This window comes from Dokdonia sp. R86516 (assembly GCF_044596715.1).
Taxonomy (GTDB): domain Bacteria; phylum Bacteroidota; class Bacteroidia; order Flavobacteriales; family Flavobacteriaceae; genus Dokdonia.
This window is the reverse complement of the sequence record NZ_CP138998.1, coordinates 1,760,405-1,818,075: the sequence shown is the minus strand read 5'-3', so window position 1 is coordinate 1,818,075 and position 57,671 is coordinate 1,760,405. Positions and strand designations below refer to the sequence as shown.

Annotated in this window: 48 protein-coding genes and 1 tRNA gene (2 of these 49 running past the window's edge); 30 read left to right on the top strand and 19 right to left on the bottom strand. The window is 36.5% G+C overall.

The window, feature by feature from the left end; genetic code table 11:
• From SJY23_RS08260 to rsgA, 5 genes are all read right to left on the bottom strand, one after another.
• On the bottom strand, nucleotides 1-94 hold the start of the coding sequence (locus tag SJY23_RS08260; RefSeq protein ID WP_013749990.1) for a nucleotide pyrophosphohydrolase. Its footprint begins 233 nt before the window's first position; 94 of the gene's 327 nt are visible here — the first part of the coding sequence; the start codon lies at nucleotides 92-94; its stop codon lies beyond the left edge, outside the window.
• A 54-nt stretch (nucleotides 95-148) separates the two neighbouring features.
• A complete protein-coding gene (locus SJY23_RS08255) occupies nucleotides 149-2,161 on the bottom strand; it encodes a DUF3857 domain-containing protein (protein WP_396595985.1) in 2,013 nt (670 codons plus the stop codon).
• A gap of 1 nt (nucleotide 2,162) precedes the next feature.
• Entirely contained in the window at nucleotides 2,163-4,058 is a 1,896-nt protein-coding gene (locus tag SJY23_RS08250; RefSeq protein ID WP_396595984.1) for a DUF3857 domain-containing protein, read from the bottom strand.
• A 70-nt stretch (nucleotides 4,059-4,128) separates the two neighbouring features.
• A complete protein-coding gene (gene dtd / locus SJY23_RS08245; RefSeq protein WP_396595983.1) occupies nucleotides 4,129-4,581 on the bottom strand; it encodes a D-aminoacyl-tRNA deacylase in 453 nt (150 codons plus the stop codon).
• Between the two features lie 2 nt (nucleotides 4,582-4,583).
• Nucleotides 4,584-5,540 (bottom strand): ribosome small subunit-dependent GTPase A, encoded by a 957-nt coding sequence (gene rsgA / locus SJY23_RS08240; RefSeq protein ID WP_035334398.1) that lies wholly within the window; start codon nucleotides 5,538-5,540, stop codon nucleotides 4,584-4,586.
• 146 nt (nucleotides 5,541-5,686) lie between these two features.
• Between rsgA and SJY23_RS08235 the strand changes: the two genes are divergently transcribed.
• Complete coding sequence (locus SJY23_RS08235; RefSeq protein WP_035334400.1) at nucleotides 5,687-6,340, top strand: hypothetical protein; 654 nt, start codon at nucleotides 5,687-5,689, stop codon at nucleotides 6,338-6,340.
• 74 nt (nucleotides 6,341-6,414) lie between these two features.
• Here SJY23_RS08235 and SJY23_RS08230 read toward each other — a convergent pair whose 3' ends face one another.
• The 4 genes from SJY23_RS08230 to SJY23_RS08215 all read right to left on the bottom strand — a co-directional run bounded on the left by SJY23_RS08230 (nucleotide 6,415) and on the right by SJY23_RS08215 (nucleotide 10,444).
• Complete coding sequence (locus SJY23_RS08230) at nucleotides 6,415-7,497, bottom strand: bifunctional 3-deoxy-7-phosphoheptulonate synthase/chorismate mutase type II (protein ID WP_013749997.1); 1,083 nt, start codon at nucleotides 7,495-7,497, stop codon at nucleotides 6,415-6,417.
• A 59-nt stretch (nucleotides 7,498-7,556) separates the two neighbouring features.
• Nucleotides 7,557-8,408, bottom strand: coding sequence for a prephenate dehydrogenase (locus SJY23_RS08225; protein ID WP_396595982.1), 852 nt, complete (start codon nucleotides 8,406-8,408; stop codon nucleotides 7,557-7,559).
• Nucleotides 8,409-8,486: 78 nt separating this feature from the next.
• Nucleotides 8,487-9,629 (bottom strand): pyridoxal phosphate-dependent aminotransferase, encoded by a 1,143-nt coding sequence (locus SJY23_RS08220; protein ID WP_396595981.1) that lies wholly within the window; start codon nucleotides 9,627-9,629, stop codon nucleotides 8,487-8,489.
• Entirely contained in the window at nucleotides 9,626-10,444 is an 819-nt protein-coding gene (locus tag SJY23_RS08215; protein ID WP_396595980.1) for a prephenate dehydratase, read from the bottom strand. Before SJY23_RS08215 ends, SJY23_RS08220 begins: the two co-directional genes overlap by 4 nt.
• Before the next feature lie 394 nt (nucleotides 10,445-10,838).
• On the opposite strand from SJY23_RS08215, the gene gldA reads away from it, so the two are divergent.
• From gldA to SJY23_RS08195, 4 genes are all read left to right on the top strand, one after another.
• Nucleotides 10,839-11,735, top strand: coding sequence for a gliding motility-associated ABC transporter ATP-binding subunit GldA (gene gldA / locus SJY23_RS08210; protein WP_396595979.1), 897 nt, complete (start codon nucleotides 10,839-10,841; stop codon nucleotides 11,733-11,735).
• Between the two features lie 138 nt (nucleotides 11,736-11,873).
• Nucleotides 11,874-12,716 carry a bacteriorhodopsin gene (locus SJY23_RS08205; RefSeq protein ID WP_396595978.1) on the top strand — a complete coding sequence of 281 codons (843 nt, stop codon included), beginning with the start codon at nucleotides 11,874-11,876 and terminating at the stop codon, nucleotides 12,714-12,716.
• Between the two features lie 258 nt (nucleotides 12,717-12,974).
• Nucleotides 12,975-13,244, top strand: a complete 270-nt coding sequence (gene rpsO / locus SJY23_RS08200) for a 30S ribosomal protein S15 (RefSeq protein ID WP_035334411.1) — start codon at nucleotides 12,975-12,977, stop codon at nucleotides 13,242-13,244.
• 446 nt (nucleotides 13,245-13,690) lie between these two features.
• A complete protein-coding gene (locus tag SJY23_RS08195) occupies nucleotides 13,691-15,916 on the top strand; it encodes a polyribonucleotide nucleotidyltransferase (RefSeq protein ID WP_035334412.1) in 2,226 nt (741 codons plus the stop codon).
• A gap of 205 nt (nucleotides 15,917-16,121) precedes the next feature.
• Here SJY23_RS08195 and SJY23_RS08190 read toward each other — a convergent pair whose 3' ends face one another.
• Entirely contained in the window at nucleotides 16,122-16,394 is a 273-nt protein-coding gene (locus SJY23_RS08190) for a hypothetical protein (RefSeq protein WP_396595977.1), read from the bottom strand.
• A gap of 402 nt (nucleotides 16,395-16,796) precedes the next feature.
• On the opposite strand from SJY23_RS08190, the gene SJY23_RS08185 reads away from it, so the two are divergent.
• The 15 genes from SJY23_RS08185 (at nucleotide 16,797) to SJY23_RS08115 (ending at nucleotide 32,535) form a co-directional block, all read left to right on the top strand.
• Nucleotides 16,797-19,319, top strand: coding sequence for a carboxypeptidase-like regulatory domain-containing protein (locus SJY23_RS08185; protein WP_396595976.1), 2,523 nt, complete (start codon nucleotides 16,797-16,799; stop codon nucleotides 19,317-19,319).
• An 18-nt stretch (nucleotides 19,320-19,337) separates the two neighbouring features.
• Nucleotides 19,338-20,144: a GLPGLI family protein gene (locus SJY23_RS08180; RefSeq protein WP_396595975.1), complete on the top strand. Its 807-nt coding sequence runs from the start codon at nucleotides 19,338-19,340 to the stop codon at nucleotides 20,142-20,144.
• Nucleotides 20,145-20,414: 270 nt separating this feature from the next.
• Nucleotides 20,415-20,912 carry a hypothetical protein gene (locus SJY23_RS08175; RefSeq protein WP_396595974.1) on the top strand — a complete coding sequence of 166 codons (498 nt, stop codon included), beginning with the start codon at nucleotides 20,415-20,417 and terminating at the stop codon, nucleotides 20,910-20,912.
• Between the two features lie 271 nt (nucleotides 20,913-21,183).
• The gene (locus SJY23_RS08170; protein ID WP_396595973.1) at nucleotides 21,184-22,599 is read left to right on the top strand and encodes a PKD domain-containing protein; all 1,416 of its coding nucleotides are present in this window, start codon (nucleotides 21,184-21,186) and stop codon (nucleotides 22,597-22,599) included.
• A 435-nt stretch (nucleotides 22,600-23,034) separates the two neighbouring features.
• Complete coding sequence (locus tag SJY23_RS08165; protein ID WP_396595972.1) at nucleotides 23,035-23,511, top strand: hypothetical protein; 477 nt, start codon at nucleotides 23,035-23,037, stop codon at nucleotides 23,509-23,511.
• A 215-nt stretch (nucleotides 23,512-23,726) separates the two neighbouring features.
• A complete protein-coding gene (locus tag SJY23_RS08160; RefSeq protein ID WP_396595971.1) occupies nucleotides 23,727-24,812 on the top strand; it encodes a hypothetical protein in 1,086 nt (361 codons plus the stop codon).
• 187 nt (nucleotides 24,813-24,999) lie between these two features.
• Nucleotides 25,000-25,563: a hypothetical protein gene (locus SJY23_RS08155; RefSeq protein WP_396595970.1), complete on the top strand. Its 564-nt coding sequence runs from the start codon at nucleotides 25,000-25,002 to the stop codon at nucleotides 25,561-25,563.
• A 198-nt stretch (nucleotides 25,564-25,761) separates the two neighbouring features.
• On the top strand, nucleotides 25,762-26,577 hold the full coding sequence (locus SJY23_RS08150) for a hypothetical protein (protein ID WP_396595969.1): 816 nt from the start codon (nucleotides 25,762-25,764) through the stop codon (nucleotides 26,575-26,577).
• 153 nt (nucleotides 26,578-26,730) lie between these two features.
• The gene (locus SJY23_RS08145; protein ID WP_396595968.1) at nucleotides 26,731-27,462 is read left to right on the top strand and encodes a hypothetical protein; all 732 of its coding nucleotides are present in this window, start codon (nucleotides 26,731-26,733) and stop codon (nucleotides 27,460-27,462) included.
• A 108-nt stretch (nucleotides 27,463-27,570) separates the two neighbouring features.
• Nucleotides 27,571-28,179 carry a hypothetical protein gene (locus tag SJY23_RS08140; RefSeq protein WP_396595967.1) on the top strand — a complete coding sequence of 203 codons (609 nt, stop codon included), beginning with the start codon at nucleotides 27,571-27,573 and terminating at the stop codon, nucleotides 28,177-28,179.
• A gap of 74 nt (nucleotides 28,180-28,253) precedes the next feature.
• The gene (locus SJY23_RS08135; RefSeq protein ID WP_396595966.1) at nucleotides 28,254-28,871 is read left to right on the top strand and encodes a hypothetical protein; all 618 of its coding nucleotides are present in this window, start codon (nucleotides 28,254-28,256) and stop codon (nucleotides 28,869-28,871) included.
• A gap of 66 nt (nucleotides 28,872-28,937) precedes the next feature.
• A complete protein-coding gene (locus SJY23_RS08130; RefSeq protein WP_396595965.1) occupies nucleotides 28,938-29,414 on the top strand; it encodes a hypothetical protein in 477 nt (158 codons plus the stop codon).
• A 63-nt stretch (nucleotides 29,415-29,477) separates the two neighbouring features.
• Nucleotides 29,478-29,990 carry a hypothetical protein gene (locus SJY23_RS08125; RefSeq protein WP_396595964.1) on the top strand — a complete coding sequence of 171 codons (513 nt, stop codon included), beginning with the start codon at nucleotides 29,478-29,480 and terminating at the stop codon, nucleotides 29,988-29,990.
• Between the two features lie 4 nt (nucleotides 29,991-29,994).
• On the top strand, nucleotides 29,995-30,870 hold the full coding sequence (locus SJY23_RS08120) for a lysostaphin resistance A-like protein (protein ID WP_396595963.1): 876 nt from the start codon (nucleotides 29,995-29,997) through the stop codon (nucleotides 30,868-30,870).
• A 210-nt stretch (nucleotides 30,871-31,080) separates the two neighbouring features.
• A complete protein-coding gene (locus tag SJY23_RS08115) occupies nucleotides 31,081-32,535 on the top strand; it encodes an FAD-dependent oxidoreductase (protein ID WP_396595962.1) in 1,455 nt (484 codons plus the stop codon).
• Here the strand turns inward: SJY23_RS08115 and SJY23_RS08110 are convergent.
• Nucleotides 32,532-33,206, bottom strand: coding sequence for a class I SAM-dependent methyltransferase (locus SJY23_RS08110; RefSeq protein ID WP_396595961.1), 675 nt, complete (start codon nucleotides 33,204-33,206; stop codon nucleotides 32,532-32,534). The two genes, SJY23_RS08115 and SJY23_RS08110, sit on opposite strands and share 4 nt — an antisense overlap.
• A gap of 806 nt (nucleotides 33,207-34,012) precedes the next feature.
• Between SJY23_RS08110 and SJY23_RS08105 the strand changes: the two genes are divergently transcribed.
• The 7 genes from SJY23_RS08105 to SJY23_RS08075 all read left to right on the top strand — a co-directional run bounded on the left by SJY23_RS08105 (nucleotide 34,013) and on the right by SJY23_RS08075 (nucleotide 40,595).
• Nucleotides 34,013-34,345: a helix-turn-helix transcriptional regulator gene (locus SJY23_RS08105; protein ID WP_035334437.1), complete on the top strand. Its 333-nt coding sequence runs from the start codon at nucleotides 34,013-34,015 to the stop codon at nucleotides 34,343-34,345.
• A gap of 48 nt (nucleotides 34,346-34,393) precedes the next feature.
• On the top strand, nucleotides 34,394-34,861 hold the full coding sequence (locus tag SJY23_RS08100) for a DUF6428 family protein (protein WP_035334439.1): 468 nt from the start codon (nucleotides 34,394-34,396) through the stop codon (nucleotides 34,859-34,861).
• 25 nt (nucleotides 34,862-34,886) lie between these two features.
• On the top strand, nucleotides 34,887-35,519 hold the full coding sequence (locus tag SJY23_RS08095; RefSeq protein WP_396595960.1) for a low molecular weight phosphatase family protein: 633 nt from the start codon (nucleotides 34,887-34,889) through the stop codon (nucleotides 35,517-35,519).
• Nucleotide 35,520: 1 nt separating this feature from the next.
• Nucleotides 35,521-36,567: an ACR3 family arsenite efflux transporter gene (gene arsB, locus SJY23_RS08090; RefSeq protein WP_396595959.1), complete on the top strand. Its 1,047-nt coding sequence runs from the start codon at nucleotides 35,521-35,523 to the stop codon at nucleotides 36,565-36,567.
• 188 nt (nucleotides 36,568-36,755) lie between these two features.
• On the top strand, nucleotides 36,756-37,307 hold the full coding sequence (locus SJY23_RS08085) for an NUDIX hydrolase (protein ID WP_396595958.1): 552 nt from the start codon (nucleotides 36,756-36,758) through the stop codon (nucleotides 37,305-37,307).
• Nucleotides 37,298-37,603 (top strand): immunity 53 family protein, encoded by a 306-nt coding sequence (locus SJY23_RS08080; RefSeq protein WP_396595957.1) that lies wholly within the window; start codon nucleotides 37,298-37,300, stop codon nucleotides 37,601-37,603. The genes SJY23_RS08085 and SJY23_RS08080 overlap by 10 nt, the downstream gene beginning before the upstream one ends.
• A 280-nt stretch (nucleotides 37,604-37,883) precedes the next feature.
• Entirely contained in the window at nucleotides 37,884-40,595 is a 2,712-nt protein-coding gene (locus SJY23_RS08075) for an ATP-binding protein (protein ID WP_396595956.1), read from the top strand.
• Nucleotides 40,596-40,663: 68 nt separating this feature from the next.
• On the opposite strand, the gene SJY23_RS08070 is transcribed toward SJY23_RS08075, so the two are convergent.
• Together SJY23_RS08070 and SJY23_RS08065 are read right to left on the bottom strand one after the other, a co-directional pair.
• A complete protein-coding gene (locus SJY23_RS08070) occupies nucleotides 40,664-41,302 on the bottom strand; it encodes a hypothetical protein (RefSeq protein WP_396595955.1) in 639 nt (212 codons plus the stop codon).
• Nucleotides 41,303-41,311: 9 nt separating this feature from the next.
• Nucleotides 41,312-41,890 carry a hypothetical protein gene (locus tag SJY23_RS08065; protein WP_396595954.1) on the bottom strand — a complete coding sequence of 193 codons (579 nt, stop codon included), beginning with the start codon at nucleotides 41,888-41,890 and terminating at the stop codon, nucleotides 41,312-41,314.
• A 102-nt stretch (nucleotides 41,891-41,992) separates the two neighbouring features.
• Between SJY23_RS08065 and SJY23_RS08060 the strand changes: the two genes are divergently transcribed.
• Nucleotides 41,993-42,958, top strand: coding sequence for a hypothetical protein (locus SJY23_RS08060; protein WP_396595953.1), 966 nt, complete (start codon nucleotides 41,993-41,995; stop codon nucleotides 42,956-42,958).
• A gap of 102 nt (nucleotides 42,959-43,060) precedes the next feature.
• On the opposite strand, the gene SJY23_RS08055 is transcribed toward SJY23_RS08060, so the two are convergent.
• From SJY23_RS08055 to SJY23_RS08035, 5 genes are all read right to left on the bottom strand, one after another.
• The gene (locus SJY23_RS08055) at nucleotides 43,061-45,364 is read right to left on the bottom strand and encodes a M1 family metallopeptidase (RefSeq protein ID WP_396595952.1); all 2,304 of its coding nucleotides are present in this window, start codon (nucleotides 45,362-45,364) and stop codon (nucleotides 43,061-43,063) included.
• 59 nt (nucleotides 45,365-45,423) lie between these two features.
• The gene (locus tag SJY23_RS08050; protein ID WP_396595951.1) at nucleotides 45,424-45,924 is read right to left on the bottom strand and encodes a DUF6702 family protein; all 501 of its coding nucleotides are present in this window, start codon (nucleotides 45,922-45,924) and stop codon (nucleotides 45,424-45,426) included.
• 70 nt (nucleotides 45,925-45,994) lie between these two features.
• Complete coding sequence (locus tag SJY23_RS08045; RefSeq protein ID WP_396595950.1) at nucleotides 45,995-46,768, bottom strand: hypothetical protein; 774 nt, start codon at nucleotides 46,766-46,768, stop codon at nucleotides 45,995-45,997.
• Nucleotides 46,761-47,558, bottom strand: coding sequence for a carboxypeptidase-like regulatory domain-containing protein (locus SJY23_RS08040; protein ID WP_396595949.1), 798 nt, complete (start codon nucleotides 47,556-47,558; stop codon nucleotides 46,761-46,763). The genes SJY23_RS08045 and SJY23_RS08040 overlap by 8 nt, the downstream gene beginning before the upstream one ends.
• Entirely contained in the window at nucleotides 47,558-48,361 is an 804-nt protein-coding gene (locus SJY23_RS08035; RefSeq protein ID WP_396595948.1) for a hypothetical protein, read from the bottom strand. Before SJY23_RS08035 ends, SJY23_RS08040 begins: the two co-directional genes overlap by 1 nt.
• A 125-nt stretch (nucleotides 48,362-48,486) precedes the next feature.
• On the opposite strand from SJY23_RS08035, the gene pepE reads away from it, so the two are divergent.
• Complete coding sequence (gene pepE, locus SJY23_RS08030; protein WP_396595947.1) at nucleotides 48,487-49,191, top strand: dipeptidase PepE; 705 nt, start codon at nucleotides 48,487-48,489, stop codon at nucleotides 49,189-49,191.
• Between the two features lie 129 nt (nucleotides 49,192-49,320).
• Here the strand turns inward: pepE and SJY23_RS08025 are convergent.
• A tRNA-Gly gene (locus SJY23_RS08025) sits at nucleotides 49,321-49,396 on the bottom strand.
• A 337-nt stretch (nucleotides 49,397-49,733) separates the two neighbouring features.
• On the opposite strand from SJY23_RS08025, the gene SJY23_RS08020 reads away from it, so the two are divergent.
• On the top strand, nucleotides 49,734-57,671 hold the 5' portion of the coding sequence (locus SJY23_RS08020) for a beta strand repeat-containing protein (RefSeq protein ID WP_396595946.1). 2,100 nt of this gene lie beyond the right edge of the window; the window shows 7,938 of its 10,038 coding nt (coding positions 1-7,938); the start codon lies at nucleotides 49,734-49,736; the stop codon falls past the right edge of the window.

The window sequence follows — 57,671 nt, the reverse complement described above, 5'->3', positions numbered from 1 at the left end:
TAAGCTGAGCCATATTAGTAAGTTCATTAAAATAGCGCACTCCGTGAGCTTTTATCCAATCGTCTACTGCTTGTTGTGAGTCTGAAATGTTCATGTCTTTTTTTATCAAAACTACTTTGTTTTGATCAAAAGCCAAACTTATCCTACTTTAGATTTTAGATAATACTATTTTTTCTGTTTCCTTAGACACAATAGCTTCATAGAATTTCTTTAAATCACCGTAGCTATCTGCTGCTAAAAATGACTCATTAATTGATCGTTGAACAGAAATAGTAACCCCATTAACATTTTTTGATATAATGTATTTATAAAATCCGATGTTTCCAGCTAGACTTACAGATAATGACTCTGGCATACTTTCTACCTGATAGCCGTCTGGAATTTCTATATTAAAGATAAATCTGCTCAAACGCCCGTAGTCATAATCTATAGGCAGCTTACGTTCTTCTGCTTTAAAGACATTTGTTTCTTGTCCAAAAAACAATAATGGGCTTATATAAATTTTATCTCCTATCGTTTCAAAATAATCGTCAACCCGAGCCTTAAATGAAATCTTGAGCGGCTTAGAAACGTTTTCTTTTTCCTCAACTCCAAGATCAAGTATTTCGTAATCATTGTAAATGGAAGAAACGAATTTTGACATTTCTGAAGCATCTTTACCAGATAAATTTTTACGCATTCCATATGCATCATTATGGGTATATCTATTATTTACTATTACTATTGGCGCGCCCACTTCATCTATTTTTACATTGACAAGAGCGTCATGTATAGCTTGTTTTCCAATTAGTTTTACAACTTCTGAGACTCCATCTTCTTTTAACAATCTACCTCCAAACCAATTAAGCAATTCTGGCTTAAGCACATTAGGACTTGACATCTTATCTGATGCGTCGAGCAACAATAAATCTCCACCTATTTTAGCAGAAGCAATAACTGCATTAAATCCTGAACGAGTTGGAAATAAAAAAATACCGTTAGACTTGGTTCCGAGTATCACTGGAGATGAATCTATACCAGCATATTGAAGCATTGACACTAAGAGCAAGTTTATTTCAGTAAGGCTTCCAGTATTTTCCTTATAGACACTAGATAAATTATCATTGACATATATACCGTAATAATTATCCCAAACCATTTTAGACTTTACATAGTCATAAATGCGTAGTGTTGCTTCTTTTTTAGACAACCCAGCAATGAGATGATCAACATCATCTTTAAAAAATCCTTTTTTTCTTAGTTGCCCTCCAAAATTAGGTGAGTCATAAATTTTCTTTGCCACATCTTCCCAGCTAGACGAATAATATTCTGGCACTTGATTAGGATATCGAGTAGCAGATAATTCAAATTGAAGTGTAGACCTATAGTTGTTTACATTTCCAGAAAACGGCTCCTTCTTAAGAGATGGAACATCACTCTGTACTACTGAAGACTCAATATCGTTAAACTCATACACATCTATTCCTTTTTTCTCCTTTACCGCTAATCCTTGTGCTTTTTGCTTGTAAGGAATTGATAGTTTTCTACCTCTTGAACTTGTGTTGATTTTAAATGGTAACCAGCCACTTCTATGAATTTTATACTCAAGATACTCTGGAGCTTCAAAAGACAATTCCACCTTTTTTATAGGTATGGATTCTTGGAAGTAGAATTTATCAAATTCATTTAGATAAGGGGTTCTTATGGAGTATTCATATTCTATTACAGAACCATTTTTAATGTTTGGCATTGTAAAAGTAACTTTTGTATACCTCTCATTTACTTCCTCTTTATAAACTTGCTTCTTATCAAGTTTGATTTTTTCTATATCCCCATCATAATTGTAGGTATATGCCTTAAGACCGCTCAAAACCTCATTTGCACTATTATTAGTTCCTTGATATAAATAAACACTCACCGTCAACCAATCATTGTTGTCTTTATTATAAATCTTTATGCGTTCCTGTCTTTTTATGAGAGCTGTAAATCCTTTCTCTTTCGTATAAATAAAAGTAGTCTTAAAATTCCTGTACAATATAGCAGCCTCTGCCTGAGGCTCACTAGGATGTTTTACTTCTAGCAACTCCTCTTTTGAGACTTTTCCAAATTTATAATTTTGCGCATATGCAACTTGACTTGCAAACACAACACATATTAGTATGGATAAAAACTTATTGATCATTCTAATTCTTTTTTAATATTACTTTTTGATTATCAAATCTTGAGATTTTCTTCATAAACTTCCTAAACTCATTATATCTCTCTTTAGGGAACGTACCATCTTTGAGAGTGAGATGTCTTTTATAGCTCAATCCAGTATTAGTTTTATCAAACACCATCTTATAAACACCAAAATCAGTAGTTAACGATATATCTTCTGGTATTGACTCGAAACTATAATTATCTGGAATTTCGATAGTCACCTCATCATCATCTACAAAACCTCGAGAAATCTCGAAGGAATACTTTCGATCTTTATATTTCATAGGGATATGTGAATATCTATTCAAAGCATTAATTGCCAATAACATTTCTTCACCAGCAAAAGAAGCATAGCTCTCGGCTCTAAAAGTCACTTGCTCCTCTATTGACACAGCATTCTTATTGTTTATTATAGAAATTTCTTCAAGAGAGACATTATTAATATAGCTCCAAAAATTATAGTAGTATTTTTTTTGCTCCATTTCTGTTTTCTGTGCAACTGTATACCTATCATCATATTGTATTCCTGACGATATAATATGAGCATTTACTTCTATTGCACCACCCTCAAGAACCTTGTAGCTCCCTTTAATCTGTTGTCTATTTGAAGCGTGATTATAGACATCCGTATGTACAATTTTTCCTCCTTCAGGAGTTACCACTACAACATCCCTATCATCAGTAAAGTCACCTATAAAACCAAAAGGAATATCCTGACTCGTACATTCCAACCAAACATACTCGTCTCCATCAGGAATTGTCAAAATCGCATGATTACCTTGGAGGGAAACAAAATCATCTTGTATATCGCGCTTATCACGACCTCCATACAGAACCGTATAATATGATGGTATTTCGGCTATTTCCAATAGCGCCTTTGTATAGTTTGTGAGCGCTTTACAATCGCCATAACCTAATTTATCTACATCTGAAGCAAGCATAGGTTTCCATCCACCTATACCTACTTGAACACTTATGTAACGCGTTTTATTTTGAACGTACTCATATACTTTCTTAGCTCTTTCAATTTTATCATTCTCTCCCTCAACAAGTTTCTCTATTTCAATACGAGTTGTTTCTGGAATTTCACTTACTCCTTGTAGCAGATGAGTATTCATCCAAGTACCAAAACTAGCCCAATCATTTGCTACTCCAGAAATACCAGAAAGACTAAAAGTATCTAGACCAAAAATCACCCTAGGAACTATTTCTCTAAAATTAGGACTAAAGTCTTCTTGAACTAATGCAATAAAATTTTCTGTAGATACAACTAATTTGTTTGGTTGCTCTTCTATAGTAATTGATTCATTCTGATTGAATGCCTTATATTTAAGACCTAAATCACCATTATGAATAATTGTGTAACTACTTTTTTCTGTACTAGAATGATACCTACCCGTAGGCTGCCATCCCGGAATAAACCCAGTATCTGGTGTTAATGATTTAGACTCAAAGACCAATGTAAATGGATAGGAAGTAGCGGTATAGTCTAAATATTTAACCCTAGAATCAGAAAACAAGGTTCCGCCACTCACAGCACTAGCATCCTTAAAATCACCCTTTTTAAAGGACGCAATCTCTTCTCCTAACTCATTGTAAACAGTAGCATTTAGAGATTTTACTTTAATATCATTATCATAGTGAACATAAGCACCTAAGGCTCTTTCACCTTTTTTATTCATGACGGTAACAACCCTGTAGTTTGTAAATTCCAACGTTTTTTCGTCAGGAATGTTTACTAGTATTTTTTCGTCTCGCAAAATACTATTTGCAGAAACTAAAAGCTCCTCAGGAATATCAGTTATAGCATAGTTAAAATCTTGGCTATACATCACAGAAGTAAAGCCTAAATAGGCAAGAAAGTAAAGAAAACGCATTAATTGATTGATGATTGATGATTGATGAATTATGCGCCAAAGTAGGACTTAAAGAATTATCCTACAAGAATTAAATACGGTTTTTTGTATCAATTACAATTGTAACAGGCCCATCATTAAGTAATTGAACCTTCATATCTGCACCAAATTCTCCTGTATAGGTGGATTTATTGCGCTTTCGCGAAAGCGTACTCACAAACTCTTCATACATCGGGATGGCTTTATCTGGTCGTGCTGCTTCTAAAAATGAAGGTCGATTACCCTTCTTAGTACTTGCAAATAACGTAAACTGACTAATGACCAAAATGTCTCCATCTACATCACCCACAGAAAGATTCATTGCACCATCATTATCACTGAAAATTCGCAGGCCAATTATTTTATTTGTGAGCCACTCAATATCATCTTTCGTGTCATCATGAGTAACACCTAGCAATACAAGTAACCCCTGCTTAATCTCAGATTTTACAACTCCGTCTATAGTGACAGAAGCTTCTGTTACTCGCTGTATTACTGCCTTCATTATTATTGCTCTTCTGGGTAGTGATCTTTTCTGTAATGTTGCTCGTCATCTCCTTCTAGCATCTGTGTATAACTCTTATAACGTGACCAGTGTAGTTCATCATTATCTAGTGCTTCTTTTACAGCACATTTAGGTTCTTCGAGGTGTAAACAGTTATTGAATTTGCACTCACTCTTCAAAGCAAAGAACTCAGGAAAATAGTCTCCTATTTCTTCCCGTTCCATATCTACAATACCAAACCCTTTGATTCCAGGAGTATCTATAATACGTGCATCAAAATGTAAATCAAACATCTCTGCAAAGGTAGTCGTATGCTGTCCTTGACTGTGCTGTACGCTTATTTGCTTTGTTTTGAGATCCAAGGTAGGTTCGATGGCATTGACAAGAGTAGATTTCCCCACTCCAGAATGACCTGTAAACATACATGTCTTACCTTCCATCATTTCTTTTACCGCATCGATATTCTTTCCAGTAATTGCGGAAATTCCTACACACTCATATCCTATCTCACGATACATTGCCGCAAGATATTTTATCTCCATAATTTCCTCTTCATTATAAGTATCTATCTTATTGAAGAGTAACACAGCTTTAATATGGTACGCCTCTGCAGTTACCAGAAAACGATCTATAAACGCCGTAAAAGTAGGCGGATTGTTAAGCGTCACTAGTAAGAATACAGTATCCACGTTACTAGCGATGATGTGTGTTTGCTTAGAAAGGTTTACAGACTTACGCACAATGTAGTTATCTCTGTCGTGTATTTTTGTAATCACACCCGTCTCAACATCACTTTTAGTATCAAGATCAAAATCTACAACATCTCCTACAGAAACTGGATTTGTACTTTTAATTCCTTTAATACGGAATTTTCCTTTTATTCTACATTCATACCACTGGCCGCCATCCGTCTTTACGGTGTACCAACTTCCAGTAGATTTATAAACAGTTCCTGTCATACGCTTGTGTCAATTGCAAAAATACTTTCTTTTTAGTTACTCACTAGAAATATTAAAAAAACTACTTGTCTTAATTTTAAGAATTGTAGGAATTTACAGCAAGATTTTAATATTTTAGCGCAATAAATCAATCAAAAATGATATTAATGAAAAAATCAATTCTTTTTATTGCAGCTTTTATTTTAATGACTCCTTTCCTTGTAGCTCAAACAAGCCTGTATGAAAACCCAGCGTTTGATGAAATTGCTAAGGAGCATAAAATTATCGCAATCGTACCATTTAAAACTCAGGTAAAGCTTAGACCTCGACAAATGAAAGATATGACAGATGAGCAACTAAGCCGTCTTGAAAAAGCAGAAGGTGAGGGATTACAAACTGGTATGTTTTCTTGGTTTCTAAAAAGAAAAAAAAGAGGTAAACTCACTACTCTAGAAATCCAACAACCTTCTAGAACAAATGCTCTTCTAAAAAAGGAAGGTATTGACTATGACAACATTTATGAATACACTACTGACGAACTTGCTAAAATTCTAGAAGTAGATGCCATCATATCTGGAGATTATGAGACTAACAAACCTATGAGTGAAGGAGCAAGCGTTGCACTTTCTTTATTAATAGGCTTTGGTGGATCTACAAATAGTGCTATTGTAAACATGAATGTAAACAATGGAGCAGATGGCCAACTTCTATGGAACTATAACAAAAAAGTACGTGGTGGGCTAGGTAGCTCTCCTGAAGACTTGGTAAATGTCTTAATGAGAAAAGCATCTAGAAGACTTGCTTACACTAAGAAAGATTAATCACTTTACTCACAAATAAAAAAAGGCTCAACATTACGTTGAGCCTTTTTCTTTATAGCTAGCTATCTAAAGCCTTACGACTTCGCCACCTTCTTCTGGTGATTTATAGACTCTTGGTGTACTGCTTTAAATACACGTAGTATAAACTCTTCGCTTAGATTGTTTTGCTCTCCCTCTAAAATCATCTTACCTAAGATTTCATTCCATCGTTTTGTCTGTAAGATCGAAACGTTATTTTCTGCCTTAAGCTCTCCTATACTATCAGAGATTTTCATGCGCTTTCCTAAGCTTTCAATAAGCTGGTGATCTATCACGTCAATCTTAGTACGCAATGTGTTCAATTTATTATTGTACTCTACCTCTGTACCTTCTTCTTTACGGATTTTTAAATCCTTCATCATTTGTACGAGCGTAGCTGGTGTGATTTGCTGTGCAGCATCACTCCATGCATTATCTGGGTCATAATGCGTCTCTACCATGATACCATCATAGTTGAGATCAAGACCTGTCTGGCATAAATCATGAATAATATCACGACGTCCAGCAATGTGTGATGGATCAAGAATTAATGGAAGATCTGGAAATTTATTCTGAAGATCTATCGCTATTTGCCATTCTGGATTATTTCTGTAACGTGTCTTCTCATACGTAGAGAACCCTCTGTGTATTACACCTAGATTTTTAATATCCTGAGTATAAAAACGCTCTACCGCCCCTAACCATAAGGCAAGATCTGGATTTACTGGGTTTTTAATAAGCACCGTTTTATCTGTTCCTTTAAGAGCTTCTGCAATTTCTTGAACGATAAATGGAGATACTGTTGTACGAGCCCCTATCCACAAGATGTCGATATCTGCTTCAAGAGCTAGGTCTACGTGGTTTGCATTTGCAACCTCTGTCGTAGTAAGCATTCCTGTTTCTTCTTTGGCTTTTTGTAACCATTTAAGTCCAAGAGCACCTACTCCTTCAAAGTTTCCTGGACGCGTTCTAGGCTTCCAGATCCCGGCACGTAGTACGGTAGCATCTGTGTCTTTAAGTTGGTGAGCAATTTTAAGCACCTGCGCTTCCGTCTCTGCACTACATGGTCCTGCAATTACAAGAGGGTGATCAAGGCCAAAAGCGTCTAACCAATTTCTAAGTTCTTTCTTATTTTCCATAACATTTAATTTGTGCCGCTTCGGGCTTTTGATATTTACGCTTTCGCGAAAGCGCAAAACTATTTAATTCCGTTTAAAATTTCCTTAATGTGGTTCGTGTTTTCCATCTCATCGTGTACTCCTTGAAAATCATCATTTTCAAGAAGTGTTTTAAAATCGTTGAGATTGGCAATATATTCAGTTAACGTCTCTAAGACATTCTCTTTATTCTCTTTAAAAATCGAGGTCCATGTTACTGGATTACTTTTTGCCAAACGCACGGTAGATGCAAAGCCACTGCCCGCCATGTCAAAAATATCACGTTCATTTTTCTCTTTTTGTATCACCGTCTTACCTAGCATAAACGCGCTTATGTGTGAGAGGTGACTTACGTATGCAATATGCTTATCATGAGACACAGGGTCCATGTAGCGTATGCGCATTCCCATATTTTTGAAGAGGTCTAGCACTTTTTCTTGCAGCTTAAAAGCTGTTTTCTCTACCTCGCATATAATATTAGTCTTCCCTGTATATAAGCCTGTAATCGCTGCACTAGGCCCAGAAAACTCTGTCCCTGCGATAGGATGACATGCAAGAAAATTGCGACGTTTAGGGTGTGATGCTACTACTTCACAAATGGCTTGTTTTGTAGATCCCATGTCGACCACAATCGTATCGTCTCCTATATAATTAAGAACATCTGGTAGTACGTGAATAGCCACATCTACTGGGATTGCTAGCACTACGAGGTCTGCTGTTTTAATATCTTCTAGTACGGCGCCTTTATCTATAAAACCTAATGACAACGCTTCGGCTAGGTGAGAATCACTTGCATCTATACCATAAATAGTTGCCGCAGGTTCTTGCTCGCGCAAATCTCGCGCAAATGATCCTCCTATAAGCCCCAACCCTATGATATAAATGTCTTTCATTATCTAAATATTACTCTCTAATTGCTCAAATTCAATGTTTTACTAACAAAAACACCTCATATCCAGCTATTAATTATCTTAAAATCTACTTATTGCTTCTTTAATTTTTTCTTCTTTTACACAAAGGCTAAATCTGATGTAACCTTTCCCCATCGTTCCAAAAATGGTTCCTGGCGTGATAAAAATGAATTTCTCGAGCAAGATGTTATCTATAAAAGCCTCTGCATCGATTCCCTCGGGAAGTTTTGCCCAGACAAATAATCCCACAGCCTCTCTGTCGTAGGTACAACCTAACCTTTCGGCAAGCTCATAAACTAGTTTACGGCGGCGTCCATAAATAGTATTGATATGCTCAAACCAGTCATCTCCTAAGCCTAAGGCTGCTACAGCTCCTTTCTGTATGCCATAAAACATACCGCTATCCATATTAGATTTTACGCGCAATACGTGACCTATATTTTCGGCGCTTCCTAGTACCATTCCCACACGCCATCCGGACATATTGAAGGTCTTACTAAGACTGTTAAGTTCTAAGGCTACTTCAGAGGCTCCTGGAACTGCTAGCAGTGATTGCGGATTGTCATTAAGGACAAAACTATATGGATTATCGTTGATTACTAGTATGCGTTGCGCTTTCGCGAAAGCGATCAATTCTTCAAAAAAACCATCTGGCACCTTAGTCCCCGTAGGCATGTGAGGATAATTTACCCACATCAACTTTACACCCGAAAGATCTTGAGCCGCCAGCGCTTTTAAGTCTGGCAACCATCCGTTCTCCTCATTGAGATCGTATGTAATTGCTTCTGCCTCCACAAGTCTTGTTACCGCAGCATAACTAGGGTATCCAGGATTAGGCAGAAGGACTTTATCTCCGGGATTTAAAAATGCCATCGAGATGTGCATAATACCTTCCTTAGATCCCATAAGTGGCAATATCTCAGTATCTGGATTTGCGATGACTCCATATTGCTTTTTATAGAAGTCTGCCATGGCTCCTCGCAACTCAGGAATACCGGTGTAACTCTGATACTGGTGAGCTACACTATCGTGTAATCCTTTGAGCATCGCCGCAACTGCTGCCGGAGGCGCTGGCATATCTGGGCTTCCTATTCCCATATTAATCACAGGGTGACCATCTGCAATGAGCGCGCGAACTTCCTTTAGCTTTCGCGAAAAGTAGTATTCTTTAGTTTCCTGTAGCCTATTTGCTGGTTGCATCATTGCTTTCTGTTTTTGTAAGCTCCTAGTACTTTAAAGTCATTTGCCATGATTTCTAGTAATTGTACTGCCTTATTAAAGCTTTCTATCGTATCAAAAGTGACATCTACAAAAAAGGCATATTTCCACGGCTTCTCGATTATAGGCATGGACTGAATTTTTGTGAGATTCATCTTGCAATCACTCAGCACATTTAATATTGCCGCTAGACTGCCACGCTTATGATCTGCCGAAAATCTTATAGATGCCTTATCAATAACACCTTTTACTAGTTTTTTATCCTTATTTAAAATAAAGAAGCGAGTTGCATTCTCATTGATGGTCTGTATAGACGCTCTTATGATTTCTAGATTATAAATACTTGCTGCAGCTGTGCTTGCTATGGCTGCTATTCCTTGTAATTGGTTTTCTTGTATCTCACGTGCTACACCCGCGGTATCTGTATCTTCTACAAGTTTTATGTCTGGGTAGTTTCTAAAAAACTCACGACATTGCAAAATCGCCATAGGGTGCGACCACACCTCCTTTATGTCATTTATTGCTTGACCTGGCAACGCCATTAACTGGTGCTGGATATCAAGGTAGAACTCTCCTTCTATATGCAAATTATGTTTATCTAGCAGCGCATAGTTAGGGAGTATTGCCCCTGCGATACTATTTTCTATAGCCATCACAGCATCTTGTACTTCGCCTTCTACCAGTGCGTCTACTAGCCTAGGAAAAGACATGCACTCCACCACAGCAACGTCTGTCCCAAAAAATTCTTGAGCTACCTTGTGATGAAATGATCCTTGTACGCCTTGTATTGCTACTTTCATAATTGTGCAAAAAAAAATCCTGATAAAAATTTATCAGGACTTATTGAAATATTGAGTGTTATTAAATTAGCACAATATCAATCCTGATCTCTTCCCGTAAAAGAAGAAATAGAAAAAATTGTTCCAATAATAAACGTTTGATAACATGTTGAGTTATTTGACTGCTAAAGTAGAAAAAATATCTAATGAGCCAATTTATTTAGCTCCTTTTATGAAATATTTTTTATAAGCCGTAGATTTTGAGAAATTATCAATCAAACATTGATAAACTAATGAAAATGAGAATACGACACCTATCCTTATCTTAAAATCTAATCCGCATGGATGATCATCACACTTTTAGATGTATCCTCCCGTTATCAATTCTTACATTTACAGTATTAAACACTCCTCTATGTCGATTGTAGTAACAGACATCACAAAAATGTACGGCACTCAGAAAGCGCTTGATCATATTTCCTTTTCCCTACAAAAAGGTGAAATTGTAGGTTTTCTTGGACCTAATGGTGCTGGCAAGAGTACATTGATGAAAATACTCACCACCTACCTCACTCCTACCTCTGGAACAGCAACGGTGCATGAATATGACACAAAAAGTAATGTACAAGAAGTACGTCGTGCTGTGGGTTACTTACCAGAACACAACCCGCTATATGTAGAAATGTATGTGCGAGAATATCTAGCGTTTAATGCAGGAGTTTATAAGGTATCAAAAGAACGTATAGATGAAGTTATCAACCTCACAGGACTAACCTCTGAGGCACATAAAAAAATAAGCCAACTATCAAAAGGTTACAGACAGCGTGTAGGTCTTGCTACTGCTTTATTGCACGACCCAGAGGTATTGATACTAGATGAGCCCACTACGGGACTCGATCCTAATCAGCTGTTAGATATTAGAAATCTGATTAAAGATATAGGTAAGGAAAAAACGATATTAATGAGTACGCATATCATGCAAGAGGTAGAAGCCATCTGTGATCGTGTGATTATTATTAATAAAGGAACTATAGTAGCCGACAAAAAAATGACGGAACTACGAGATGGACAGCAGCAAATAGTCATAGCCGAGTTTGATTACCGTGTAGAAGAAGTAGCTCTAAGTAGACTAGATAAAGTAACCTCTGTAAAAAACACAACAGGCTTTATTTATGAAATCACTTTTAGTACTCAGGACGATATGAGGGCAAAGGTTTTTGACTTTGCGCATGATAATGAGCTTAAAATCTTACAGCTCAATCAAAAAAATGTGAGCCTAGAAGGATTATTTACAGAACTCACTTCCTCTTAAAAGCACCTTGTAAGTCACTTATAAACCCCGCACTCTTATTGTTTTCTTAATTTTGTTTAATTAAATATTAAATAACTTAAACAAAGTAATCGTTAGTCGTAATTTTATGGAAAAAAGAAAAACCATAAAAAAATTGCTATGACACAAGAACTAGGAAATGCAAATTTTGAAAACTTCATAGGCGCAACAGAGGGCTTCTCTGAGATTGCTTATCAATTTACATCACATATTCTCACATTAGGATATGCGGTGATGCTCGCAGGATTACTCTACTTTATCCTTACCATCAAAAATGTAGATAAAAAATTTCAAATGTCGAACATCTTATCAGCTGTGGTGATGGTATCGGCATTTTTACTTTTATATGCGCAGGCACAAAACTGGACATCCAGTTTTACCTATAATGAAGAAGTAGGAAGATATTTTCTAGATCCAAGTGGAGATTTATTTAATAATGGATATCGCTATCTCAACTGGCTCATCGATGTACCTATGCTTTTATTCCAAATTCTATTTGTGGTAAGCTTGACTTCTTCAAAATTTAGCTCAGTGCGCAATCAGTTCTGGTTTTCTGGAGCAATGATGATTATTACTGGATACATTGGCCAGTTTTATGAGGTAAGTAACTTGACTGCCTTTTTAGTATGGGGAGCTATCTCTTCTGCATTTTTCATCCATATTTTATGGGTGATGAAAAAGGTAATCAAAGAAGGAAAAGAAGGCATTTCTCCCGCAGGACAAAAGATACTTTCTAATATCTGGATCCTATTTCTCATATCGTGGACTTTATACCCAGGCGCTTACTTAATGCCATACCTTACTGGTGTAGACGGATTTTTATACAGTGAAGACGGTGTGATGGCGAGACAACTTGTATACACAATTGCAGATGTATGTTCTAAAGTCATCTATGGTGTACTACTAGGTAACCTAGCAATAACATTAAGTAAAAACAAAGAGCTAGTCGAAGCAAATAGCTAATCATAAAACGCAACTTACAAACTCAACAATAGTAACATCACGTTAGATGGTATCATGCATACCGTTTAACGTGATTTTTATATATAGGCAGGCCCTATAGATCTTGCAATTTTGCCTAAAAACTAGCGGTAAAGGCTTTAATTTACAGAAATGGCTGTAAATTGAGCCTCAACAGTTTGATAATACAAAGAATAATGTATCTTTGCACGCTGATAGAGACGCTATCAATACATGAATTTCATTTAAAATAATACTGGAATGTATTTAACAAAAGAAGAAAAACAAGAGCTTTTTGCAAAGCACGGTAAAGGGAAAAACGATACAGGATCTGCTGAGGGTCAAATCGCAATCTTTACACAACGTATCTCACACTTATCTAACCACCTGAAAACAAATCGTAAAGATTATGTTACAGAGCGTTCACTAGTAATGCTAGTAGGTAAGCGTCGTTCTTTACTTGATTACTTAAAGAAAAAAGATATCTTACGTTACAGAGCTATTATTAAGGAACTAGGTATCCGTAAATAATAATTTTTTAAAAAGGGAGCTTCACGGCTCCCTTTTTCTATATATTTAATACCGATGTTTTGAGAGATACGCTTTCGCGAAATTTCAAAACGGATCACATTCTGAAAACACATTAGTACACAACCTTAATGGTTACTTACTAAAATTTCAGATTTTTGCCACAGGCAAAACATATTACATAAGACCTTTTGTATGATGACATATCATAACAAAAACGGCAGAGAAAGCTTTCACAGCTAGTTTTTCATTGGTGTCCGATTTTTGGGAAGTAACTACCCTTTAATCATCCCGTATCTTTTTACAGATACATCAACTACACAACGCAACGACACATGGAATACCCACGAAGGGTGTTCTAACATTAACAATTTTCGCGAAAGCGGGATTACAACAATCCTTTGCACGTGAGAATATCTCGACATAGATCGAGGTGAAAAACACATTTTATGATTCCAAAGGTTTACAAAGAGGTCATCGACCTTGGTGATGGAAGAGAAATCTCTATCGAAACAGGAAAACTTGCAAAGCAAGCACACGGATCTGTAGTAGTACAGTCTGGAAAGTGTATGTTGCTTTGTACAGTAGTATCAAACTACGAGAGTAAAGACGTAGACTTCTTACCACTTACGGTAGATTACCGTGAGAAGTTTGCAGCTGCAGGTCGTTACCCAGGTGGTTTCTTTAAAAGAGAAGCACGTCCATCTGACGGTGAAGTATTAACTATGCGCCTTGTGGATCGTGTACTACGTCCATTATTCCCAAAAGATTACCACTCTGAAACTCAGGTGATGATCCAGTTAATGTCTCATGATGATGACGTTATGCCAGATGCAATGGCAGGTCTTGCAGCAAGTGCTGCTATCCAACTATCTGACTTCCCATTTGAGTGTGCTATCTCTGAGGCTAGAGTAGGACGTGTAAACGGTGAGTTTATCATTAACCCTACAAGAGCACAGCTAGAAGAGTCTGACATCGATATGATGATAGGTGCCTCTGCAGATTCTGTAATGATGGTAGAAGGTGAGATGGATGAAATTTCTGAAGAAGAAATGGCAGACGCAATTAAATTTGCTCACGACCACATTAAAGTACAGTGTGAGGCACAGATACGCCTTGCAGAAGCTTTTGGTAAAAAAGAAGTACGAGAGTACCCAGCCGAAAGAGAAGATGCAGACCTTAAACAAAAGGTACACGACATGGCGTATGATAAGGTATATGCAATCGCACAAGCCGGATCTGCAAAGCATGAGCGTAGCGCTGCTTTTAAAGAAATTAAAGAAGAGATCAAAGCAACTTTTTCTGAGGAAGAACTTGAAGACTTTGGTGATCTTGTATCTAAGTATTACCGTGCTGCCGAAAAGGCTGCAATACGTGATCTTACACTTAATGAAGGACTTCGTCTTGATGGTCGTAAGACTACAGAGATACGCCCTATCTGGAGTGAGGTAGATTACTTACCATCTGTACACGGATCTGCCGTGTTTACACGTGGAGAAACTCAAGCACTAGCTACAGTAACGCTAGGTACGTCTAGAGATGCAAATAAAATAGACATGCCATCACATGAAGGAGAAGAAAACTTCTACCTTCACTATAACTTCCCTCCTTTCTGTACAGGTGAGGCAAGACCTATACGTGGTACTTCACGTCGTGAGGTAGGTCACGGTAACCTTGCACAACGTGGCCTTAAAGGAATGGTACCAGCAGATTGTCCTTATACAGTACGTGTGGTGTCTGAGGTGTTAGAATCAAACGGTTCTTCATCTATGGCAACAGTATGTGCGGGTACAATGGCAATGATGGATGCAGGTATACAGATGACAAAGCCAGTTTCTGGTATCGCAATGGGACTTATCTCTGATGCAGATAGCGGTAAGTATGCAGTACTTTCTGATATCCTTGGAGATGAAGATCACTTAGGAGATATGGACTTTAAAGTAACAGGAACGGCAGACGGTATTACGGCTTGCCAGATGGACATTAAAGTAAAAGGACTATCATATGAGATTCTTGTAAATGCATTACAACAAGCACGTGCAGGTCGTTTACATATCCTTGATAAGATTACAGAAACGATTGCAGCTCCACGTGAGGACGTAAAAGAATACGCTCCTAAAATGGTAGGTGTACGTATTGCAAATGAATTCATAGGTGCATTAATAGGCCCAGGAGGAAAAGTAATACAAGAACTTCAGAAAGAAACTGGAACTACCATCGTGATAAACGAAGATCCAGTAACAGAAGAAGGTATCGTAGAAATCTTAGGAACAGGTCAAGAAGGTATCAACGCCGTACTTGCAAAGATAGACTCTATTACATTTAAGCCAGTTGTGGGTAACACATACAAGGTGAAGGTAATCAAGATGCTAGATTTTGGTGCAGTAGTAGAATATCTTGACGCTCCAGGTAACGAAGTATTATTACACGTATCTGAGATCGCTTGGGAACGTACAGAAAATGCTAGTGACGTACTTTCTATGGGTGAAGAGCTTGAAGTAAAATACTTCGGTATAGACAAGCGCACACGTAAGGAAAAAGTATCTCGCAAGGCATTACTAGACAAGCCAGAAGGTTATACTGCACCAGCTCCTAGAGAGCGCAGTAACGATCGTGGTGGTCGTGACAACCGTGGTGGTCGCGATAACAGACGTGACGATCGTAAGAGAGATTAATTCTCATATAGTTGTAAGTCATTAAACACTTACACTAATCAATTATAGAAAATCGGTTATCCTTCACAGGGTAGCCGATTTTTTTTTGTGGTGCGCTTTCGCGAAAATGTGAACAACCACAAAAAATCCAGCTCAACTAAAAGTCGGCTGGATTACAAAATAAGCTCTAAAAATTAAAAAAATCACTTCTTTTGATGATATTCACTTATTGCATGTCATTAGTAGCTCTACAAAAAGTATTTACAAAATCTTGAGCTTGCTCTAAACTATCCGCCTCCAGAAGAAATGTCCTTCCATCTAAACACCTTCCCCTGTAAGTTGTAAACAAAACACCATCTACAGAAGTTTCAGACACCTTTTCAATTTTAACTAAGTTTTTCTTAGCGACTTTTTCTTCAGTTACTTTTTCACCCGTAGACGCAAATGTCATAGAAGTACTAAACATTAATACTGCACACACATAAAATAATTGTTTCATAATAAAAAGATTTTAGATTAATTGAGTGTACAATGTAGAGATTAATTTTAATTAAAAAAACACAACAATCTGAAAAACAGCTTTATACACTACTTTTCTTGTTAAAAATAAGGCTATTTAAAACTAAAATTCACTCAATTTTAGTTTGTAATAAATACCTTACAACCCTTAAAAACATTAAGCTTCACAATCATTTAGCCTTGCTCTCAAAATATGAAAATCACACTATTTCAAAACTTACATTTTTTTTAAAAATAAATACACATACCTTTAAATCAGTTGATTAAACAACAGATAGATCGATTTTTTAAATAAAATCAAGTACCTTCATTTCAAAATCAGTTTTAAATAACAGCATCTACTATAATTAATGGATGTCACCCTATTCGGGAAGCATAACAAATGAAATACACGTTTTTCTTTTTATTCATATCTATTGCATGCTTTTCGCAGAGTTCCAAAATCAACGGACTAGTACTCGATGGTGATCAAAAACCAGTATCAAATGTACTTGCCTCATTACTCTCCTCAGATAAAACGATCATCACCTACCAGTACACAGATAATGATGGTAAATTTTCATTTAAAAAAACCCCAGGTAGCTTTTATGTAAAAATCTCATCCTTATTTTTTGAAGATGTAGAGAAAGCTTTAGATGCCTCTAGTCAAGAAGAAATAGTGTTCAACTTAACTCCTAAGAAAGAAAATCTGAAGGAAGTAGTACTTGTTTCAAAAAGGATAAATAGAGACACTACAAATCTTAATATCCAAAACTATAACATCACAAAAACAGAAAGTATAGAGCAAACTCTCAAGAAAATACCGGGAATGTCTATAGATAATGAGGGTAGAATTAAATACTGGAATAAGGAAATTGAAAAGATATTAATAGATGGTGATGACCTAGCTGATGATCAGTACACATTTATCTCAAAAAACTTGAGATCTATGGTTCTGAAAGATATACAGGTGCTCAAAAATTTTGAAGAAAATACCGTTCTTAAAAAAACTCAAAAATCAGATAAAATAGCACTCAACTTAAAGGTTAAAGATGATTTTAAGAATATTTGGTTTGGTAATATAGAAGCAGGCTATGGTGATAGTTTTGATAGCAATCAAGAGATAGATGAGCGACTTAATCTAGCACTCATAAAAAAGAGAATCAAATTTCTCAATGCGCAAGAATTCTCCACCTTAGGTGATAAGTCCATCCCTATTTCTTTCTCAAATAATGATAATGAAACCTATGACCTTCCATTATACTCGGTTAAAAATATAGACGTACCTCTCACTCCAGAAATCACAAACTTCAATGATGGATTCAGCAATACTTTTTTAATCAATAAGAAAATTAAAAATGTTGCGTTGAGGAGTTCTAATTTTATTGGTGTTGATACCCAAAAACAAGAATCATTTACTAGAACAGATTTTGTATTTCAAGATGAATCTCAAACAGAAATTAATAATAACAAGAAAAGGAATTTGTTGTTTGAAGGTGATCTAGAGTTGAAGTATGACGGCAGCGATGATCACTATGCTGTAAACACGCTCAATTACAAAGTGGGCTCCTCCTCCTCTACTTCTGCAGCCTTATTTAATGATAGCAATACCACAGACGCCATAGAGAGCAAGAGGACTTCCATCTATAATAATCTATTGTACACTACCCGCTTAAAAAATGGGCTTGTACTCAACAACTTGGTAGACATAGGCTATGCAAGGTCCAAAGAAGACATTACCATCAACTCTGAGAACCTCAGTTCGTTCTTTATAAGCGACGCTGCTATCTATCAAGATATACAACGTGACTTTAGATTTATAGATATCCAGACAGAAGCGAGTTATTTTTTTACAAAAAAATTAAAAGGAACGTTTAAGACCATTTATAAAAACAACACAGAAGACTTTGACATCTCATTACCTCCTAGTACCAGTACCACAGGAAATAACGTACGTTTTAAAAGGAGCTCACTCATTTTTGATTCACGGCTATACTATAAAATCTCAAAAAGAATAGAATTGAAAGGAAGAATTAGTCAGAATAACTTTAAGCTAGATAAAATTAAAAAACCATTATTAAACTACAATGCAGCGCTTCTTCTCAACTTCTACGGCGAGCTTGAGCTATCATATGCAAAAAAACAAGAATTCCTACCTAACCGTAATTTCTTAGAAAATTACTACTTAACTAATAATAACACACTCACTCGTGGTGGCCCTCTATTTGAACCTCTTAACTTCGAGTATTTTAAATTTCGCTTAAACAACAAGAACAAAAAGAACACCTATAACAATGAACTCTCATTTACATACACGAAGTCAAAAAACTCTCTATTAGAAAACTACTCACTAGAAGATAATATCAATTTCAATAATTTATTTCTAGTATCTAGATTAGGTAAAAACTACACTTTTAAAGAGCAGCTTATACTATTGATTAAAACCGTTGGCTTAAAGTTTGAAACCATCCAGTCGTTCTCTACCATACCATTAAATGGGACTATTTCTAGTGAAACAGACATTTATAACAGCACATACACTGCAGAGTTTACCTCCTACTTCTCGTCTCCATTTAACTTTAATATTAAGGCCGAATATCTACGTAATACTCAAAAGACAGAAAATATCTCTTCTGCATTTGACTCAAAAAATCTCATTGCAGACTTTACTTGGAATGTAAATAAAGAGATCACCTTTGACCTCAATGGAGGGTTTTATGAGTTTGATAATAATTATTACAACATTGTAAATACCAACTTAAATTATACTCCAGATAAGAGTAATTTCTCTTATAGAATTACGGTAAATAACCTCTTGGGTGAGAACCAATTTTTATATCAACAACGTAATTCATTTTTTACATCCATCACATCTATCCCGCTAGTACCGTTCTATACGTTTGCTAGCGTTAAGTATATATTTTAATCCATCAATACTATCACCATGAAAAAAACGCTACTCCTTTTAATTTTGATTTCAAGTGTACATCTCGCTTCCTCTCAAAATGCTCAAACGGGCATTATCTATTATGACCACATTGATAATCATTATGATGAAAGCTATAACGCTTACTTAGTTTTTGAGCCTACCACCGCTCACTTTGTTACTGCAAAAGACTCCTTAGGTTTATCTAATAACACAGTCAATGTAAATAATGGAAATGGTGATCAATTAATTGTAGAAGCGGTAAACTTTAGTGATGTCCAGAAAACTAGAAAGCAGGGATTACAAGTGTATATGAATAAACGTACAGACAGTATGTATTCTAGTAATGCATTTAGCTTAACAGCAGGTTTATTATACACAAAGGAATCATTACCTAAATTGCAGTGGCAACTATCTAATGACACCAAACAAATAGGAAAGTTTCAATGCCTCAAAGCAACCACCACGTTTAGAGGGAGAACATACACTTGCTGGTACACCACCCAGATACCGCTACCTTATGGACCATGGAAGTTACAGGGACTCCCAGGGATGATTTTAGAAGCAAGCTCAAATGATCGTTTTGTACAATTTATCTTTAAGGGAATTGAGTTTCCCGTACAGCATGTACAAGTCCCATCTACACACAAAATACTATTGACCAAAGAGCAAGATTTTATCTCATTCACGCAGTATAAGAAGCTGCAAAAAGAAGATATTCAAGCGTATGATAATGCCATGAAGGTACAAGGAAAAAAATTTGGCATCACAGTACACCCGTTTAGTGAACGAGACAATTACTTAGAAGTCTTTGGAGATCAATAAAAAAGACATCATCAATCTATTTCATTACATCACATCGGTTATCCTTCACAGGATAGCCGATTTTTTTTGTGGTACGCTTTCGCGAAAATGTGAGCAACCACAACACTTCCCAAGGCATCACTAAAAATAACTTGTAAAAAGTTGGCCACAATGAGGAAATGCGTAATCATAAAACAAACAGAATATATATTTTAGCCCACATTTTATGCTGTTTTTTTAAAAGCAACATAGCAACAGTAAACTCAAATCAATAATTATAATATTTAAAGAATGAAAAAAAGTCACCTACTCCTAACTGGAATACTATTAACAACCCTCACATCTTGTGCGAGATATGTTAGAATTGGAGATCTCACAGGAATAAGCAATAGAAACATAGATGACACTACGCAATATGTAATGCTAGAGCGAGAAGTAGAAGCCGTTGCCACCGCCGAAAATGATGCTCTTGAACAAGCTGTAGATAATTTAACTAAAGAACATGAAGGCGAATTTCTAAGGAATACTAAGATTTATGTAAAGAGCAACGGAAAGAAAGTAAAAATCATAGGTGATGTTTGGGGAATCCAAAAAGCAAATGTAAATGTCAATACCAGCGCTACTGCAGAGATTGTACTAAACGTAGGCGATAATGTTGTTTTCAAAAGAAAACGCGATATTATAGATGGCAAGATTATAGGGCTAAATTCCGATACTATTATTGTAGAATACGGAAAGCGAAAAAAGAGAATCGAACTTCGCTATGATGATGTCACCAAAACAAATTAAAATCACATACTAATCTCTGATTAATCACATAAAATCGGTTATCCTTCACAGGGTAGCCGATTTTTTTTGTGCCACGCTTTCGAGAAAATGTGAACAACCACAACACTTCCCAAGGCATCATTAAAAATAACTTGTAGAAAGAGGGCTGAAATGAGGAAATGCGTAATCATAAAACAAACAGAATATATATTTTAGCCCACGTTTTATGCTGTTTTTTTAAAAGCAACATAGCAACAGTAAACTCAAATCAATAATTATAATATTTAAAAGCATGAAAAAAATCACTTTACTAGCTTCCATCTTTTTACTTTTCTTATCATGTAGCAATGATGAAAGTGAGCAGACTGAAGAACAATTAATCGCTTGTTTCGATGTTTCAAATGACACCCTAGAGGTGGGGGAAGAATTTCAAATCACAAACTGTTCAGTTGGAGCCAGCTCTTTTGAATTTGATTTTGGAAATGGAACTACAAGCACTGATAATGCTCCATCAGTATCATATCAAGAATCAGGTGTTTACACAGTTAAATTAAAAGTAACATCAAGTAGTGGTGCAATAAAAATTACTACTCAAATCGTAAGAGTTAATGACATTGAAGAAAATTATCTCTATGTACCGGTACTTGAAGGTGACAACCTCTTCCCTATAAATTTTGGTTTTTCAGATAATTCATTTTACTATATTGAAAATTTCTGGAACATTTTTGCAGCTAGCTCGGGTAAATTTAATTATGTAAAAATCGATTTTAGCGATAATACTTTTAATAAGTCATATATAGCTAATAAAAGTTATAACTCTGGTCATGCTTTTGTAAGCACTCTCAGTAATGATGAAAAGTTGTTTTACTCAACAAGATCTTTACAATCTATATTAGGATTAAAAGAGGTGAAACTAAATTCTAGTTTACAACCACAAAGCACTCAAAATAACACTTATAGAGTGCTATACGGTGTTCTTGAAGATAATGACAACTATTTATATTACGGTGCTTATAGAATCTCCAGTTCGAATGACACAGATTTTTCTTTGTATAAGAGTCCTTCAATTGATATTCGTGATGATATGGGGATAATTTTAGAAAGAAAAACGTACAACGAAATAGAGCAAGGATTTATTGGAGACCTTGAAAAGACAGATGATGGATTTATGGCATTTGGAGGTATAACAGACCCGATAGACTTCAATACTTTTGAAAACTATAGACCTCTAATTATCTTTTTAGATAATGACTACGAGTATGTAAGTCACGTAACATATGAAAATACATCAATCGCTGCCACTAACAATAATAATCTCAATGCATCCTTTAACATAGCCAAAATTGCAACTAATAATTATGCTTTATATAGCCACAATGAATTTAGACTCATCGATGCTCAGGGTAATGAGTTAATTAAGTCAGATTTGCCTACACAAAGTAGCGTCCAGAGTCTACTGGCTCTAGAAAATGAAGGTTTTATAATTTCTTCAAAGGATTATTTGCGCAAATATGATCTTAATGCTAACTTAATTAAATCCATAAAATTCAATGGTAAAGCAACACCTAATTTAGTTCTCAATGATAATAAGATATTTTTTGCATCTGGTTATAGTTCAAGCTATATTATAGACGAAAATAATTATTCGGTTCTTAAAACATTTATTGGAGCTATGGATAAAGATTTAAATATTATAAACTTGAATTAATTCTCATAGCGCGAGCATATCACTTCAAAAAGAGAATCGAACTTCGCTACGATGATGTCACTAAAACAAACTAAGATTATATACTAATCTCTGATTAATCACAAAAAATCGGTTATCCTTCACTGGGTAGCCGATTTTTTTTTGTGGTGCGCTTTCGCGAAAATGTGAGCAAACACTATACTTCCCAAGGCATCATTAAATATAACTTGTAGAAAGTTGGCGAAAATGAGGAAATACGTAAAGGAGATTGGTTCTAGTAGTGTATTTTAGAGGACTGTAACGTAGCTGTTTGCATAGTTGCGTTTATATAACTAATATCAAGATAAGATCTTTTAAATTAAAATAACCATCTAGCATACGGTTTTACTGGGCTTACGGGATATAAATAGTGAACTTGTTGTTATACGCTAGTTGCCACACATTTAAACCAAATCAATGAGAAAAATATTAGTCACAATCTTAGCGACTTTAGGAATAAATTTTGGAACTAAATCCCAAACTGAAAAGCTCGATAGCGGATTAAAAAATACTTTGAAAATTACGGCTGACCGATTTGAAAATAAAAATCACGCATTTCTGATAAACTTAGTGAAAGACAATACAGTTATAATGCAAGTTCTTCACGGAGCACTAATAGAACAAACAGCAACTCCAGAAAACTCATTCAACTTCTCAATAAATTTGACTTTTGATAACGAAATGGAAAAGCTGACTAAATTCCGTACGTTGGATATAGTTGATGATTTTGAGTATTATGAATTTGACGGAATTCCCTGTTACGCAATTAATATGGGAAACAACCAAGAGAAAACCCAAAGGGTGTTATTGGAAATATTAAATAAAGTTTACGGATTTGAAAACTCAGATATATTTGAATTCGAAATTTATGACCAAGGACCAGTCAGACACTAAAATAACGTGTGGCAACAATGTATATAAAAAATAGCGCGAGCATTTGCTATCACAAAGGCTCGGGCACTTTTGCAAGGTAGGCAAATTTTTAAATTTGCCTATTTGAGAAAAGAAAGACAAATAGTAAAATTTAAAAATCTGGCTTGTTCTCAAACGAAAAATAATCGCTAATTCATACGCTACGCCATATACAAGACCGTTGCCAATAATATAAAATGACCGAAGAACTAAAGAAATACGAATCCACAATAAAGAAGAAACATAGCTTTAATTGGACACCAAAATTTGAAGAAGAAATAAGAACAGATTTAAACAAAACTGTAATTATTCCGATTGTTATTCAAGCTTTTGAAAAGTTAGGCTGGGATTTAGTCTACCAAGATGAAAAAAATGCTGAGGCTAAACGAAAAGGTGACTGGAATCGTTGGACTGAAAAAATCTCTGTTACTTTCGATTACGGTAAATTGACAATTAAAAGTGTTTCTCTTGGAAACGAAATGTGGGATAATGGAAGAAATTCTAAAAGAGTAAAATTATTTATTTACGCATTTCAAAACACCGAAAAAGAATTTGACCGAGAAACTTTAGGTGAACTTGAAAAAGAAGTAGAGAAGAAAAATAATTGGGATGACTATGTAACACCCGAAAGTTTACCTCAACCAAAAATTAGAAAAGAGCCACAATTTTGGATTCCAATTGTTGGTGGAATTATTACTGCATTATTATTAGGTTTTATTGTTGCATTTCTATCTGTAAAAGGGATTTATATAATTGGTCTTTTTGAATTAGGAGTAGCAATTGTTATGGGATCTGTGCTAAAACAACTTATTAAAATAAGTAATTACACTTTTTATTACCATTTGCATTATCTGCTAATAGTAATGATTTTGGTAACATATATTTCAAATCAATATTTTCAGTATCAAATAATACTAAATGAAAACAACTTTCAACCTTTTAGTTTTTGGCAATTTATGCAAGCTAGATTTGAAGCAGGACTAACAATTAAAAAACTTAATACAGGTTGGGTAGGATTACTAATCAGTTGGGGTTTACAATTAGTAATCACCTATTTTATTGGTGTTTTAAGACTGTCTTCAAGTCTAATATCTTATTCACTTGAAAGAGTGCCAATGGAAGTTGTGGATTTCGCTTTTTACCATTTTGTAAGGCAAAAAACAGAAGACCAAGTTAGAGATGAACTATCAAAAATGGGTTGGACTGAAAAACAAGACCAAGAAGAAGTTTTTGAATCAATTGGAGCAATGCAAGGAGCGACTGAAATGAATCGAATGGAATAAATACTACTGGAAACAAAAAACTAAGTAAAAAAAAAGCCTACTTCGACTTCGCTCAGCACATGCTTCTAATCTAATGTTGATCTATAATTCTCATCGTAGGGTCTTCCTGATTTTATGATGGCAAAGGCTTGTTTTAAGAGCTTGTTTTTAGCGCTATGTTTCATACACGAAACCATTATAAAACAATATGAAAAAAACTCTGATATTAGTAATAATGATTCTGACATCTAATTTAGTTGATGCACAGTTTGTAAAGGAAAAGTCAATAAACGTCCAAATCGGATATGGACTGAGCGCGCCGAATAATAGCGTTGGTGAAATAGTAGATGATGGATTTTTTGCTCAAGGAGAATTAGTACTAAAAGTTACTTCTTGGTTTGAGTTAAGACCATACACCGGTTTAATTTTAACTAACTCAAACGGAAAAGACTTAAATGACAATCCAACGGACGAAAAAGCTGAATCAAAAGCCTTTTTATTGGGTGGAAAATCAAGAGTTAGAGCTCCAATTCCCTGGGTTGCGCCTTATATCGAGATCGGCATAGGAACTTCCATTGGGAAATTTGAAACATTTACGGCTTTCAACAATATTGATAAAAGCGGAATAATTTACCACATACCTTTTTCCTTAGGATTAGAATTAGGACGAAATAACAATGTTGACTTAGGATTCACCTATTACTTTCAGCCTTCTGTTGAACAGTATTTTGGAGCATTTGCAGTCGGAATAACATTTCCGTTGAATAATTAACGTTTTACAACACAGAACTGAATTGAAAAACAAGCCTACTTCGACTGCGCTCAGCATATGCATTTGAACTAATCTTGATAGATGATTTTCGAAGTAGAATATTACTAATCTGTCGATGGCAAAGGACTGTTTTAAGGACCTAATTTTAGTGCTATGTTTCATACAAAAAGCCGCTGTGCACAATTAAAAAACTACAAAATGCAAAAATTAATAATATTTCTATTTTCAGCAACAATTGCTTCTTCTCAAAACAAAGAAACTAATAAGATCCTAGAAGAAGGAAAATTGCTTTTCAGGTTAGAAAAAGGTTCTTGGTATGGAACTGATGATGTACTTGCGAGATTCAAAAATAAAAAAGATTCTATTGGTGGATATTTATCTTATGAAACAGATTTTCATCAAATAAATACGATTTTTTTTAGCAGATATAATTCGGATGAAATTTTAGTTCGTTACACATTTGATAGCCTTCCAACAGTAGAGCCACTCAAAATCGACACAACAAATAATATAGCATCTGCCCTGGAAAAGAGTTTAATATTAATTAGCCTAGATGCTAGAGATAGAGCGTCATCAAACGATGATAAATTTTTCTCATTTTATGAAAACGCAGCATTAAATTTTATTCCAATAATCAAAGAAAAGGAAAAAAGTGTTTTTGTTTTGACTGGACCGCAAGTTGGCGGAGTTGTGCTGATAGGAAACGATTATAAATTGAGCTACAACAAAAAAAATGAGCTTGAGAAGAAAGTAAAAATTCATAATTCAATATTACAATTCCCGTATAATTTAGGTGATAAGGCAAATAAAACAATTCAAACATATCATTCACACATTGTAACTGAGTATATTTCATCAACAGATATCTGCACATTACTGCTCTATAAAAATTATGTTGAATGGAATAAACACATTGTAATAGGTAAAAAAGAAGTGTCAATTTTTGACATGGAAAAAGAAGAGCTATTTACAATGAAAAGAAAAGCATGGGAGAAGATTGCTAAAAACAAATAGCTAGTTAAACCTTTAACCTCATTTAATAAACCCGATTCGTTGCAAGCAATATGCTTTGCATATCTTTAAGAAGTCAACAAATTAATGACTAGACCTTCACATTATATCTTAATTATCCTTTTTTTCAGTACTTATTGTATTGGACAAACATCAATGCAAACTGAAATAAGACGTATTGATTTGCCAAAAGATTTTATTTTAAAAAATGAAATAGCAAAAGAAATAATCGTGACAAAGAAAATTAATCCTGGTCAGGATTTTTCATATGTTGAAAAAACTATCTACACTTTTCCAAAACAATCATTGATCCGGACAAAACGATATAAAAATTCCAAATTAGAATCAACAAAAGAATTTTCTATAGACTCTCTAAATAGAGTTATAAAAAACATCGTGAGATTTAAACATAAAGCTTTGGGTTGGCAAACATCAAAATATGAAACTATTTATCGAACGAAAACAAAAGATTTAAAAATGCTAAATCTAGATGACTCCGTGAATTATATAATGAGAGTAGTTTTCGATGAAAATGACAATCCTATTGAAATCAAAACTCTTAATAGCAACGATGAATTAATTGGATTATCTACAGCTGTCTATGATTATGATAACAATAGCTTTATTTATACTGTTTTCAAAAAAGACGGTACAATAGTTTTAAATAAAAATGAATACTTTAAAAAAGATTACGAAATACAAAGAAATGAATTTGGGGATTTGCAAGAATTTTACTGGCCAACATCAAGTTCTAACATTAAATATATCATTGAATATAAATATGATGACAAAGGAAATTGGACAAAAATGAAGAAGTTACAAATTGATGGAAAGAAAAAGAAAACAACCGAAATCATAAGTAGGAAAATTAAATACGCAAAAATCTAGCTGCCACTAGAATTATGCTAAGAATCTAAAAACTCATAGTTTTCACAACCCTAAACCCACCACCACATCTTTGAAAAATCAAAATCCTTTTTATACAGAATCGTTTTTATGATTTTTTTTATTGTACTCGCCAAAACTTGCGTTTCAGACTATATACATGGTGGTGATGAGTATAAAATAAGCGAACTAGAACAAATGATTAGTGAGAACACCGTTGTCACTGCAAGCTTATCAAATGAATACACAGAGTCCACAGTGGCAAGTGTGGTCAAGCTTTATAAGTTTGACTATAGGTTTGATCTCAATGGCCAATCTTACACTGGTAAAATCACGCTCAATGCGGTACCTAATACTAGCAAACTAAACATCTATTACCTAAGCGATGACCCTAGTATCATCGCTGCAGATCCTTATGAAGCTATCGCAAGAGAAAAGGAAAAAGGAAGCTCCATCACTGAGCTACTCATAGGGATTGTTTGGGGAGTGCTCGCTATCGTATTATTAATCTCCTTGATAGCTACCATAAAAAGCACAAAGACACCCAAAGACCCTACTAGCGAGACTAAAACAGCTCCTAAAAGCATTAAAACTCGCACAAAGAAGAAAAAAGCAGCACCAGTTCCAGAAATCACACCAGAAGAAGAACGCCTACGCGCTCTTGAAAAAGAACGTATCCGTAAAGAAAAGGAGGATCCATCTAGGTTTATGCCTAGGTAGGTAAATGGGATAAGACCACTCCAAAATACTTTAATTACCAAATGAACAATCATTTTACAATCAAAATAACCGTTATGAAAATCAAAGAAATATTTACACTCCTTTCTATACTATTAATATTTGGGTGTGAGAATTCAAACGCTCAAATAAAAAACAGCGATTCAACTTTAGAAGAAGAAAAAGTTTACGGAGACTTTAATGGTGATGGCAAAAAGGAGTATGCTTGGGTAAAAGCACCTGAAAGGCTTGATGACTATGATATAGATTGGGGAGAAGAGGATGTTAGAGGAGATTTGGCATTTTATTGTCCAGGTGGTTGCAACAGCATAATTTATTTTTCAGACAGAAGTATTGTACCAATTACTATAGAACACTCTTTTGGTGGAAGTTTGGAAAATTATGGAGATTTAAATAATGACGGCTCAGACAATCTCGGTTTTTGGAATGCAAATATTGCAGTATCAGGAACTGGAAGTACTCTTTACGTCTTTAAAACAAAGAACAGTGAGCAAAACTATAGCAATTCTGAAAGCAAAGACTTCTTATTAATTGAGCCAATTTATGTGAAACTTGATGCAATGGGATATCACGATATTGATACTGTTATTAAAAAACTAGATGGAAATAGACTTGAAGTAACCGAGGTTATTAGTTTTGATAAACCTATTAAAAAAATCATCCAACTGAAATAGAGCTTCAGATAATTAATAAACTAATTATAAAGAAGCTTTTTGGGTTAAATAGATATTAGAGACCAAATGAAAATAATCTTAGTCATACTACTGTTAATCTTATTTAACTCTTGCGACAACACTCGTGAGTTAGACGGCAAATGGGTTATTACTAAAATGACTTACAACGGTGAAGAGATATATCCAAAAACTATTTCAGAAAATTTTAGAATTATCGTAAACATCAATGGTTATGAAGGTGCAGAAAGAATTCAATTTAGAGTAGAGGACTCAACAATAGTTTTTCCAGGTTTTAATACTAATGAAATTGTGGCTAATTTTAGTTTATCATCAAAGAAATTAAAAACTAGTTTCAATGACTCCAACCAGATTCCAGATACCTCATCACTAAGAGCTGATGCTATTTTTATTCAAGATTATGATATCATTGATTTAGAACATAAATTAAAAATGGGCTTAAAATCGCAAAAAACAAAAATGATAATCATCAAAGAAAGTTACTTGATAGAACAGCAAACAAGAAATATAACGAACAACCTCTAGACAAACAGTTCATATTATTTAATTGCAAACCTCTATCAATTGAAAAAACACCTCCTTATAATATTGACCTTATTTATTAGCCTTCAAAGCTTCTCTCAAAGAAAATATCAAAAGAGTGAGTATTCTAAATATCTAGAACAACACCCTTTCGGCTCAATATCTGAGAATTATGTATTAATCCTTTCTGGATATTTTGATGATTGTGGAGAATTTGGTGGGCACGAAGAAACCATTGAACTTACACGAATTGACAGAAAACTAACGGCCATTATCACCATTTTTGATAATAATTGTAATGGCAATACCGCAGCAAAATTAGATTCACAGTCCTACTTAGTTAAAGAGGCTACTGTACCTCTTTTTCAAGATTACTTAAATCAACTATTGACAAAGAGCTTAGCTTATTATATTCCTTTTCATGCAGGAAACACCTACACAGCAATTTTAGATTTCAAAAAGATCAATGATAGTGAAGAGCTTGATGATACTTTTAAAAGAGTACACCTTGTATATCCTAGTGTATGCTCAAAATGGCCTGCCTTCGAAAAACTAAAGCACAACATCATCAATCAATAACTAAATGCCTCAAAACACCACACCTCAACCTCACATAAACAAGCACGAAGGCTGGATACGAGTGCTTGCCATTATCATTCCTTACCTATTTATTGTTGGTATATTTCAGCTTATAGGCTACTATGTTATTGGTATCGATTATAATGAGCTTCCTACCCAGAAATCTCCTTTCCAGTTATACGTAGGCTCCATATTTTCACTCATTGGGACGTTTATGGTGATATGGATTTTTATAAAATTTGTGGATAGAAAACCTTTTATCGAGTTAGGTTTTGCGCTCAAAAACAGGAAGAAAGACATCATCGCTGGTCTACTTATAGGCGCGGCAATCATGGCGCTGGGTTATCTTATCATGTTATCGATGGGCGAAATTCAATTTAAGGGCTTCCATTGGGACGCTACACAGCTGCTATATGCCATCCTCACGTTTGTAAATATTGCGATATTGGAGGAGGCGCTGCTGCGCGGTTACGTACTACGCAACCTGATGACTTCTTTTAATAAGTACATCGCTCTTATTGTATCGGCGCTGTTGTTTTCATTGCTTCACGCAGCAAATCCTAATGTAGATATGTTTGCGCTAGCCAACTTATTTCTAGCGGGTATTTTACTAGGGATTTCATATGTGTACACTAAGAATTTATGGTTTCCTATCGCGCTGCATTTGAGCTGGAACCTTTTTCAAACCTTATTTGGCTTCAATGTAAGTGGTATTGATTCGTATCATCTTATTGAAATTAGCATCACAGAAAATAACCTACTTAATGGCGGCCTTTTCGGTTTTGAGGGCTCCATATTTTCTATCATTTTTCAGGTGATTACTATTATACTCATCGTGTGGTATTACCAGAAAAATAAGGACTCTTCAGTGCTAGAATAATAAACTATTTTCTACTATTACATATCGATTTCATAAGAGCTTATGGGGAATGAGTACGCTTTCGCGAAAGCGTGATTAACCACATCAAACCTCTTTCATCATCATAAAATTTAGAAATTAAACAGCTCGGTGCGCTCTAAAAATGCCACCTTACCAACTAAAATAAGTACCTTATCCCACAAAAGAATAATCAAATAGTACCCCAAACGAGTGAACACCTCATCACCTACAAATCCAAGTTGGACCACCTGTACTGCGTGTAATGGGCAGGGAAGTAAAAGTCAGCGACTTCGTAAGAAAGTGCGCTTAGCTTACCAGCGAGCGGTTGCGGAGTATGAGGAATCAGATAAAAAAGGCATCGCTCCCACTCGACCAAAAAGACACCAAAGCAAATGCATTGCATGTAACGGCTCCGGTATAACCCCAGCACCATCTCCACCATCACCAGATACAGAGCACTATCCTCATGTGGCAATTATAGGTGCTGGCATAGGAGGTGTGGCGCTAGCGGTGGCTTGCTTACATCGTGGGATTCCGTTTACACTATATGAACGTGATAAGAGTTTTGACGCACGGTCGCAAGGCTACGGCCTTACCTTGCAACAAGCGAGCAAGGCAATCGAAGGTTTTGGAATCACTCAGTTAGATGAGGGAATTGTATCCACTAGGCATCTCGTTCATACTCCAGAAGGAACCGTCGTAGGAGAATGGGGCATGAGAAAATGGATGGAAGAAGAAGATGATGCAAACCCGAAGCGCACAAATATTCACATAGCTAGGCAATCATTACGACTTGCGTTGCTAGAACAACTGGGCGACTCACCACATATACAATGGGGACATCAATATGTAGAACACAGCAGCGCTCAAGATGGAACTGTAGCTATAAAATCCCAAGTAGATGGAAATATTAAAACCACAAACGCCCATCTCATTGTAGGCGCAGACGGCATACGCAGCGCAGTGCGCAATACCGTTATAGACGAGAAAACGTCACCATTGCAATACCTAGATTGTATGGTGATCTTAGGTATTTGTTCACTAGATAAACTAGATGATGTAAAAAGTACCCTACTAGATCAAGCAACGGTTTTTCAAACGGCAAATGGTCACGAGCGTATCTACGTGATGCCTTATAACAAAGATGCTATCATGTGGCAGCTTAGCTTCCCCATATCAGAGCAAGAAGCAATGGCGCTTAATACTGCCGGTCCCGCAGCACTTAAAAAGGAAGCTATAAAGAGAACGCAATGGCATGAACCTATCCCACAAATCATGGCAATGACTCCAGAAGCCTTAATTTCTGGCTACCCTGCATATGACAGAGCATTATTAAAATCTGAAACTTTGCAAAATGCTGGGGCAATCACGTTGCTAGGCGACGCTGCACACCCTATGAGCCCTTTTAAAGGACAAGGCGCAAACCAAGCACTTCTTGATGCGCTGGCGCTAGCCAGAGCAATATCGGCAGGCTGTAAGCCTGGATCAAACTGGAAAGAAAGAGGATTAAGAGAAAACGTACTCAACACTTTTGAGGAAAGCATGCTAGAACGCACCGCCTCAAAAGTAACCGACTCCTCAAAGGCAGCTGCTTTTTTACATTCTCCTATAGTACTTGAAAAAAACAATGCCCCACGCGGAAAATCCTTTAGAAACAAGGATTAAAACATCGTATAAAGTGCCGTTACAATTCGTCCTTTGCCATCACTTGGATGAGTAACACTCAGCTCTCGTTCTTTCATAACCTTCATATTAAAAGGCGACATTAACAGCTGGACACCACTTTTCTTCTTCAATCGAGTTCCCTGACCAGAAATAATATCTTGATTAGGTGTAAAATCACCACCGGGCAGATGTTCAGTAAGAATTACATATTTAAAAGAAGCCAGTTTATTTACAACACTCGCTATCTCAAGATTAGATAAATGCTGTAATACTTGTCTTAAAATCACGCAATCGCCCTCAGGAAGTATATCTGTAGCTATGTCTAGGCATTTAAAACTGAGTCGTTCATTTTTAAAGGTAGCATTATTGTGCTTAATAAGCGCCGACACAATATCTACACCTGTATAGCGCTGTGCGTAAGGAACAAGCTTACTACCTATATTAAAATCTCCACAACCCAGATCACATACTGCAAGTGGCTTTTCAAAAGAACTAAGAAATGCCGTGACTGCCTCCACATATGGAACAACAATCTCAGGATGGTGTGATCCTTCACCAGAGTAAAAAGTAGAAACACCAGCTCCCCACAGCTTCAAATCATACACCTGCTCCATCGCCTTTTTTGTAGGCCATGGTTTTTTAGCTTTCACCGAGAGATTATCTTTTGACATTTAAAACGTTTATAAAGTTCAAAGTACTAACATCTATTCTTCACCTGCAACCCATCAAGAAATTTGGATTAAAATATCGCTATGGTAAATTCGATGTTAGCATTGATGTATCACGCTTTCGCGAAAGCGTAAACTACAAATTATTACTCATAAGAAAACAATAAAAGTTCCTCTGCAAAGAGGAGTTCAAGAAGATATTTACACAACTGAACAATCAAAAGTCCCTCTTCGAAGAGGGATTTAGGGAGATGTCCGCAAAGAGAAGCTCAATAACAACTTACCATAAATAAAAACTAAAAACCCTTGCTCTACAAAGAGCAACCCACATGAAAAAATAAGAAGTCCCTCTTCGAAGAGGGATTTAGGGAGATGTCCGCAAAGAGAAGAATACCATATCCTAATAATTCAATTCAAGAAAATGTCCGCACAGAGAAACTCAATATCAACTTACCATAAATAAAAACTAAAAATCCTTGCTCTGTCAAGAGCAAAATGCAACCCACAAAACAAATAAAAAGTCCCTCTTTGAAGAGGGATTTAGGGAGATGTCCGCACAGAGAAGCACAATAACAACTTACAATAATTAAAAACAGGAACCCTTGCTCTACAAAGAGCAACCCACATGAAAAAATAAGAAGTCCCTCTTCGAAGAGGGATTTAGGGAGATGTCCACACAGAGAAGCTAAACAAAATTTATCTATACTTGGATTAATGGAGATATCCACAAGAGAAAACTAAAATTAACACACAATTGCATAACACCTTATCAATTAATCGTAATATTGCAATCAACAAATAAGTCAATCATGGGATTAGCAAAAACTGAGATGTTTACAGATGAGCAAAATGAGATTTCTCTTTTTGCCAAAGCTTTTGGTCATCCAGCTCGAGTATCTATACTACAGCATTTATTTAAAATAGATTCTTGTGTATGCGGAGACCTAGTTGCCGAAATAGGGCTTGCACAACCTACCATCTCACAACATTTAAAGGAACTCAAACTTTTGGGCCTTATTAAAGGAAATGTAGAAGGTACGAGTGTGTGCTACTGTATAGATAAAGAAAATTGGACAGCCATGAAAAATGTAATGGCAGCTTTTCTTGACCAAGATCTAAAGAGTAGCGGAGAGTGCTGCTAAAAAAAATTACATTTATTAATCGCATTATCGCAATAAACAAATAGCATTATGAAACTATCACAAATTAAAACAGCTTTACAAGAGTTAAAAACCATTTCTTTCCAGTTGCCAGATGGCTCTTTAGTTCCTAATCACTTTCACGTTACAGAAGTGGGAAAAGTCACTAAAAACTTTATTGATTGCGGAGGTACCGTACGTTATGAGGAAGTTGCAAATTTCCAACTTTGGAATGCAGATGATTATGATCACAGACTTCACCCAGAAAAGTTACTAGATATCATCCAACTTTCTGAAAAGATGCTTCACATGGGAGATCTTGAGATTGAAGTAGAGTACCAAGCAGACACGATTGGGAAATTTGGGCTTGATTTTGATGGCACTTCATTTTTACTCACTAGCAAGCAAACAGATTGCCTCGCAAAAGATAATTGTGGTATTCCTGAGAAGAAGACCAAGCTACAATTTGCTGATATACCAGCAGGAAGTTCTTGCGAACCAGGTAGCGGATGTTGCTAACAAATCTCTTATAAATATTGTCATCATGGCTATAAATAGAACGGCACTATTTCCAGAAATAGTAACAACAATAGAAGGATTATCTACAACTTCGATATCTGAGCAGCGCAAAGCAGTCTTGCAACCACTAGCAGATTATATACAATCTAAGGCTTCTAACAAAGAAGCCATTAGACTTAATTTTATTTGCACGCACAACTCACGGAGGAGTCATCTATCGCAAGTATGGGCGCAAGCAATGGCCGGCTACTTTGATATAACAAATGTGTCTTGCTATTCTGGTGGTACGGAGGCAACAGCACTCTTTCCGATGGCAGCACAAACACTTGAGGGCGCAGGTTTTCAAATTGTGGTTATGTCACCATCTGAAAACCCAGTGTACAGCATCAAATATGGAAGCAATGAGCAGCCAGTAATCGGATTTTCAAAAACAATGGATCATGATTTTAACCCTAGTAGTAAGTTTGGAGCAATAATGACCTGTTCTCAAGCAGATGAAGGTTGTCCTTTTGTGCCAGGTGCAGAAAAACGTTTTCCTATTACTTATGATGATCCAAAAGCGTTTGATAACACTCCGCAACAGGCAGAAAAATACCAAGAACGAAGTCTACAAATCGCAACCGAATTACTATTTGTATTCGCTCAAATAAAACCATAGCATGGCACCAAAGAAATTAAACTTTTTAGATAGAAATCTTACGTTATGGATTTTTGTAGCGATGGCTATAGGCGTTAGTCTGGGGTATTTTATCCCTTCTTTTCCAGATGTCATAAATTCATTTAACAGCGGAACAACAAATATCCCTATCGCGATAGGATTAATATTAATGATGTATCCACCGCTTGCCAAAGTGAATTATGCACTCTTACCTAAGGTATTTAAAAACACAAAGATTCTTTCTATCTCGCTATTACTTAACTGGATTGTAGGTCCAGTGTTGATGTTTATACTAGCGATTACATTCCTGAGGGATTATCCTGAATATATGGTCGGGCTTATTTTAATAGGTCTTGCGAGATGCATCGCTATGGTACTAGTATGGAATGATCTCGCCGAGGGAAGTAGTGAGTATGGTGCAGGGCTTGTCGCACTTAACAGCGTCTTTCAAGTGTTTGCATATAGCTTTTATGCCTGGTTGTTTATAACGGTCCTTCCACCCTATTTTGGATTTGAAGGTGCTATAATTGATATCTCTATTGCAACCATAGCAGAGAGCGTAGCCATATATTTAGGAGTACCCTTTCTATTAGGTATCGCAAGCCGACTTATCTTGGTTAAACTAAAAGGAGAGTTTTGGTATACAAACACTTTTATCCCTACCATATCACCGTTGACGTTAATTGCCTTACTTTTTACCATCGTTGTGATGTTTTCTCTTAAAGGGGAACTCATAGTTCAAATACCTATGGATGTTGTCATTATTGCAATACCATTGCTTATATACTTCACATTGATGTTTATTATAGGTTTCTTTGTGACCAAAGCAACTGGCGCAGAATATGACAAAACAACTGCGGTTGCTTTTACAGCCGCAGGAAACAATTTTGAACTTGCCATTGCAGTAGCCATTGCCGTATTTGGACTTAATTCAGGGCAAGCATTTACAGGCGTTATTGGTCCGCTAGTAGAGGTGCCAGCGTTGATATTACTAGTGCGCGTTTCTTTCTGGTTACGTAAAAAATATTACAAGAAAGCTGCAGTATAGTACAAACTTATTACAGTAAAGGAAGAGAGGTTTACTTAAATATAAGTAAACCTCTTTTTTATTTAATGTTAACTAGGAGTCGGTAATCTTTTCTTTCAAACTCCCTAGCGCTAAGTCATTTTAGTTCACAAAAGCCGCTTTGCGTGGGATTCAGTGCTTACTTTTGCAAGTTCATAGAATTACATTTTGTGCGACATCTAAAAACTCACTTTCACCCTGATATCACCACGCTAGATAATAAAAAAATTATACAGCGATTGAGTACCAGAAGTATTACTACACAAGGTAACCGCATCTTGCTCATGTATACAGATCGATATGAGGATTACAGTCTTCCCGGTGGAGGTCTCGATGAAGGTGAAGATATAATTGTTGGGATGATGAGAGAACTCAACGAGGAGACTGGTGCAGGGGGAATACAAAACATAAAACCCTTTGGGATTTATGAAGAATATAGACCTTGCTATAAATCAGACTATGATGTGCAGCACATGATTTCATATTGCTACACTTGTGACGTTAATCAAACGCTGGGGGATTCAAGACTAGAAGATTACGAGAAAAATAATGGAATGAAGGCTGTCTGGATAGATATTAAAGAGGCGATTGCTCACAATGAACATACGATAGCAACTAGTGACAAACAAGGAATGTCTATCGTGAGAGAAACCTATTTACTCACTCTTATCGCAGCACAGCTTGACAACCATAACCACTTACAAAAAACAACATGGAGATAATAGACTGGATACAAGATTGGTTTAAAGGAAATTGTGATGGCGACTGGGAGCAAGGAGAAGTTATCCAGATCACAACATTAGATAATCCAGGATGGGAACTCGAGATTGACGTCTCAAACACATCCCTAGCTATGATCACTATACCGTGGATTCTTAATGAAAACAGTAAAGATGATTGGTATGGTGTAAAAATTGAAAACCAAAGATTCAGCGCTTCAGGTGATGTTGGAAAATTGAAATTTCTACTAGGTCTTTTTAGAGAAACTGTAGAGAAAATTGAGGGTATCGAAGCATAAAACCTTCAGACAATAATTCACTTTCTATTTATAAATAATTCCAACCCTCTTTGACTTAGCGGCGACTTTATTGGGTACGCTTTCGCGAAAGCGTAAACTCGTTCATGGTCACTCAGAGATTACCTTTCCTTAATACATTAACAACACGGCAATCTTTAGGAGCAAACATTGTAAATGGATTAATAATGAGCTTTTTAGACCCTTATTCTAGGCTAATTTATTGTCAAAAAATAAAAAAAGTAATACTTTAGAATTTCTAGCGTAGGCACACTATTTATTAATGAGCAATTTCATAAATCGTTTTTTAAAAAAGTCGGAAGCTCCTCTTTCAGAAGAGGGAAGCTCTGATCAATACGTTGATTTTTTAGCGCATTTTTATAATCAAGGATTCAACTCTGATAAACTAGATGAAATAAAGAAAAAGGTAAAAGAAACAAGCCTAAGCGCAGATGAAAATACTGCACAATTTCAGCTAGTTCATTTATACCTCACCATCGAAAACTATTTATTAGTTTATGATGCTGGTTTTTTAGGGTCTAGAAGTAGCTTAAGAAACGAGTTATCATCTACATTTCCGGAAATTGCTAGCACGCCTCCATTTAAGGTTCTTGAGGTACAAGACCGTGTTCAAGAAATCAAACTTGCTTATACATTTGCTCTATATTGTTTTGATAAAGCTACTACACTTGTAAACTATTTTAGCATATTATCACCTGAGTTCACCATCAAAAAGGAAATAGACTATAGCCTACTTAAAGAGGATATGGTTCACTATTTATCTTGCAGAAGGAAGATAAGAGAATACATAGAACAGCTGCATGTAGAAATTACCTCAAAAACAATAAAGAATAGCACTACGTATCCTTATGAAGAATGGTGTAACGACTTCCAGAATTACTTTGAACACCTTGAGACGGTAGATAAAATAACATATTACATACCTGAAAAAGTAGTAGAAAAGAAAGCTACTACTGTGAGTGCACAAATTACAGCGCCAACCCGAAAGGAAGCACCTGCAATTATAACATCGCAAGATCAGGAAGGTAGCACCTTATTATTTTCTGCACTAGAAAATATGCTTGATAAAGCAATAATTTTTGACAGCTCAGGAAAGATTTTATATGGCAATTACAAGGCTAGAAAAGTTTTTCAATTAAAGGACTTGGAGGCAAACCCAAAAAATATTTATGACCTACTTCCTCCTAGTGTAGGTCTGCAATTACAAAGAGATATTGAGGATATCGCTTACTCCCACGATAAAGAAGTGCTAGGCGTACGCCGTGACATTACCATCACCACGGCAGATGGAAAGAGTGAATATTTTGAAATTTCGACATCAAATAACTTCTCTGAGAACACTGATACGTACAGTATTTTTCTAAAAAATATCACCAAGAAAAAAGATACACTAGAGACCATTAATAAAGAAATGGAGCATGCTCAACGTGCTGCTAAAGCCAAAGCTACCTTCTTATCAAATATGAGTCACGAGATAAGAACACCTCTTAATGTAATATTAGGTCTCGCAGATATTATTAGTAAAAGTGATAATGAGGATCAAGAGCTTTTTAAAAAGAACATAGAGGGGATTGATTTTTCGGCAAAAAATCTTTTATCTATTGTTAATGATATTCTTGATTTTTCTAAGATAGAAGCTGGAAAACTATCCATTCAATCTTATGACTTCAATATAAGAAAAGTGATCATTTCGCTCGCCAATGGTTTTGCTTCCAAAGCAAACGAAAAAGGTGTCGAGGTGCAGACGCTGATAGATCCCAAAGTTCCTGATATTGTCATAGGTGATCAATTTAGACTCAACCAGATTCTCACTAACCTTATAGGTAATGCCATAAAGTTTACAAATGAAGGAAAGATCGAAATTATTGTAAATGCAATCGCTACAGATGAAGAAAATATCGATATAAGCTTTGAGGTAAAGGATACAGGAATTGGCATATCTGAAGATAAAATTAATAGCATATTTGACAGTTTCTATCAAGTGGAAGAAACTGAAAATTCCAAAGTAGGCGGCACTGGATTAGGCCTTGCTATCACCAAAGAACTTATAAATCTACAACATGGTACATTAACGGCTAGTAGCACACTTGGCGTGGGTTCTAGTTTTTGTTTTACAATACCACTTCTTAAAAGTAAATTGCAAAGCACTGAGGAAACCGTAAAAACACGCACCTCAAATGACAAGCAACTTCAAGGCCTAAAAGTGCTCGTTGCAGAAGACAATACCATGAATCAGTTTTACATTTCTCAACTTCTTAACAGGTTAGGGATTGATGTCGCTATGGCTTCAAATGGACAAGAAGCTGTAGAAATATATAAAAATGCTCCAAAGGGATATTACAACCTCATCCTTATGGACATGCATATGCCTATTCTAGGCGGCATAGAAGCAATATCTGCGATTAGAGAATCAAGAAAATATGCTCTAAAAAAGACACCCATAGTCATCTGCTCTGCCGATGTTTTTCCAGAATCAAGAAAAGAAGCAATCAAAGCAGGCATTGACTTTTACCTTACAAAACCACTTGAGGAAGATGCTCTTAAAGAAGTGCTTTATTGGCTCATCTCTAACGAAGATTTGTATGATTTAGAATCATCTACAACAAGCGACAAGTCCTTAAGCAGTGTGGTAAATATGAGTAAGTTGAGAGAAACGTTTGACAATGATGAAGAATTCATCATATCATTACTAGAAGTATTTATAGCAGATACCCCAAGCGATTACAAGAGTCTTATTACATGTATGGAAAGAGGTTTTTATCAAAGAGCTAGTGGCCTTGCTCATAAGATTAAATCTAGTTTTATGAACCTCGGAATGACTCAACAAGGATATATCTTACAGCAAATAGAGAAACACACTACTCCTTCGGGAACTATTGAAACTGCTCAAAAATATGTAGAACAACTACAACAGATATATACTAAATCGCTTCTTGATGTAAATATTATACTTATAGAATTAAAGAGAGGATAGTAGCTTACTCTTCTTTTTAGAAATCTGAGAATCACTTAGCATCACAACAAAAAGCCCTCAAAATAAAATCAGAAGCCATACGTAACACCAATACTCATAGCTTGATTACCAAAGGAGCTATTAAAATTTTGAGAAAATAAATTATAAGGTGTAAAGTAATAATTCATCATTAGACCTATATAGCTGTGCTCAAAGGCAAAAACTGTGATTCCTAGTCCTGCACTTAAAAACATAGTCTCACTGCCATAAAAGTTATCGTCACTATCTTCTGGCACATCCGGTTTCATAGTATCCGTTTGCAAGAAACTAAAACCCGTTCCCACACGAGCTTCTATAAACGTACGGCTATCTATTCTTTCAACTCGATTTATAAAAGCGCCTAGATGACCACTTAATGAATTTATTCGTCCTCTAACAACACTATCACCCGCCATAATAAAAACACGCTCATTAGATTGAGGAAAAAATAGGGTAAGCGACGGGTCTAATCGCCATTTATCATTAAGCTTAATGCCTCCTGTAATACTTAAATAAGAGCTTGTGTTAATTGCTTTCTTAAGATTTGATATAGGAACATATGCACCTACTGAGAGGCTTATGTGAGCTCCCAGACTACCCTCTTCTGGTAAAGAAGCTTGCGAAATACTCCTACCCACTACAAACAAAAAAACTACCAGTGTTGTATGTATGATTTTTACAATTCTCATAACACCACATTATCTGATTCTAGAAAAACTATGAACCGTATTATATGAGACTCCTGCCCCAAAAATGAGCAACAACGCACCTTCTGAGGAATATGCATAATTTACAAGAAGATTACCTTCTTTAGTAAGTCCTATTCGTGTTTTACTAGCTGTACATCCACCCAGTATATATGGAATGCCAGTACAGTCAAGGTTTTCACCTTTAAAATGAAATAATCCATTTCCTTTTAACCTACCTGCAATCACTGTAGTATCTACTGGATTACCATCTTTTAAAAGAACTGCCTTTAAGTTTTTATCATTTACTAGCTTTAAGGTAATTGTATAATTAGACAAACTATCATATTCCTTATCATCTACCTCAAGATGCCTAAAGGCTTTGTAATAACCGACCTCATAAGGCTCTTGAACATCGCCCTTGCGATCGTATCGTTGTAAGACGTGCATATCATAAGTACCACTTAACAAAGTTATCGATGCTGCATCTATCTTATTCTTTGCCTTGTTAATCATTCTAGGGCTGTATGATGCACAACTTGTCATCATGAATAATAAAACAATAACGGTTCCCTTTGCAAATATTTTCATAGTAGTATTTTTTAATTACTACTGTAAATCTATTGTACTTTTCACACCACACATGGTGTGTTTTAAGTATTTATACTTATATTTTTGTGAAAATCACAAATCATGCAAGCCAAGCTTATCAAACATGTTAACGCCTTACTGCCTTCGGGCAGTTCAATAAATGATGCTATAGCCACTGCGCTTGACATCAGTTATGATGCTGCTCATAGGAGAACTAGCGGTAAAAGCAAGCTATCTCTAGAGGAAAGCGTGCAGCTAGCGTCTTATTTTAATTGCTCGCTAGATGTTCTTAAAGAAGATGGGCTAAACAATATTGTTGCTATGAGAAAAACGCAACAAATTAAAACGCCAGCAGATCTAGAACACTATTTTAATAGTTCTTCAATTTCTGTAGCTTCCTTAACCTCCTCAAAAGACGTTACTCTTTATTATTCGGCTAAGGATATTCCTATTTTTCATACCCTTGCGGGAAATCTACTCACGCGTTTTAAAATATATGTCTGGCTTCGTTTGCTATCGTCTTCAGAAAAACGGATTTCCTTTGAGGCTTATAAAATCCCATTATCTGTGATTGAAGCAGCCAAGAAACTTGGTGATTTATATAAAGGTATTCCGAAGACTGAAATCTGGGATACAACTACTTTTAATAGTACGCTTAAACAAATACTATTCTATTACCAAGCAGGCATGCTCAGTATAGAAACGGCCACATCATTATGTAACCACCTATCAGAATTACTACAAAGTATATCTACAGAAGTAAGTAAAAAAGACAGTGATCTAAAAATCTATCATAACGAATTGTTACTTATGAACAACACTGTATTAATAGACACACCTTACAAGAAGGCTTTTTATGTTCCCTTTACTTTTTTAAGCTACTTTGAAACCTCTGACACAAAAACCTGCGAACAAGCTCATTTATATATCAAAGAGCAATTACAGCAGAGTAAGTTTTTAAATACTGCAGGAGAGCGGGAACAACATTTGTTTTTTAAAAAAATACAAGATAAGATTGACGCTCTCGTGCAATTGATTTCGGCAAGTGATGTGCTAGGTTTTGAATAGATATTGCTTAAGTAATCACAAGCTAATTAAATAAAAGCAAAAAAAAAACTGCTTCTCGACGGAGAAGCAGTTTTTCACTTTTTCGCGAAAGCGAAACTAGTATTATCCTTTATTTTGATTTTTGAACTTATCAAACTCACCTAGCTTTTTTGCTTTTGGCCAGCTGTTGTTATCAGTATCAATATCTGCTGTTTCAAGATCTGGATCTACGGTAATCTTTACGATTTCCTTATCTGATGCGATTGCCTTACTTACTTCTGCATCATTCTTTCTCCATACTTGAGCTGGATACGTAACTTTTTTCTTAGTTCCGTCTGCATACTCATACTCTACGATGATAGGCATTGGGATTCCTCCTGGCTTTTCAAAAACAACTTTGTATAAAAACTTAGGTGTGTTGATTTTTGCACGCTCTTCTGGAGTAAAGTTGTCCATAAGATATTCCTTAAGTGTAGCCGAAGATTCTAAAATATCTCTACCTCTCATATCTTCTGTAAACTCTGGGCTATCTTCATCTACTACATAGATAGCTTCAATAGCGCTAGGATCTGTAACACCGTAACGAGCAAGTAATTCTTTACCAGCCGCGGTCACATTATCTGTAACGTAGTATTGCTTTACTTCTTTGAGACCAATATCTACAGCTTCTGTGCTATAGAACCATCCTCTCCAGAACCAGTCAAGATCTACTGCAGATGCATCTTCCATAGTACGGAAGAAATCTTCTGGACTTGGGTGTTTAAACATCCATCTCTGAGCATACGTTTTAAATGCATGGTCAAAAAGCTCATGTCCCATTACTGTCTCACGAAGTATATTTAAAGCCGTTGCTGGCTTACCATATGCGTTTGCTCCAAGGTTAAAAGCATTTTCTGGGTTAGACATGATAGGTGCAATATATTCTTGATTTCCCTTCATGTATCCTACAATTTTTGATGGCGCCCCTCGTCTAGATGGGTATGTGTCATTTCCTTTAATTGCTTCTGGGAAGTTCTGTCCAAATTCTTGCTCTGTAAGAAACTGCATAAAGGTATCTAGACCTTCATCCATCCATCCCCACTGACGCTCATCACTGTTTACAATCATAGGGAAGTAGTTGTGACCTACCTCGTGTATGATTACAGAGATCATCCCGAATTTTGTTCTGTCACTATAAGTTCCATCCTCATTAGGACGTCCATAGTTCCAGCAAATCATAGGGTACTCCATTCCTTGTCCTTTTGCGTGTACTGAGATCGCTTTAGGGTAAGGGTAGTTAAATGTATATTTTGAATATGTATCAAGTGTTTGTACAATCGCCTTAGTAGAGTACTCTTCCCATAATGGGTTTCCTTCTGGAGGGTAGATAGAAATTGCCATTACATCACGCTCTGGAAATTTTACTGCTTGAGCATCCATGATATAGCGACGAGATGACGTAAATGCAAAATCACGAACATTTTGAGCTTTAAGCTTCCAAGTTTGAGTTGCTTTTACATTTCCTGCAGCAAGCTTCTCTGCCTCTGCTTGTGTACGGATAATCACAGGCTTGTCATAAGACTTCTTTGCCTGCTCCCAGCGCTTCATTTCTTCTTTGCTGTAAACTTCTTTTAAGTTTGTGATCTCACCTGTACCATCGAGTAAGTGATCTTTAGGAACTGTAATGTCTACTTCGTAATCACCAAATGGTAATGCAAATTCTCCATTACCCCAGAACTGGTAGTTCTGCCATCCTTCTACATCATTATATACTGCCATTCTTGGGAAGAACTGAGCAATAATGTATCCTTTATTACCGTCTGCATATGTTTCATATCCAGAACGAGCACGATCTACTGTGTGCTCAGGAACAAGGTAACTCCATTTTATAGAAAATGTGTAAGTATCTCCAGCCTTAAGTGGTTGTGGCATATCAATACGCATCATGGTCCAGTTAATAGTGTGCTTTAAGTCACGACCGTTTGCCTTTACCTCTTGAATTTTAAAACCTCCGTCAAAAGGCTCACTTTTCATAAAAGAACCTACAAAAGAACCTGGCTGAGATACAGCTCCTACTCCTCCACCATTTTTTTCCTTTGCTGGAGAGTCTTTTTCTCTCACGTTTTGATCAAGTTGTACCCATAAGTACTCAAGATCGTCTGGTGAGTTATTTGTGTAAGTAATAGTCTCAGAACCATTGATAATCTGTGTATCATCATTAAGGTTAATAGACATTTTATAGTCTGCAGTGTTCTGGTAGTACGCGTGACCAGGAGCACCAGAAGCAGTTCTATACTCATTAGGAGTAGACATCTCATTGTAAAGCTGTCTAAACCTGTTTGTGTTTTCGTGTCCCATAGGACGCTCTTGTGTTTGTTCTTCTTGAGCAAAAGCGCTTGTCCCTAGAAGTAAAAATGCCGCGAGCAGCATATACGTGTAACGAATCATAAGTTTGTTGAATTTGTTTTATCGCTTAAAAATAGCCAAACAATAAAGGGGTTAAGTCTTTATTTGGTAAATTTTAACAAGCCTTTAGCATTTGCCGCCGTGAGTAGAAAGCTTTTCTTTTTTCCAGCTATGGTGGTATGAACCATATTTTTCTGATCTGGAAATATATCCATCAGTAATGTGCTCTCAATTTCAAATGTATTTATTGACGTGACATCAAGTACTTCTAGATAGCAAACCACGTAATCATCTTCATACTTTTTACCCACAAAATTCATCTCGCGTTGCTCACCGTCTACAGTAATAAGCATCTTTTTTTGAAAGTATTTTACGAGATACTTATCAAGCTCTTCTTGATCTGATGCCTCATCTACAGTGAGATCAGTATCATAGCGCTCTTGAATTACCGCTTCTAGATCGTCATAAAACAATCGAGTGATTATCTGGATAGATTGTGCCTCCTCATTATAATTAAGGTCTGTAACGCTTAGATAGTACTTATGGATTGATGCTGCCATAATTAAAGGTGCAACAACTAGAAGTAGAATGATTTTTTTCATAGTGAGATTAATGGATGTGTTACGCTTTCGCGAAAGCATACTTATTCGTTTTCAACAAATATGCCACAGCTTAATTTTTATTCATCAAAGATCTATATGCCGCAGATTTTTCAATCATAAAATCCAGCAAACCTAATGCATTATTTGTATCAACCAGCTCCTTTGCTTTAGGATCTTCAAAAGTATAATAAACGAAATCTTCTATATATTCTTTCTCAATATTGAGCTCATTCATATAAATACTATCTGAAAACGTATACCTGCTTTCTTGAACCAATTTTTCAAATCTAGAAACTTCAATATGCTTTTTGAGCATCTTTAATCTACCGGTAATGGAGTTTATGAGTCCATCTATAGGTATACCTCCACCACTAGATATAGCTGTATGATAGCGACGTTCTTCAACAGTGCGCGGTGGCGCAGTATTCTCCGGAATACCTAGATCTGTAGGTGTGATTTTAGGCTCATAAGTTGTGCTTCCTATATCTTTAGTAATATCTCCTGTGAGGTCTATATTACTAATGTTTACTTGATCTAACTCTGTGATTTTAGGGATAAGATATAAGGTGATCTTACCTCGATTATACATGGTCTCATTCACAACAAATTGTCTGGGCTCGTATTGCACAGCGCTTATATTAATAGTATCATTAAGGCGAGCTTCTATAGCAAATTGCCCATTACTAGAAGTTATAGTTCCACGTTTTAAGGAAAGGTTTACAATCGTAAGATTTGCCTTATCGATAGTGTCATTAAGAACTTGCCCCTCTAGCATAATGGCCTCCTGACTCATCGCCGTGAGCGCACTCACAAATAACAGTGCTAGTAGTAGATATTTATTCATTATTCTTATCATTTGTAGGTAAGGTGCCTTCGGCGGCTTTTAGTTTCAAATATACGGGAGATTTTGTGAGCATAAAGTCTAGCAACCCCAAAGTATTACCTTCGTTTGCTATTGCCTCTGCTCGCTCATCCTCAAAAACATAATAAACAAAATCTAAAATAAGCTCATCAGGAATATTAAGTGACTTGATGTACATACTGTCATTAAAGTTATCTCTACTGCCTTCCACTAAGGCTCTGAATTTTGAAATCTTCAGCTGATTTTTGAGCATTTTTGTGCGACCACTTATCGCATTTATAAGCGACCCTAGTGGACCTGCACCTCCTGTTGCACCATAAAACCTGCGTTCTTCGGCAGTCATTGTAGGTCTAGCATTTGCTGGAATACCTAAGTCTCTAGGATCTATAAAAACTTGCAAAGGAACAGCACTTAAATCTTTAGCTAAATCGCCACTTAAGGTTATATTACTCACAACAACCTCGTCTAGTTCATTCACCTTGGGTTCTAAGTAAAAAGATATCTTGCCTCTACCATATATTACTGGAGTCACAACAATCTGTCTACTCTCATATTGTACAGCACTAATATTGAGCGTGTCATGTACTCTTACCGGAATTTCAAAAACTCCATTTGCATTTGTGGTAGCACCTCTTTTAAGCGTAAGATTGACAATATTGAGTTGACTGACGCCTATCGTATCGTTAAGAACGGTACCGGTAAGGATTATTGTTTCTTGACCTAATCCCGAAAAGGCAACAGTAGATATTATAAGTAGTAATAGTCTTTTCATTAATTCCCTTTAAGTTGCGCACCTTGTCCTATGAGCAAAATCTTATATTCTTTTTGCTTAGACAGTAAATACTCCAGCGTACTGAGCTTATTTTTTAAATCAACATCTTTTAACTGCTCGTCATCTTTAAGCACCCAAAAAGTAAAATCATCAATGTATTCTTCTGGTATTTGTAGCGAACTAGTAAAAACAGCATCTGCATAATAGTTTCTCAGTTGATCAACCCTTTTTTGATATTCCATAATCTCAACCGCTCTTTTAAGACGTTTAGTCTTTCCAGAAAGCTTATTGAGAATTCCATCTAATGAAACATCTAACCTAAAATTTTGCCTACCTACCTGATCTGGCGGTTTTGATGTTGCTGTATGCAATCTGCGATATTCCACGGCAATGGGCTTTCTCTTAACACCAAGCGCCTTAGGTCTAACTACAAGTTTTACTTCCTTTGCATCTTTCTTAATATTACCTGATAGCCCATTATTTGATAATTGAACCGTTTGTAGTTCGCTCACATCAGGAGTCAAAAATACTTCAATAAACCCACTATCATATATCTTCTCAGTTACCGTAAGTTGTTCTGTTTTAAACTGCAGTGCTTTAATTATTAGTGTATCTCCTTTGCGCACCTCAATATTGAATGTGCCCTTAGAACTAGTGATGGTTCCTTTTTTTGTTGTGATATTGGCGACTGTCACTTGCCCTACATCATCATTCATATTTAGTAATCTACCCGTAATTTCACGAGATTCTTGACCATTTAAAGTGGTTCCACACATGAATATTAAAAGAAAAAAGAATCTCATTTACAATCAGTTAGTCATTTCAAAGAAAAACGTAACTATCCCAAAAAACTATCAATACTACTCTAAAATTTTGTTAATTGGCAATCACATGATCACTAGTTTGTATTTTTACCCAAAGCCTTACAATGTCTAAAAACCTAATCATAGCAAGCACCTCCACTGTTCATGGCAGTGGCTATCTAGAATATTTACTTCCTACACTTGAAAAACTATATACTGGTGTAGATGAGATATTATTTATCCCATACGCACGTCCAGGAGGCATAACTCATGACGATTATACGGCAATTGCTCAGAAGGCATTCTCAAAAATCAATAAAAAGGTCATAGGTATCCATACTTATAAAGACGCTGCAGAAGCAATAAAGGTTGCCCAAGGAATTTTTACAGGTGGCGGAAATACATTTGTATTAGTAAACCAGCTATATAAAAATGCGGTCATGCAACCACTTAGAGAGGTGTTACTTGATGGCATTCCATACTTAGGAACTAGTGCGGGGAGTAATATTTGTGGTCTTACGATGCAAACTACAAATGACATGCCCATAATCTACCCTCCTAGCTTTAAGACACTAGGAATGGTTCCTTTTAATATCAATCCGCATTATTTAGATCCAGACACAAACTCTACCCACATGGGAGAGACTAGAGAAACTAGAATCAAAGAATATCACGCTTATAATACAGTACCCGTGATAGGTTTAAGAGAAGGAAGCTGGATAAGAGTAGAAGGAAAAAAAAGTATTTTAGAGGGAACTCTTTCGGCTAGAATATTTGAACAAAACAAAACTCCCTACGAGATAGATACAAATACACTTCTCACTTTCTAAGAATTACGCTTTCGCGAAAACATCTTCTTTTAACCCACAGATCCTAAAACGTTTAAATCTCGTATATACATAGCGTGGTGATTTAAATCCATAAAAAAAGTCTCTACATTAACGTAGAGACTTTTCTATTGGAGCGGGAGACCAGGTTCGAACTGGCGACATTCAGCTTGGAAGGCTGACGCTCTACCAACTGAGCTACTCCCGCGTTTATTGAAGCTAAGCTTCAAAAGGTATTAACATCAAATCTGTTTGATATTAAAGCGAGGCAAAAATACTTTTTTTTTGAATACCTGCAAGAAAAATGCAAAAAAAATTTTCACATCAACATTTACCACTAATATGCATTTCATCGATACAATTGAACCATTCATCCAAAACAATCTGATTACCAGTATACATAACCTACCTTACCAATCAAGCATAAAAAAAAGTTTATTTTAGAACTAGTTAGACCGACTTAACATGGGTATTTTTAACTAAAAAAGGTTCAAAATAGCTTATCCCAACTTAAAATATAATTACCCTATTTAATTACACCTCAAATGAAAAAATTACTAATCCTTTCAAGCTTTTTATTAGTATCCTTATCTGCCTTCGGTCAGGTAAAGATAGGTGACAATCCAAATACAATTGATGGCTCTTCTCTTCTTGAACTTGAGAGCACCAGCAAGGTATTAGTTGCCACAAGAATAAGTACAAGTCAAATGAATGCTATCACTCCACTTTCTGGAGCTCTAGTATTCAATACTGATGAAAATTGCTTTTTCCAATACACAGGATCAAACTGGCAGAGCTTATGCCAGATAGCTTCAATGATTGTTGATAATAACGACGGCACATACACGTATACAGATGCCAATGGAAACTCTCAAATTATCAATACTCAAGCTTCTTCTAACCCATATGACAACTCAAATTCAGGACTTGTAGGGACAAACGTACAAGATGCTATAGATGAAGTTAATACAGCAATAGGTAATGTTGCAATTGTAGACAACGGTGATGGAACTTATAATTTTACAGACCCAAGCGGAACCACAACTACTATTGCAGATACTTCGATTTCTACTTTAGTTGATAATGGAGACGGAACATACACGTATACAGATGAAACTGGGGCAACGCAAATAATTGATACGACTGCATCTGGGAACATTTTTGAAAATAATGGCACCGGACTTTCCTCAGATACCGTACAAGAAGCAATAGAAGAAATCAATGCCGCAATAGGAACCGTTGCACTCGTTGATAACGGAGATGGAACTTACGACTTTACAGATGCTAGCGGGACTACTACAACAATTACAGACACTTCTATTTCGACATTAGTTGACAACGGAAATGGAACTTACACTTACACTGATGAAATTGGAGCGACTCAAATAATCGACACAAACGCCTCTGCAAATCCTTATGACAACACAACTTCTGGACTAGCAGCAACAAATGTGCAGGACGCTATTGATGAAATTACAGGAGCTTTAAGTGCTGTAAACGTAACTTTAGTAGACAATGGAGATGGAACATATACTTTCACTGACGTATTTGGTAATGAAACTACGATTGCTGATACATCTGTATCAACACTAGTTGACAATGCAGACGGAACATACACCTACACAGATGAAACAGGAGCGACTCAAGTAATCGACACAAACGCTTCTGCAAATCCTTATGATAATACAACGTCTGGACTAGCAGCTACTAATGTGCAAGACGCTATTGACGAAATCAACGCAGCAGCAGGAACAGTAGCGCTCGTAGATAATGGAGATGGAACATATGATTTCACAGACGCAAGCGGAACTACAACGACTATCGCAGATACTTCTATCTCGACACTCGTTGACAACGCAGACGGAACATACACCTACACAGATGAAACAGGAGCAACGCAAGTAATCGACACAAACGCTTCTGCAAATCCTTATGACAACTCAACTTCAGGACTCGTAGCGACAAACGTGCAAGATGCAATTGATGAAATAAACGCAGCAGCAGGAACAGTAGCTCTTGTTGACAACGGAGATGGAACATATGACTTCACAGACGCAAGCGGAACGACAACGACTATCGCAGATACGTCTATCTCTACACTCGTTGACAACGCAGACGGAACATACACCTACACAGATGAAACAGGAGCTACGCAAGTAATTGACACAAACGCTTCTGCAAATCCATATGACAATACAACGTCAGGACTAACAGCTACAAACGTACAAGACGCTATTGATGAAATCAACGCAGCAGCAGGAACGGTAGCGCTAGTAGATAACGGTGACGGAACTTACGACTTTACAGATGCTAGCGGGACTACTACAACAATTACAGACACTTCTATTTCAACATTAGTTGACAACGGAAATGGAACTTACACTTACACTGATGAAATTGGAGCGACTCAAATAATCGACACAAACGCCTCTGCAAATCCTTATGACAACACAACGTCAGGACTCGTAGCAACAAATGTGCAAGACGCTATTGACGAAATCAACGCAGCAGCTGGAACAGTAGCGCTAGTAGATAACGGCGATGGAACATATGACTTCACAGACGCAAGCGGAACGACAACAACTATCGCAGATACGTCGATCTCAACACTAGTAGACAACGCAGACGGAACATACACCTACACAGATGAAACAGGAGCAACGCAAGTAATCAACACAAACGCTTCAGCAAATCCTTATGACAATTCAACATCTGGATTAGCAGCAACAAACGTGCAAGAAGCTATTGATGAAATCAACGCAGCAGCAGGAGCAGTAGCGCTCGTAGATAACGGTAACGGAACGTATGATTTCACAGACGCAAGCGGAACTACAACGACCATTGCAGATACTTCTGTATCAACGCTAGTTGATAATGGCAATGGAACTTATGGTTATACCGATGAAACTGGAATAACCACAGTAATTGACACTAACGGCTTTAATATTACAAATACTGTGGCAGGTAATACAATTGCAACGGTTACTGACGCGGCAGGAAATGCAACAGATATTAATGAAACTGTAACAACCTTTGCAGACGCAATGGACGGTTTAATCACATATACTGATGAAAATGGAGATCCACAAACAGTAGCTAAGTCAGATATCACAGATAATACTGACGGAACATACACGTTCACAAACAATGATGGATCAGACGTTACCATTAACACAAACGGTATTGTAATTGCTGATGTCAATGACGGACAAGTAATAGCTACCATAACAGAAGCCGATGGCACTGTTTCTAACATTGAAGAAACTATAACTTCAATTTCTGATGATAACACTGCCACTTCCGTGAAAACAATTGCAACCTATACAGATGAGGAAGGAAACGATCAAGTTATTGATGAAACAGTAACAGACGTTACTGACTTAAATGCAGCGGCAGTTACAAACACCATTGCTACCTATAACGCTGAAGACGCAACAGCTTTTACAATTGCAGAAACAGTTACTACAATCTCAGATGAAACTGACGGAAACGTTACATTCACAAATGAAGCAGGTGCAACAATCACTGTGGCTAAAGCTGACATCACAGATAACGCAGACGGAACGTACACATTCACAAACAATGATGGGTCTGATGTAATTATTGATACTAACGGTGTTGCTATCACAGATGTCATTGCTGGTAACCTTATCGCAACAGTAACAAACGCAGATGGAACAGCAGTTGAAATTGATGAAACAATCACAGACGTTACTGACTTAAATGCAGCGGCAGTTACAAACACCATTGCTACCTATAACGCTGAAGACGCAACAGCTTTTACAATTGCAGAAACAGTTACTACAATCTCAGATGAAACTGACGGAAACGTTACATTCACAAATGAAGCAGGTGCAACAATCACTGTAGCTAAAGCTGACATCACAGATAACGCAGACGGAACGTACACATTCACAAACAATGATGGGTCTGATGTAATTATTGATACTAACGGTGTTGCTATCACAGATGTCATTGCTGGTAACCTTATCGCAACAGTAACAAACGCAGATGGAACAGCAGTTGAAATTGATGAAACAATCACAGACGTTACTGACTTAAATGCAGCGGCAGTTACAAACACCATTGCTACCTATAACGCAGAAGACGCAACAGCTTTTACAATTGCAGAAACAGTTACTACAATCTCAGATGAAACTGACGGAAACGTTACATTCACAAATGAAGCAGGTGCAACAATCACTGTAGCTAAAGCTGACATCACAGATAACGCAGACGGAACGTACACATTCACAAACAATGATGGGTCTGATGTAATTATTGATACTAACGGTGTTGCTATCACAGATGTCATTGCTGGTAACCTTATCGCAACAGTAACAAACGCAGATGGAACAGCAGTTGAAATTGATGAAACAATCACAGACGTTACTGACTTAAATGCAGCGGCAGTTACAAACACCATTGCTACCTATAACGCAGAAGACGCAACAGCTTTTACAATTGCAGAAACAGTTACTACAATCTCAGATGAAACTGACGGAAACGTTACATTCACAAATGAAGCAGGTGCAACAATCACTGTAGCTAAAGCTGACATTACAGATAACGCAGACGGAACGTACACATTCACAAACAATGATGGGTCTGATGTAATTATTGATACTAATGGTGTTGCTATCACAGATGTCATTGCTGGTAACCTTATCGCAACAGTAACAAATGCAGATGGAACAGCAGTTGAAATTGATGAAACAATCACAGACGTTACTGACTTAAATGCAGCGGCAGTTACAAACACCATTGCTACCTATAACGCTGAAGACGCAACAGCTTTTACAATTGCAGAAACGGTTACTACAATCTCAGATGAAACTGACGGAAACGTTACATTCACAAATGAAGCAGGTGCAACAATCACTGTAGCTAAAGCTGACATTACAGATAACGCAGACGGAACGTACACATTCACAAACAATGATGGGTCTGATGTAATTATTGATACTAATGGTGTTGCTATCACAGATGTCATTGCTGGTAACCTTATCGCAACAGTAACAAATGCAGATGGAACAGCAGTTGAAATTGATGAAACAATCACAGACGTTACTGACTTAAATGCAGCGGCAGTTACAAACACCATTGCTACCTATAACGCTGAAGACGCAACAGCTTTTACAATTGCAGAAACGGTTACTACAATCTCAGATGAAACTGACGGAAACGTTACATTCACAAATGAAGCAGGTGCAACAATCACTGTAGCTAAAGCTGACATTACAGATAACGCAGACGGAACGTACACATTCACAAACAATGATGGGTCTGATGTAATTATTGATACTAACGGTGTTGCTATCACAGACGTTATTGCTGGTAACCTTATCGCAACAGTAACAAACGCAGATGGAACAGAAGTCGAAATTGACGAAACAATAACAGATGTTACTGACTTAAACGCAGCGGCAGTTACAAACACCATTGCTACCTATAACGCTGAAGACGCAACAGCTTTTACAATTGCAGAAACAGTTACTACAATCTCAGATGAAACTGACGGAAACGTTACTTTCACAAATGAAGCAGGTGCAACAATCACTGTGGCTAAAGCTGACATTACAGATAACGCAGACGGAACGTACACGTTCACAAACAATGATGGGTCTGATGTAATTATTGATACTAACGGTGTAGCCATAACAGACGTTATTGCTGGTAACCTTATCGCAACAGTAACAAACGCAGATGGAACAGAAGTCGAAATTGACGAAACAATCACAGATGTTACTGACTTAAACGCAGCGGCAGTTACAAACACCATTGCTACCTATAACGCAGAAGACGCAACAGCTTTTACAATTGCAGAAACAGTTACTACAATATCTGATGAAACTGACGGAAACGTTACATTCACAAATGAAGCAGGTGCAACAATCACTGTAGCTAAAGCTGACATCACAGATAACGCAGACGGAACATACACGTTCACAAACAATGATGGGTCTGATGTAATTATTGATACTAACGGTGTAGCCATAACGGATGTTATTGCTGGTAACCTTATCGCAACAGTAACAAACGCAGATGGAACAGCAGTCGAAATTGACGAAACAATCACAGATGTTACTGACTTAAACGCAGCGGCAGTTACAAACACCATTGCTACCTATAACGCAGAAGACGCAACAGCTTTTACAATTGCAGAAACAGTTACTACAATATCTGATGAAACTGACGGAAACGTTACATTCACAAATGAAGCAGGTGCAACAATCACTGTAGCTAAAGCTGACATCACAGATAACGCAGACGGAACGTACACATTCACAAACAATGATGGGTCTGATGTAATTATTGATACTAACGGTGTTGCTATCACAGACGTTATTGCTGGTAACCTTATCGCAACAGTAACAAATGCAGATGGAACAGAAGTCGAAATTGACGAAACAATAACAGATGTTACTGACTTAAATGCAGCGGCAGTTACAAACACCATTGCTACTTATAACGCTGAAGACGCAACAGCTTTTACAATTGCAGAAACAGTTACTACAATATCTGATGAAACTGACGGAAACGTTACATTCACAAATGAAGCAGGTGCAACAATCACTGTGGCTAAAGCTGACATCACAGATAACGCAGACGGAACGTACACATTCACAAACAATGATGGGTCTGATGTAATTATTGACACTAACGGTGTTGCTATCACAGATGTCATTGCTGGTAACCTTATCGCAACAGTAACAAACGCAGATGGAACAGCAGTTGAAATTGATGAAACAATCACAGACGTTACTGACTTAAATGCAGCGGCAGTCACAAACACCATTGCTACCTATAACGCTGAAGACGCAACAGCTTTTACAATTGCAGAAACAGTTACTACAATCTCAGATGAAACTGACGGAAACGTTACATTCACAAATGAAGCAGGTGCAACAATCACTGTGGCTAAAGCTGACATCACAGATAACGCAGACGGAACGTACACATTCACAAACAATGATGGGTCTGATGTAATTATTGATACTAATGGTGTTGCTATCACAGATGTCATTGCTGGTAACCTTATCGCAACAGTAACAAATGCAGATGGAACAGCAGTTGAAATTGATGAAACAATCACAGACGTTACTGACTTAAATGCAGCGGCAGTTACAAACACCATTGCTACCTATAACGCTGAAGACGCAACAGCTTTTACAATTGCAGAAACAGTTACTACAATCTCAGATGAAACTGACGGAAACGTTACATTCACAAATGAAGCAGGTGCAACAATCACTGTGGCTAAAGCTGACATCACAGATAACGCAGACGGAACGTACACATTCACAAACAATGATGGGTCTGATGTAATTATTGATACTAATGGTGTTGCTATCACAGATGTCATTGCTGGTAACCTTATCGCAACAGTAACAAACGCAGATGGAACAGAAGTCGAAATTGATGAAACAATCACAGACGTTACTGACTTAAATGCAGCGGCAGTTACAAACACCATTGCTACCTATAACGCTGAAGACGCAACAGCTTTTACAATTGCAGAAACAGTTACTACAATATCTGATGAAACTGACGGAAACGTTACATTCACAAATGAAGCAGGTGCAACAATCACTGTAGCTAAAGCTGACATCACAGATAACGCAGACGGAACGTACACGTTCACAAACAATGATGGGTCTGATGTAATTATTGATACTAACGGTGTTGCTATCACAGATGTCATTGCTGGTAACCTTATCGCAACAGTAACAAATGCAGATGGAACAGAAGTCGAAATTGACGAAACAATAACAGATGTTACTGACTTAAATGCAGCGGCAGTTACAAACACCATTGCTACTTATAACGCTGAAGACGCAACAGCTTTTACAATTGCAGAAACAGTTACTACAATCTCAGATGAAACTGACGGAAACGTTACATTCACAAATGAAGCAGGTGCAACAATCACTGTAGCTAAAGCTGACATCACAGATAACGCAGACGGAACGTACACGTTCACAAACAATGATGGGTCTGATGTAATTATTGATACTAACGGTGTTGCTATCACAGATGTCATTGCTGGTAACCTTATCGCAACAGTAACAAACGCAGATGGAACAGCAGTTGAAATTGATGAAACAATAACAGATGTTACTGACTTAAACGCAGCGGCAGTTACAAACACCATTGCTACCTATAACGCTGAAGACGCAACAGCTTTTACAATTGCAGAAACAGTTACTACAATCTCAGATGAAACTGACGGAAACGTTACATTCACAAATGAAGCAGGTGCAACAATCACTGTAGCTAAAGCTGACATCACAGATAACGCAGACGGAACGTACACATTCACAAACAATGATGGGTCTGATGTAATTATTGATACTAACGGTGTTGCTATCACAGACGTTATTGCTGGTAACCTTATCGCAACAGTAACAAATGCAGATGGAACAGAAGTCGAAATTGACGAAACAATAACAGATGTTACTGACTTAAATGCAGCGGCAGTT

Bases quoted from the DNA above. Each gene is read 5' to 3' on its own strand.
- SJY23_RS08150 (WP_396595969.1), top strand. From the start codon at position 25,762: ATGCAAAAATTAATAATATTTCTATTTTCAGCAACAATTGCTTCTTCT.
- SJY23_RS08215 (WP_396595980.1), bottom strand. From the start codon at position 10,444: ATGAAAGTAGCAATACAAGGCGTACAAGGATCATTTCATCACAAGGTA.
- gldA (WP_396595979.1), top strand. From the start codon at position 10,839: ATGTCGATTGTAGTAACAGACATCACAAAAATGTACGGCACTCAGAAA.
- SJY23_RS08130 (WP_396595965.1), top strand. From the start codon at position 28,938: ATGAAAATAATCTTAGTCATACTACTGTTAATCTTATTTAACTCTTGC.
- SJY23_RS08080 (WP_396595957.1), top strand. From the start codon at position 37,298: ATGGAGATAATAGACTGGATACAAGATTGGTTTAAAGGAAATTGTGAT.
- SJY23_RS08050 (WP_396595951.1), bottom strand. From the start codon at position 45,924: ATGAAAAAAATCATTCTACTTCTAGTTGTTGCACCTTTAATTATGGCA.
- SJY23_RS08175 (WP_396595974.1), top strand. From the start codon at position 20,415: ATGAAAAAAAGTCACCTACTCCTAACTGGAATACTATTAACAACCCTC.
- SJY23_RS08100 (WP_035334439.1), top strand. From the start codon at position 34,394: ATGAAACTATCACAAATTAAAACAGCTTTACAAGAGTTAAAAACCATT.
- SJY23_RS08095 (WP_396595960.1), top strand. From the start codon at position 34,887: ATGGCTATAAATAGAACGGCACTATTTCCAGAAATAGTAACAACAATA.
- SJY23_RS08105 (WP_035334437.1), top strand. From the start codon at position 34,013: ATGGGATTAGCAAAAACTGAGATGTTTACAGATGAGCAAAATGAGATT.
- SJY23_RS08250 (WP_396595984.1), bottom strand. From the start codon at position 4,058: ATGCGTTTTCTTTACTTTCTTGCCTATTTAGGCTTTACTTCTGTGATG.
- SJY23_RS08045 (WP_396595950.1), bottom strand. From the start codon at position 46,768: ATGAATAAATATCTACTACTAGCACTGTTATTTGTGAGTGCGCTCACG.
- SJY23_RS08190 (WP_396595977.1), bottom strand. From the start codon at position 16,394: ATGAAACAATTATTTTATGTGTGTGCAGTATTAATGTTTAGTACTTCT.
- SJY23_RS08065 (WP_396595954.1), bottom strand. From the start codon at position 41,890: ATGAAAATATTTGCAAAGGGAACCGTTATTGTTTTATTATTCATGATG.
- SJY23_RS08185 (WP_396595976.1), top strand. From the start codon at position 16,797: ATGAAATACACGTTTTTCTTTTTATTCATATCTATTGCATGCTTTTCG.
- SJY23_RS08220 (WP_396595981.1), bottom strand. From the start codon at position 9,629: ATGATGCAACCAGCAAATAGGCTACAGGAAACTAAAGAATACTACTTT.
- rsgA (WP_035334398.1), bottom strand. From the start codon at position 5,540: ATGACAGGAACTGTTTATAAATCTACTGGAAGTTGGTACACCGTAAAG.
- SJY23_RS08225 (WP_396595982.1), bottom strand. From the start codon at position 8,408: ATGAAAGACATTTATATCATAGGGTTGGGGCTTATAGGAGGATCATTT.
- SJY23_RS08070 (WP_396595955.1), bottom strand. From the start codon at position 41,302: ATGAGAATTGTAAAAATCATACATACAACACTGGTAGTTTTTTTGTTT.
- SJY23_RS08040 (WP_396595949.1), bottom strand. From the start codon at position 47,558: ATGAAAAGACTATTACTACTTATAATATCTACTGTTGCCTTTTCGGGA.
- SJY23_RS08120 (WP_396595963.1), top strand. From the start codon at position 29,995: ATGCCTCAAAACACCACACCTCAACCTCACATAAACAAGCACGAAGGC.
- SJY23_RS08155 (WP_396595970.1), top strand. From the start codon at position 25,000: ATGAAAAAAACTCTGATATTAGTAATAATGATTCTGACATCTAATTTA.
- SJY23_RS08165 (WP_396595972.1), top strand. From the start codon at position 23,035: ATGAGAAAAATATTAGTCACAATCTTAGCGACTTTAGGAATAAATTTT.
- SJY23_RS08055 (WP_396595952.1), bottom strand. From the start codon at position 45,364: ATGATTCGTTACACGTATATGCTGCTCGCGGCATTTTTACTTCTAGGG.
- SJY23_RS08135 (WP_396595966.1), top strand. From the start codon at position 28,254: ATGAAAATCAAAGAAATATTTACACTCCTTTCTATACTATTAATATTT.
- SJY23_RS08110 (WP_396595961.1), bottom strand. From the start codon at position 33,206: ATGTCAAAAGATAATCTCTCGGTGAAAGCTAAAAAACCATGGCCTACA.
- pepE (WP_396595947.1), top strand. From the start codon at position 48,487: ATGTCTAAAAACCTAATCATAGCAAGCACCTCCACTGTTCATGGCAGT.
- SJY23_RS08145 (WP_396595968.1), top strand. From the start codon at position 26,731: ATGCAAACTGAAATAAGACGTATTGATTTGCCAAAAGATTTTATTTTA.
- SJY23_RS08230 (WP_013749997.1), bottom strand. From the start codon at position 7,497: ATGGAAAATAAGAAAGAACTTAGAAATTGGTTAGACGCTTTTGGCCTT.
- SJY23_RS08170 (WP_396595973.1), top strand. From the start codon at position 21,184: ATGAAAAAAATCACTTTACTAGCTTCCATCTTTTTACTTTTCTTATCA.
- SJY23_RS08140 (WP_396595967.1), top strand. From the start codon at position 27,571: ATGATTTTTTTTATTGTACTCGCCAAAACTTGCGTTTCAGACTATATA.
- SJY23_RS08235 (WP_035334400.1), top strand. From the start codon at position 5,687: ATGAAAAAATCAATTCTTTTTATTGCAGCTTTTATTTTAATGACTCCT.
- SJY23_RS08075 (WP_396595956.1), top strand. From the start codon at position 37,884: ATGAGCAATTTCATAAATCGTTTTTTAAAAAAGTCGGAAGCTCCTCTT.
- SJY23_RS08160 (WP_396595971.1), top strand. From the start codon at position 23,727: ATGACCGAAGAACTAAAGAAATACGAATCCACAATAAAGAAGAAACAT.
- SJY23_RS08205 (WP_396595978.1), top strand. From the start codon at position 11,874: ATGACACAAGAACTAGGAAATGCAAATTTTGAAAACTTCATAGGCGCA.
- SJY23_RS08060 (WP_396595953.1), top strand. From the start codon at position 41,993: ATGCAAGCCAAGCTTATCAAACATGTTAACGCCTTACTGCCTTCGGGC.
- SJY23_RS08195 (WP_035334412.1), top strand. From the start codon at position 13,691: ATGATTCCAAAGGTTTACAAAGAGGTCATCGACCTTGGTGATGGAAGA.
- rpsO (WP_035334411.1), top strand. From the start codon at position 12,975: ATGTATTTAACAAAAGAAGAAAAACAAGAGCTTTTTGCAAAGCACGGT.
- SJY23_RS08035 (WP_396595948.1), bottom strand. From the start codon at position 48,361: ATGAGATTCTTTTTTCTTTTAATATTCATGTGTGGAACCACTTTAAAT.
- SJY23_RS08255 (WP_396595985.1), bottom strand. From the start codon at position 2,161: ATGATCAATAAGTTTTTATCCATACTAATATGTGTTGTGTTTGCAAGT.
- dtd (WP_396595983.1), bottom strand. From the start codon at position 4,581: ATGAAGGCAGTAATACAGCGAGTAACAGAAGCTTCTGTCACTATAGAC.
- SJY23_RS08180 (WP_396595975.1), top strand. From the start codon at position 19,338: ATGAAAAAAACGCTACTCCTTTTAATTTTGATTTCAAGTGTACATCTC.
- arsB (WP_396595959.1), top strand. From the start codon at position 35,521: ATGGCACCAAAGAAATTAAACTTTTTAGATAGAAATCTTACGTTATGG.